This is a genomic window from Pediococcus ethanolidurans (genome assembly GCF_001437405.1).
GTDB lineage: Bacteria > Bacillota > Bacilli > Lactobacillales > Lactobacillaceae > Pediococcus > Pediococcus ethanolidurans.
In genome coordinates, this window is record NZ_JQBY01000020.1 from 1 (window position 1) to 41473 (window position 41473).

At 36.7% G+C, this 41473-nt stretch carries 40 protein-coding genes, 1 tRNA gene and 1 riboswitch; of the genes, 26 read left to right on the forward strand and 15 right to left on the reverse strand.

Features of this window, described 5'->3' with window-relative positions; genetic code table 11:
- Positions 1-470 precede the first annotated feature (470 nt).
- Positions 471-1883, forward strand: coding sequence for a Na+/H+ antiporter NhaC (nhaC, locus tag IV87_RS08390; protein ID WP_143053191.1), 1413 nt, complete (start codon positions 471-473; stop codon positions 1881-1883).
- Here the strand turns inward: nhaC and IV87_RS08395 are convergent.
- Both IV87_RS08395 and IV87_RS08400 read right to left on the reverse strand, forming a co-directional pair.
- Positions 1880-2881 carry an SGNH/GDSL hydrolase family protein gene (locus tag IV87_RS08395; RefSeq protein WP_057807319.1) on the reverse strand — a complete coding sequence of 334 codons (1002 nt, stop codon included), beginning with the start codon at positions 2879-2881 and terminating at the stop codon, positions 1880-1882. The genes nhaC and IV87_RS08395 overlap by 4 nt on opposite strands.
- A 19-nt stretch (positions 2882-2900) precedes the next feature.
- The gene (locus IV87_RS08400) at positions 2901-3476 is read right to left on the reverse strand and encodes a DNA-3-methyladenine glycosylase I (protein WP_057807321.1); all 576 of its coding nucleotides are present in this window, start codon (positions 3474-3476) and stop codon (positions 2901-2903) included.
- A 423-nt stretch (positions 3477-3899) separates the two neighbouring features.
- Here IV87_RS08400 and IV87_RS08405 point away from each other — a divergent pair, with 423 nt between their 5' ends.
- The 4 genes from IV87_RS08405 (at position 3900) to IV87_RS08420 (ending at position 7176) form a co-directional block, all read left to right on the forward strand.
- Complete coding sequence (locus tag IV87_RS08405) at positions 3900-4967, forward strand: methionine ABC transporter ATP-binding protein (protein ID WP_057807323.1); 1068 nt, start codon at positions 3900-3902, stop codon at positions 4965-4967.
- Positions 4967-5635, forward strand: coding sequence for a methionine ABC transporter permease (locus IV87_RS08410; RefSeq protein ID WP_057807325.1), 669 nt, complete (start codon positions 4967-4969; stop codon positions 5633-5635). Before IV87_RS08405 ends, IV87_RS08410 begins: the two co-directional genes overlap by 1 nt.
- Before the next feature lie 108 nt (positions 5636-5743).
- Positions 5744-6595, forward strand: coding sequence for a MetQ/NlpA family ABC transporter substrate-binding protein (locus IV87_RS08415; protein WP_057807327.1), 852 nt, complete (start codon positions 5744-5746; stop codon positions 6593-6595).
- A gap of 107 nt (positions 6596-6702) precedes the next feature.
- On the forward strand, positions 6703-7176 hold the full coding sequence (locus IV87_RS08420; RefSeq protein ID WP_057807329.1) for an S-ribosylhomocysteine lyase: 474 nt from the start codon (positions 6703-6705) through the stop codon (positions 7174-7176).
- Positions 7177-7248: 72 nt separating this feature from the next.
- Here IV87_RS08420 and IV87_RS08425 read toward each other — a convergent pair whose 3' ends face one another.
- Positions 7249-8574, reverse strand: coding sequence for a nucleobase:cation symporter-2 family protein (locus IV87_RS08425; RefSeq protein ID WP_258390199.1), 1326 nt, complete (start codon positions 8572-8574; stop codon positions 7249-7251).
- Between the two features lie 141 nt (positions 8575-8715).
- Positions 8716-8814: riboswitch (purine riboswitch) on the reverse strand.
- A 118-nt stretch (positions 8815-8932) separates the two neighbouring features.
- Entirely contained in the window at positions 8933-10225 is a 1293-nt protein-coding gene (locus IV87_RS08430; protein WP_057807332.1) for an aminotransferase class III-fold pyridoxal phosphate-dependent enzyme, read from the reverse strand.
- A gap of 103 nt (positions 10226-10328) precedes the next feature.
- Here IV87_RS08430 and IV87_RS08435 point away from each other — a divergent pair, with 103 nt between their 5' ends.
- The 3 genes from IV87_RS08435 to addA all read left to right on the forward strand — a co-directional run bounded on the left by IV87_RS08435 (position 10329) and on the right by addA (position 18359).
- Positions 10329-10937 carry an NAD(P)H-binding protein gene (locus tag IV87_RS08435; RefSeq protein WP_057807334.1) on the forward strand — a complete coding sequence of 203 codons (609 nt, stop codon included), beginning with the start codon at positions 10329-10331 and terminating at the stop codon, positions 10935-10937.
- Positions 10938-11011: 74 nt separating this feature from the next.
- Complete coding sequence (locus IV87_RS08440; protein ID WP_057807336.1) at positions 11012-14599, forward strand: PD-(D/E)XK nuclease family protein; 3588 nt, start codon at positions 11012-11014, stop codon at positions 14597-14599.
- On the forward strand, positions 14586-18359 hold the full coding sequence (gene addA / locus IV87_RS08445) for a helicase-exonuclease AddAB subunit AddA (RefSeq protein ID WP_057807337.1): 3774 nt from the start codon (positions 14586-14588) through the stop codon (positions 18357-18359). Before IV87_RS08440 ends, addA begins: the two co-directional genes overlap by 14 nt.
- Position 18360: 1 nt before the next feature.
- On the opposite strand, the gene IV87_RS08450 is transcribed toward addA, so the two are convergent.
- Complete coding sequence (locus IV87_RS08450; protein WP_057807339.1) at positions 18361-18885, reverse strand: GNAT family N-acetyltransferase; 525 nt, start codon at positions 18883-18885, stop codon at positions 18361-18363.
- 172 nt (positions 18886-19057) lie between these two features.
- Complete coding sequence (locus IV87_RS08455; RefSeq protein ID WP_057807341.1) at positions 19058-20536, reverse strand: DHA2 family efflux MFS transporter permease subunit; 1479 nt, start codon at positions 20534-20536, stop codon at positions 19058-19060.
- Between the two features lie 128 nt (positions 20537-20664).
- Between IV87_RS08455 and IV87_RS08460 the strand changes: the two genes are divergently transcribed.
- Positions 20665-21276 (forward strand): TetR/AcrR family transcriptional regulator, encoded by a 612-nt coding sequence (locus tag IV87_RS08460; RefSeq protein WP_057807342.1) that lies wholly within the window; start codon positions 20665-20667, stop codon positions 21274-21276.
- Positions 21277-21365: 89 nt separating this feature from the next.
- Here the strand turns inward: IV87_RS08460 and IV87_RS08465 are convergent, their stop codons facing one another.
- Positions 21366-21578 carry a CsbD family protein gene (locus IV87_RS08465; RefSeq protein ID WP_057807344.1) on the reverse strand — a complete coding sequence of 71 codons (213 nt, stop codon included), beginning with the start codon at positions 21576-21578 and terminating at the stop codon, positions 21366-21368.
- A gap of 159 nt (positions 21579-21737) precedes the next feature.
- Between IV87_RS08465 and IV87_RS08470 the strand changes: the two genes are divergently transcribed.
- The gene (locus tag IV87_RS08470) at positions 21738-22382 is read left to right on the forward strand and encodes an NAD(P)H-binding protein (RefSeq protein WP_057807346.1); all 645 of its coding nucleotides are present in this window, start codon (positions 21738-21740) and stop codon (positions 22380-22382) included.
- 55 nt (positions 22383-22437) lie between these two features.
- On the opposite strand, the gene IV87_RS11310 is transcribed toward IV87_RS08470, so the two are convergent.
- From IV87_RS11310 to IV87_RS08495, 6 genes are all read right to left on the reverse strand, one after another.
- Positions 22438-22572, reverse strand: coding sequence for a hypothetical protein (locus IV87_RS11310; RefSeq protein WP_258390198.1), 135 nt, complete (start codon positions 22570-22572; stop codon positions 22438-22440).
- 26 nt (positions 22573-22598) lie between these two features.
- Positions 22599-22832: a hypothetical protein gene (locus IV87_RS08475; RefSeq protein WP_057807348.1), complete on the reverse strand. Its 234-nt coding sequence runs from the start codon at positions 22830-22832 to the stop codon at positions 22599-22601.
- Between the two features lie 2 nt (positions 22833-22834).
- Positions 22835-23380 carry a CvpA family protein gene (locus tag IV87_RS08480; RefSeq protein WP_057807350.1) on the reverse strand — a complete coding sequence of 182 codons (546 nt, stop codon included), beginning with the start codon at positions 23378-23380 and terminating at the stop codon, positions 22835-22837.
- Between the two features lie 128 nt (positions 23381-23508).
- Positions 23509-23769, reverse strand: a complete 261-nt coding sequence (gene rhuM, locus IV87_RS08485; RefSeq protein WP_057807353.1) for a RhuM family protein — start codon at positions 23767-23769, stop codon at positions 23509-23511.
- A 268-nt stretch (positions 23770-24037) separates the two neighbouring features.
- A tRNA-Ala gene (locus tag IV87_RS08490) sits at positions 24038-24110 on the reverse strand.
- 160 nt (positions 24111-24270) lie between these two features.
- A complete protein-coding gene (locus IV87_RS08495) occupies positions 24271-24789 on the reverse strand; it encodes a helix-turn-helix domain-containing protein (protein WP_057807354.1) in 519 nt (172 codons plus the stop codon).
- 708 nt (positions 24790-25497) lie between these two features.
- Between IV87_RS08495 and IV87_RS08505 the strand changes: the two genes are divergently transcribed.
- The 8 genes from IV87_RS08505 (at position 25498) to IV87_RS08540 (ending at position 32622) form a co-directional block, all read left to right on the forward strand.
- Entirely contained in the window at positions 25498-26115 is a 618-nt protein-coding gene (locus IV87_RS08505; RefSeq protein ID WP_057807356.1) for an ATP-binding cassette domain-containing protein, read from the forward strand.
- The gene (locus IV87_RS08510) at positions 26112-27266 is read left to right on the forward strand and encodes a hypothetical protein (RefSeq protein ID WP_057807359.1); all 1155 of its coding nucleotides are present in this window, start codon (positions 26112-26114) and stop codon (positions 27264-27266) included. The genes IV87_RS08505 and IV87_RS08510 overlap by 4 nt, the downstream gene beginning before the upstream one ends.
- A gap of 191 nt (positions 27267-27457) precedes the next feature.
- Positions 27458-28399 carry an alpha/beta hydrolase gene (locus IV87_RS08515; RefSeq protein ID WP_057807361.1) on the forward strand — a complete coding sequence of 314 codons (942 nt, stop codon included), beginning with the start codon at positions 27458-27460 and terminating at the stop codon, positions 28397-28399.
- 143 nt (positions 28400-28542) lie between these two features.
- A complete protein-coding gene (locus IV87_RS08520; RefSeq protein ID WP_057807363.1) occupies positions 28543-29499 on the forward strand; it encodes a diacylglycerol/lipid kinase family protein in 957 nt (318 codons plus the stop codon).
- 102 nt (positions 29500-29601) lie between these two features.
- A complete protein-coding gene (locus tag IV87_RS08525) occupies positions 29602-30429 on the forward strand; it encodes an alpha/beta hydrolase (protein WP_057807365.1) in 828 nt (275 codons plus the stop codon).
- A gap of 123 nt (positions 30430-30552) precedes the next feature.
- A complete protein-coding gene (locus IV87_RS08530; RefSeq protein ID WP_057807366.1) occupies positions 30553-31491 on the forward strand; it encodes an aldo/keto reductase in 939 nt (312 codons plus the stop codon).
- A gap of 47 nt (positions 31492-31538) precedes the next feature.
- Complete coding sequence (locus IV87_RS08535) at positions 31539-31865, forward strand: thioredoxin family protein (RefSeq protein ID WP_057807368.1); 327 nt, start codon at positions 31539-31541, stop codon at positions 31863-31865.
- 88 nt (positions 31866-31953) lie between these two features.
- Positions 31954-32622 carry an MgtC/SapB family protein gene (locus tag IV87_RS08540; protein WP_057807370.1) on the forward strand — a complete coding sequence of 223 codons (669 nt, stop codon included), beginning with the start codon at positions 31954-31956 and terminating at the stop codon, positions 32620-32622.
- 7 nt (positions 32623-32629) lie between these two features.
- On the opposite strand, the gene IV87_RS08545 is transcribed toward IV87_RS08540, so the two are convergent.
- Entirely contained in the window at positions 32630-33406 is a 777-nt protein-coding gene (locus IV87_RS08545; protein ID WP_057807372.1) for an alpha/beta hydrolase, read from the reverse strand.
- Positions 33407-33523: 117 nt separating this feature from the next.
- Between IV87_RS08545 and IV87_RS08550 the strand changes: the two genes are divergently transcribed.
- The 6 genes from IV87_RS08550 (at position 33524) to IV87_RS08575 (ending at position 39975) form a co-directional block, all read left to right on the forward strand.
- A complete protein-coding gene (locus IV87_RS08550) occupies positions 33524-34159 on the forward strand; it encodes an SDR family oxidoreductase (RefSeq protein WP_057807374.1) in 636 nt (211 codons plus the stop codon).
- Between the two features lie 229 nt (positions 34160-34388).
- Entirely contained in the window at positions 34389-35771 is a 1383-nt protein-coding gene (locus IV87_RS08555) for a PTS sugar transporter subunit IIC (RefSeq protein ID WP_057807376.1), read from the forward strand.
- Positions 35772-35949: 178 nt separating this feature from the next.
- Positions 35950-37389 carry a 6-phospho-beta-glucosidase gene (locus IV87_RS08560; RefSeq protein ID WP_057807378.1) on the forward strand — a complete coding sequence of 480 codons (1440 nt, stop codon included), beginning with the start codon at positions 35950-35952 and terminating at the stop codon, positions 37387-37389.
- A 249-nt stretch (positions 37390-37638) separates the two neighbouring features.
- Positions 37639-38544 carry an ROK family protein gene (locus IV87_RS08565; RefSeq protein ID WP_057807380.1) on the forward strand — a complete coding sequence of 302 codons (906 nt, stop codon included), beginning with the start codon at positions 37639-37641 and terminating at the stop codon, positions 38542-38544.
- Between the two features lie 147 nt (positions 38545-38691).
- Entirely contained in the window at positions 38692-39156 is a 465-nt protein-coding gene (locus tag IV87_RS08570; protein ID WP_057807382.1) for an RrF2 family transcriptional regulator, read from the forward strand.
- A gap of 12 nt (positions 39157-39168) precedes the next feature.
- On the forward strand, positions 39169-39975 hold the full coding sequence (locus tag IV87_RS08575) for a PHP domain-containing protein (protein ID WP_057807384.1): 807 nt from the start codon (positions 39169-39171) through the stop codon (positions 39973-39975).
- A gap of 104 nt (positions 39976-40079) precedes the next feature.
- On the opposite strand, the gene IV87_RS08580 is transcribed toward IV87_RS08575, so the two are convergent.
- A complete protein-coding gene (locus IV87_RS08580; protein WP_057807386.1) occupies positions 40080-40598 on the reverse strand; it encodes a helix-turn-helix transcriptional regulator in 519 nt (172 codons plus the stop codon).
- Between the two features lie 248 nt (positions 40599-40846).
- Between IV87_RS08580 and IV87_RS11070 the strand changes: the two genes are divergently transcribed.
- Both IV87_RS11070 and IV87_RS08585 read left to right on the forward strand, forming a co-directional pair.
- Entirely contained in the window at positions 40847-40990 is a 144-nt protein-coding gene (locus IV87_RS11070; protein ID WP_156407379.1) for a hypothetical protein, read from the forward strand.
- A 109-nt stretch (positions 40991-41099) separates the two neighbouring features.
- On the forward strand, positions 41100-41285 hold the full coding sequence (locus tag IV87_RS08585; RefSeq protein WP_057807388.1) for a hypothetical protein: 186 nt from the start codon (positions 41100-41102) through the stop codon (positions 41283-41285).
- The last annotated feature ends 188 nt before the right edge of the window (positions 41286-41473 follow it).

The following is a 41473-nucleotide window of genomic DNA, read 5'->3' on the forward strand; positions in this document are numbered from 1 at the left end:
TACTTCGGACATTATCATTTGTGAATGACAATTCTCTAATTTATTTTTAATTTTTAGTTGACGCAGCTTTTTTTGCGTGGTAAGATTCATTCAACTTAATAATCAACGTTAACTTTCATACTAAGTAGCTAGTTATCTGGGTGTCAGAAAGTCGGTGGTTGCTGCGAACCGATCAGGATAATTTAGATGAAATACCATGAAACAGTTTCGATTGAACGGATAATAACTAGAGCCGTTACCATCTAGTGAGTGGAAAGCGTTTTTGTTTTGAACGTTTTCAATTTGGGTGGTACCACGGTTTTATCGTCCCTGTTGTATAAATTGCAGCAGGGTTTTTTTATTGTCTAAAGTTTGAAAGGAGCAATGTTATTATGGAAAACCGTACATGTGGAGGAATGCCTCGTTATTAGTCTTTACTTAGAAATTATTGTGTAATTTAAATTTTTAAGAAAACTAAAATGAGGTGCAATATGGAAAATAAAGTAAGTTTTAAAGAAGCAGTTATTGTGTTACTAGGAATGCTGGTCATTATGGGATTGGGAGTTATTAAATTTGGTTTGTCGCCCCAGGTTCCCGTTTTACTAGTTTTGGTCGTGGTCACGTTCTGGGCTCGCGCTCGTCATTTTGCTTGGTCAGATGTTGATAAAGGAATCAAGGAAGGTATTCAAACGGGAATTATTCCAATTTTTATTTTTATCTTAGTGGGTGCGCTAATTAGTACATGGATTGCGGCCGGAATTATTCCTTCAATGATGGTATTGGGATTCCATATGATTAGTGTCACTTGGTTTGTTCCTTCAGTATTTTTTGTTTGTGCATTGGTGGGAACTTCAATTGGATCGGCCTTTACCATTATTTCAACGATTGGAATTGCCTTTTTTGGAATGGGAATGACGATGGGAGTTAATCCAGCATTGGTTGCAGGTGCCATTATTTCAGGTGCTATTTTTGGTGATAAATCTTCCCCATTGTCGGATTCAACTAACCTGGCTTCCGCCGTTGTCGGAGTTGACTTGTTTGATCATATTAAGAATCTTATGTGGTCAACAATTCCAGCCTTTTTAGGTTCATTAATTCTTTACGCTATTCTTGGGTTTCATGCGACTTCTTCGGCTAACCTCGGAAAAATTAATCAAACGGTTGCCATTTTACAAAGTCATTTTAGTGTTAATTTTTGGGCCATTATTCCGATTGCGTTAATGTTTTTCTGTGCTTGGAAGAAAATTCCGGCCATTCCAACTTTATTTATTAACATCGTTGTTTCTGTTTTAATGGTCTTTATTGAACAACCTCAAACACAAGTCAGCAAAATTGCCACGATTATTGAAAGTGGTTTTGTATCTAAAACCGGCAATGCCAGTGTAGATGCTTTACTAACGCGTGGTGGAATTAGCAGTATGATGGGTACTGTTTCATTGATCGTACTTACTTTGTCGCTAGGCGGCCTCTTAATGAAGTTTGGCTTAATTCAGGCCGTTATGACTCCGTTGACAAAACGTCTAAATTCGGATGGAAAGATGGTAACGGCCACAATTCTCTCTGGGATTAGTGTTAATATTTTTATCGGTGAACAATACTTATCAGTTATCCTGCCAGGAAAAGCTTTTAAGAAAGCATACAATCAAACAGGTTTAGCCAATCTTGCCTTAAGCCGTGTATTAGAAGATGGCGGGACAGTTATTAACTACTTAATTCCTTGGGGAGTTGCGGGAGCTTTTGCTGCCAATACGTTGGGTGTTTCAACGTTGCATTTCTTACCATTCGTCTTCTTTAGCATTTTATCGCCAATATTCTCAATTCTTAGTGGATTTACTGGAATTGGGTTGAAACATACGGTAAATGAAAAAAAGACAGAAACCAAAGAAGAATTGGTCTCTGACTAAACTGTAAAATAGGGTTTTCCATAGTGTTGAATGAGAACTTGAGTGAGTCGCTGTGCAATGACCTCAGAACCATGTAAATCAGGATGAACACCATCTGTATAGGTGATTGGCCAATCCCTTGTTTCAATTAGGAAAAAGAGCTTAGAAAAACGGGTAGCCAGTTCTTGCAGTTCGGTAGCAAAGCTTTGATTAAAAGGAATCAAGGCATTCAGTGCGGCATTTGGAAACAGTTGATGGATCTCGTTGAAAAAATTCAAAAACTGTTCTTGAACAAGATTACCGTCAAAACGACGATCATTAGTGCCGATATTAATGATTACTTGGTCAGGTTTATACTGGGGTGCTTTGGTTTCAAAGTCGATATATTTTACAAAGCGAGGAGCTGCAGGAACGCCACCTGTTCCATAGCGAAGTAAGCCCGCTGCGCTATAGGCAATTCTAATATCTTGTGCGTTAAGTTTACGGGCAGTTTGCGCCGCATAATTCTGTTCAGCAGCGTATCCGGAAGAAGGAATTCGTTTTTTAACCCAACAACCGGCAGTAATTGAATCTCCTATAAAGGCAATTGTTTTTCCAGCTGGTTTAACAGCAATGATCTTTCCGGAAGTAGGCACCGAAATATCATTGATGGCTAAGCCTTGCTGATGCAACCAAACCTCATCTGCGTCTGAATTACCGGCAAAGGTAATTCGGACTAGATGCGGTTTTTTTGTTTCAAATTGAAGTTCATCAGGTACTTCATCGACCTTCAATCGAAGCTCGGATTGATCATCAATAAAAATGGCAATTTCTGGTTGAAATCTAGCATTGGGGATGGTGCTTAGAAACTTTAGGTTTAGATGATCAGTACTTTTTGTCATTAGTAACAGTGCAGCCCCTAAGTTAGTGGTGTACATCACATTTTGATTTGCAATTACCTTTGAAACCCAGCGTCCCATAAAATAAACACCAGAAAAAAGGCCATTCGCACTTGTTTCAACGTATTTTGCTTGTGCCATAGCTAAACAACTCCTTGTCTTAGCCGGGATTATCCATGCAACTAATTTCGTGATCGTTTACAAGCCCAATCGCCTGCATAAATGAATAAGTGATTGTCGGTCCCATAAATTTAAACCCATGTTTTTTTAAATCTTTGGCTATTTTTTCGGATAAAGGTGTTTTTGAATGAATTTCTGCTGGAATTCGAATATGATTATTTACCTGACGATCGTTTACAAATTGCCAAATATAATGATCAAAGCTACCGAATTCTTTTTGAATTTCAAGAAACGCCTTAGCATTAAGGACGGTATCCTGAATTTTTAGTCGATTACGAATAATACTGGAATCTTGAAGTAAACGGTCTGTGTCCGCACTAGTCATAGCCGCTACTTTATGAAGATCAAAGTTGGCAAAAGCTTTCTGAAAAGCAGGGCGTTTTTTTAAAACAAGTTCCCAATTTAAACCGGCCTGAAAAATTTCTAAACTCATCATTTCAAAAATGTATTGATCGTCATGGGCAGGTTGGCACCATTCATTTTTATGATAAGCGCGAATTTCTGGACCACCATTTTTTGCCCAGGTACAAATGAAATCATCTAATGTTTGTTGCATGCTTGTTACCTCCGCTGGTTGCCAATAAAATTTAAATAGGGCAACATAATTAACTTTATTATATCGCATTTTGTAAGTAAGCTTGACTTATTAAAATTTGATGATAAAATGAATTCAATTATTAAATAGTGATGCGGAGAAGAGAAGAGTAAATCCAGCAATTGTTTAGAGAATTCCGGTTGGTGAAAAGGAATCAGTTGTAGGGATTGAAGATGAGCTCTGAGCTAATGTTTAAGGTGCAAGCTTTAAACACGTGAGGATACGATATAATCCCAGATATGCATTTGTAAAAATACGTATCGTTGAGGTGCTGTTTGTAAAAGGAGCACGAATATGGGTGGTAACACGAAGTTTTCGTCCCTAGTCTTTTAATTAAGACATGGGGCGGAAACTTTTTTTATTTACTTCAAAGAGGGTGATTGAATGACTGAAAATATTATTGATTTAAAAAAAATAACGGTTGAGTTTAAAGATGGTGAGAACCAAGTTCAAGCCGTTAAAAATGTGGATTTACAAGTTGAAAAGGGTGATATTTACGGCATTGTTGGTTATTCAGGCGCTGGAAAAAGTACTTTGGTACGTGTGATTAATCTTTTGCAGAAACCGACTGCGGGTGAAGTTCATATTAATAAACAAGATTTATTGCAGTTGAAACCAGTTGAATTACGGCAGGCACGAACGAAAATCGGCATGATTTTTCAACACTTCAATTTAATGAAATCACGAACCATTTTAGGAAATGTCGAATATCCGTTATTAAAAACAAAGTTATCTAAAAGCGAGCGCACAAAACGTGCAACAGAATTATTGAAATTAGTTGGTTTGGAACAGCGCAAAAATGATTATCCGCGTCAACTTTCTGGCGGTCAAAAACAACGAGTGGCAATTGCGAGGGCGTTAGCGAATAATCCTGATATTTTAATCAGTGATGAAGCTACCAGCGCGTTAGATCCTAAAACAACCTTGTCAATTTTGAATTTATTGAAACAACTCAATGAGACTTTAGGATTAACAATTGTCTTAATTACACATGAGATGCAAGCAGTTAAAGAAATTTGTAACCATGTAGCTGTTATGCAAAAGGGTGAAATAGTTGAACGTGGTGACATTGAAGAGATCTTTTCAACGCCTAAAAAGAAACTAACGCAAGAATTTATCAATATTGCGACAAATGTGGGTCCTGCTGTTGAAAAAGTTACAGAAAACCCGAGCTTCCAGCAACTTACACAGAAGCAACAGTTGGTTCAATTGAACTTCATTGGTCAGTCTACAGAACAACCAATTATTTCAACCTTAGCAAAGCAATTTGACGTTGATGGCAACATTTTGTTTGCAAATGTTGAACAGCTTCATGAAGAAACATTAGGGTTTATGATTTTAGTTTTAACCGGTGAAAATCAAAATATTACAAAAGCCATTCAATTCTTAAAAGATAATCAAGTTCGGGTGAAGTTGCTAAATAAAGTAGATAAAAAAGAGGTGCAAGCTTAATGGCAAGTTGGTTTCCAAATGTAATTCACATGCAATCTGAATTTGCACAAGCAACGTGGGAAACTGTTTATATGACCTTAGTTTCCGCCATTATTGCTGGTGTACTGGGATTAGCAACAGGAATCTTTTTAATTGCAAGTCAACCAGGTGGCATTTTAGAAGATAGTTTCATATATGGGTTGTTAGACAAGATAGTGAACTTATTGCGTTCGATCCCGTTCATTATTCTATTGGCAGTTATTGCCCCGTTTACGCGTTATTTGGTAGGAACGACAATCGGGACAACGGCTGCCTTAGTACCGTTAATCATTGGAATCTTTCCGTTTTACGCTAGACAAATTCAGAATGCTTTGACTGAGATTGATCCGGGGGTGATTGAGGCGGCACAGGCTTCTGGTTCAAGTCCAACAGAAATTATTTTTCGTGTTTATTTGCGCGAAGGCTTACCTGATATTATTCGCGCATCAATTTTGACAATTATTAGTTTAATTGGCCTCACAACGATGGCTGGTGCAATTGGATCCGGTGGTTTAGGCGATATTGCCATCAGTATTGGCTATGCCCGCTTTGAAAATGATGTGACCATTGTGGCAATGTTAATTATCTTAATTATGGTATTTATTGTTCAGTTTGCCGGTGATTGGTTGGCTAAACGTTTAGAGCATTAAAAGAGGTGAACTTAAGTGAAGTTTAGAGATAGTGTTGGCGGGTTAGCACGAATGTGGCTTGAAGTTGTACTCAAAATATGACATTAAAAAGAGCAAGGGGAGTTAGACATGAAAAAAAGTGTTTGGTGGGTTTTAGGTGTTATCGTTGTTTTAGTCGTTGCAGTTTTAGGTGTTCATCAGTTAAGTCATTCGGCTAAGGCAAAAACAACAACAATTACAGTTGGTTCAATGGGGTCAGATTATGATATCTGGAAACACATTGCAAAAAGTAATGATGCTAAAGAAGCGGGTCTAAAGATAAAGGTTCAGCAAGTCACTGATGGTGTCCAGCTGAATAACGGCACAGCGCAAGGTAACATTGATGTTAATGCGTTTCAATCTTATTCATACTATGAAGCGTATAACAAACAACATCCAAAACAACAATTATCCGCTTTAGGCACAACATACTTGGAACCAATGGGAATTTATTCTAAGAAATATAAAAAAGTTTCACAAATTCCTGATGGCGCTACAATCGCGATTGCAAATAATCCTGCCAACACTGCTCGTGATTTATTGTTGTTGCAATCAGCAGGTTTAATTAAACTAAAGGCTAATTTTAGTGCATTGGGTAATGTAAGCGACATTAAAAGCAATCCAAAGAATTTAAAATTTAAAGAAATTGATGATACAACGGGTCCGCGGGTTTTGAAAGATGTTGATGCTGTTTTAATTTCCAATACGGTTGCGTTAGAAGGACATTTACACGTTTTGACAGATTCAATTTTCCACGAAAAAATTGATCAAAGTACACGTTCAAATATTAATATACTGGCAACAGCAAAAAAGAATGCCCATAATGCTAAATACAAAAAGTTAGTCAAGCTTTATCACAAAAAGGACATTCAACGTTACATCAAAGATAAATACTACGGAACAAAAATTGAAGTTCAAAAACCGATTGCGTATTTGAAATAAAGTAGTTAATTTAATAAAGCGTTTTAAAAGTTATTAGACAACGGCTTGAAAAATATAATTTTCGGATGCAGAATAGACAGTGTAAATATGAAAGGGAGTCAATAATTATGGCAAAAGTTGAAAGTTTCACATTGGATCACACAAAGGTTAAAGCACCATATGTTCGTTTAATTACAGTTGAGAGCGGTGCAAAGGGCGATAAGATTTCAAACTTTGATTTACGTTTAGTTCAACCTAATCAAAATGCAATTCCTACTGCAGGATTACATACCATCGAACATTTATTAGCAGGCTTATTGCGTGACCGTTTAGATGGTGTCATTGATTGTTCACCATTTGGATGCCGAACAGGCTTTCATTTGATTACTTGGGGCGAGCATTCCACTGAAGAGGTTGCAAAGGCCTTGAAGGGTTCATTGGAAGACATCGCTGATAAGATTGAATGGAAAGATGTTCAAGGAACTGACAAGTATAGTTGTGGAAACTATCGTGATCATTCATTGTTCTCAGCTAAAGAATGGTCAAAGGCTATTCTTGAAAAGGGAATCAGTAGTGACCCATTCAAGCGTCAGGTTGTTTAATTTAAAAGTGTAAATTAAAAACACTAGCAACAGGAAAAATTCTGTTACTAGTGTTTTTAGTTTGCTCAATTTTTAATGAGTTTTTTGAACTTCAGATTTTGTTTCACCATGCATACCATTGAAGAATAGATTTAAGACCACAGCGACAATGCTGGCAACTACAATTCCGTTGGTGAGCAGCATGCGAGCGGCTGTTGGCAGAAATTGGAAAATTTGTGGATAAACTGTGACGCCAAGCCCTATACCGATTGAAAGTGATGTGATCAAAATATTTTTGTCTTCAGAAAAGTTTACTTGTTGAAGGATTTTAACTCCTTGTGCACCAACAATACCAAACATGACGATCATCGCACCACCTAAAACAGGATCTGGAATAATGGTGGCTACTGCGCCAGCCTTAGGAAGTAAACCAAGTAAAATTAAGAAAAATGCGGAATAATAAATGGGTTTGCGTGTTTTGACACCAGAAAGCTGTAAAACACCTACATTCTCAGAAAAAGTTGAGTAAGGGAATGTGTTAAATAGGCCACCAAGCATGGCAGCAATTCCTTCAGCACGATACCCACGTTTTAAATCATCTTGTTCAATTTTTTTACCGGTTAAATCACCTAAAGCGAAGAAAACGCCAGTAGATTCAATCATAGTGGTTAAAGAAACCATAATCATGGTAATAATTGCCGAACCGTGAAAGGTTGGTGTTCCGAAGTAAAAAGGTTGTGGTAAGTGAAACCAGCTGGCTTGTGCAACGGGACTAAGTGAGACCATGCCCATGGCACCTGCTAACAGTGTTCCGGCCAGAATACCAATAAGAATAGCAATTGAGTGCATGAAGCCTTTACCCCAGATATTGACGGCAACAATAATGATGACCGTTACAAAACCAACAATTAAGTTCTGCGGATTACCAAATGACTTTGCAGAAACTGTCCCACCGCCGAGATTTTGAAAGGCAACTGGAATTAAAGTAAACCCAATAATTGTAATGAGTGAGCCAGTGACAACCGGTGGAAAGAGATTTTTAATTTTTGAAAACAAGCCACCAATGAGGAAAACGAATAAACCTGCACACATAATGGCACCGTACATGGCACCGATTCCTAAGGTACCACCAATGTTTTGCAGTGGTTGAACGGCTTGAACCGCACAGCCAAGTACAACAGGGAGACCAATTCCGGTTAAAGCGGTCTTCTTTAGTTGTAGAAGCGTAGCAATCCCACACATGAAAATATCAATAGAGACTAAATAGGTCATTTGAGCAGCGTTAAAATGCAGATAACCACCGATTAGTAACGGTACTAAAACATCTCCAGAGTACATGGCTAAGAGGTGTTGTAAACCTAATAGGGCAGCTTTTGGTTGTGAGATAGTTTGTCTTGGTTGCGCATGTGTTGCTTCAATAGACTTCAATGTAATTCTCCCTTTTCTGTCACTTAACGATGTATTAATGAAGAATATGAAAGTAAAACAGGTCACAACATTGCTGTTGTGGCCTGCATAAGTCAGTCGTCTATTGTTTAAGATAAATCAAATAACCATCTATCTAAAACACTATTCGCCCATAGTCCAACATTTAAGGTGTCGGGTAGAAACTTATCAACCATATTATGACATTATACAGGTAAGTGCTATTAAATTCTGTGAGGTTAAGCTTAGCACATCATGTTTTAATTAACAACAGAGAAAATTGCGAGTAGCACCGATGAAGGCTAAGTCGTCAGCTTAAATGAACTTCATTTAACAATATCATTAAGTTAAATTAAGCTAATTCACGTAAACCGTTGCGTAAAATAGTGACACCGTTTTTGATTTCTTCTTCTGTGATAACCAGTGGTGGTTGGAATCTTAAAATGTGATTCATGGTTGAGATAATAATTAGACCATGTTCAAAACAATATTCACTGAGCGCAGTCACAAGGCTAGCTTGATCAGTACCGAAGTCAATACCACCGTTTAGGCCAATCATGCGAACTGCTTTAATAACTGGAAATTCTTGTTGCAAAGTTGTAAATTGTGATTTGGCAAATTTTCCCAGCTTTTCAGAACGTTCAACTAAATTTAAATTCTGAACTTCATCCAAAGTTGCTAAACTGGCTGCGCAACAAATTGGATTAGCGGCAGTGGTTGTTGCATTTGCAGGTGAGGCTAAAGCATTCATAATGGAGGCCTTTCCGATTACTGCTGAAAGTGGCATACCAGAAGCCAAGGATTTGCCAACGGCCATCAGATCGGGTTCTAAATTAAAATGATCAATGGACCACATTTTCCCGCTTCTACCAAATCCCTGATTAATTTCATCGGTACAAAAAAGAATACCATTTTCATGACAAAGCTTATATAATCCCTGCATATAGGCATCAGGTGGTTTGATAATGCCAGCATCACCTTGGATGGGTTCAATTAAAATGGCTGCAATTTGATCTGCTGGAATATCATGTTGAAATAAATCTTTTAAGTCGTTCAGATACCGCTGCGAAAATGCCTTTAGTGTTTCAGTTGGAAATCTTTTTTGTGGATCTGGAAAGGGTAGATGATGAATGTCTGGCACTAAGGGACCAATGTCTTTGTGCATGTTAGCATCAATGGCCGAAAGACTTGCAGCTCCTAAAGTGGTTCCGTGCCACGAATTTTGAAAAGTTAAAATAACGGAACGTTTGGTGTAGCTTCTGGCAAACTTGATAATGCCTTCTGCCGCTTCTGAACCAGAGGTACTAAACGAAACTTTTTTGGGTGAGTTTCCAGGTGCTAACAGTGCTAATCGTTTAGCTAATTGAATAGCGGGTTCATGATAAAAATAACCAGAAATATAATGAACCAGTTGGTTGGCCTGCTTTTGAATGGCAGCCACTACACAAGGATTACCATGGCCGATATTTACAGACGAAGCACTGGCCAAAAAATCAAGATAGCGATTGCCATCAACATCCCACACCGTTGCATCCTGAGCATGATCAACAACTAAATCAAATTTTGAAACCCGTCCAGCAGGAGCGACGTATTGATGATCCATTTCAATTAGGTGATGACGCTTTGAATTATTTTCAGAATTCACTTACAACACTTCCCATTGTCATTAATTTGAATTGATTATAGCACAGCAATTTTTGTTCGTTCGTTTTATAATGAAGTATCTACATATTTGAGGAGAAATAAACATGAAACATGTACTAGTAATGGGAATCAATAGTCAAATTGGACAAGCTTTTTTCAAACTATGTCAACAAGAAAAAAATGACCAACTTCAATTTAACTTCATTGAAGAAGAAAAAGATATTCCTGCTAATGAGCTTCAAAAAGTTCAAGGAATTGCATTACAAAACGCTCAGCAGCTGGCACCTTTATTGCAGAGAACTGACATTTTGGTTATCAATGTTACAGGTTGGGATATTGATTACATTCTTGATGCTGTCATGGATGCAATTGAAACTCATAATATTCAATTAGAAAAAATAGTTTTTCGTTCAGTAGCTGGTGTTAATGATGAATATCCACTTGAAGAAATTAAGGCTGTGACACATGATCAAGATGAGTTTATCAAACAACAACAGTATGCTGGCAAGTTGGTTGATGAATCAGAAATTCCCTACACGATTTTACGACCGACTAACATGCGCAATTCAGACCAGTTAAGTTACCAGTTGATTGAAGAAGGGAAAACAATGAAAGATGCCCAAGATGTTAGTGTCGATGCCATTGCACAAGTACTTTCCAAGGCAATTTCAGGTAATCAATTTAAAAATCAATCAATTGGAATTTGTGGTTGAAAGTCGTTTTAAAAACGTGGATAATAAAAATAAAAAGCGAACGTATGTGCGTATATTTTTGATAGGAGGGCTTTATGACTTTAAAATTCATTTTAGGTAAAGCAAGTCGAGATGGACGAAAACAACTAATTGATGAAGTAGACCAAGTTTTGCAAACAGATACTGCATCGCAAGCTTATTACATTGTGCCCAATCATATTAAGTTTCAGTCCGAATTAACTGTTTTAGATACTTTACGAAAACGCCATGGTAAAAATGAAGTTACCTATGCTCAAAGTCAGTTACAGGTATTTTCATTTTCACGTTTGGCTTGGTATTTTATGAAAAATGAACCAATCTATCAAGTGCCAAGATTGTCTCGTGCGGGCGTGGGGATGCTAGTTGATCGAATTATCTTGGAGCATCAAGACGAATTAACGGTTTTTAATGGTGAACAAACTCAAACGGGTTTTATTCAACAATTGGCAAGTCAATTTGATGAACTTCAAAAGGGACGAATTTCTGCCGAGGATTTTGAAACTATGACACAAGAGGTCAATGGCGATGAAACGTCAACAATTGACTTAACTGCTAAAATGCATGATTTATCGATTATTTACACTGCCTTTGAAGAAGAGATGTTGGGGAACTATGTGGATAATAATGCTTTAATGCGTGCCTTGTGTGAATTTTTAGATAAACAGGATTTAAGCCAAATGAGTTTTTTCTTTGATAGTTTTTCGTCTCTAAGTGCACAAGAGATGAAGCTAGTTCAAGTTTTAATTCAAAAGGCAAACAACGTTGTTTTTAGTCTGACTTTGGATCGTTCTTATGCAACTAAATTGCCAGAAAAAGAAAATTTGTTTTACGAGTCTGGTAAAACGTATTTTCAGTTATATCAGTTTGCCAAACAAAAAAAACAGCAGATTAAAACAGATACCTTTGCTACTGATTCACGAGTAACGACCGATTTAGAAAAGCTTGAGAATTTTTGGATAAAGGCTTCTAATATGGAACCAACAGAACCTGAGAATTTACAGAATTCGCGCAGCATTCAAATTATGCGTACGGATAGTCGCCAAACTGAGATTGAACAAATCGCGCGAAAAATTAGGCAAGCAGTATCCAATGATTCTAAAATTCACTACCATGATTTTCTTATTTTGACGCGCCATTTGGACACTTACGAAACAGTTTTGACACCGATTTTAAAAGAATACGAAATTCCTCATTTTACCGACTTACAAATTTCAATGAAGGATCATCCATTTGTTGAGCTGATTGAAGCACTATTTGCCGTTAAATCACACTACTATCGCTATCAAGATGTTATGCGACTTTTAAAAACGGAGTTACTGATTCCTAAAATTGATGAAAAACCAATGGCTATTCAGGCGTTTCGACAGGCAAAGGATTTAACTGAGAACCTGGTCTTAAAAAATGGCTATGAAGGTGGTAAGTGGCTACAAAAAGATGATTGGCAATATCTGCGTTTTAATTCCAGTGACTTTGGTGTACAAACTGATCGCGATATTGCAATCACGAAACAAGTAAATGTGATTCGCAATTACATTCGACAAACATTACCACCCTTTTTCAAAGCTTTGGATAACGCTAAAACAGGTAAAGAGGCCGTTACGCTTTTGTATCAGTTTCTTGTTAAACAAGGCGTGACAGATCAACTTAAAAATTGGCGGGATACGGCTGTCAATGCGGGTGATTTGGCAAAGGGAGCGCAGCCTGAACAAACTTGGCAAACATTTTGTGACATGTTAGATGAGTATGTTGCCATTCTGGGCGATCGTGAATTTACCCTTGATAACTTTATTTCACTGCTGAGTGCGGGATTTGAAGGAGCTTCATACTCATTGATCCCTTCTACTTTGGATCAAGTTATGGTGTCTGAAACAGGAATGACCCAGATGAATGACCGTAAATATACGTTTATTATTGGTGCCACTGACACAGCGATGCCAGAACGATTTAATGATCAGGGAATCTTGACGGATGATGATTGCGAAAACTTACAACCAGTGTTGACGGATGAGCAGTTTTTCTCTAGTAGCAATAATGATAAGGCTCATTTTGAGCGTTATCTAAATTACGTTGCCTTTTTATCAGGTTGCCAATCTGTAACCTTTTCTTATGCTAGCAATGATAGTAATGGGGGTGAGCAACAGTTGTCACCCTATATTCAAGAAATTCAAACTCATTTTCAAATTAAAGATCAATCATATTCAGATCGTCCTCAAGTAGATGAACCTTCTGCGGAAAAGTTTTTAGGTTCAAAACGCAGTACATTAACGCATTTGCTGCAAGTTAGCCGTGATAGTAAAAATATTCAAAAAATGGTTAAACCTGAGTGGCGTTATATTTATCAAACGCTAAAGCATGATTTACGGTTAGGCGATTTAACCAATCGTGTGTTTGCAAGTCTTACCTATCAAAATAAACCAGTGAAGTTGCAGCCAGAAATTGTGAGTGGCTTATACGGGGACACCATTAATACCTCAATTTCTAAACTAGAAGAATTTTATCAAAATGAATATGCTTATTTCTTGAAATATGGTTTGAAATTGCAGGAAAGAGATGTGTTTGAGCTTTCTCCGGCTAGCACGGGAGAGTATTTCCATATGGCACTGGATCACTTTGTAAAACTCGTTAGTGAAGATCATCTTGATATTGGGAAATTGTCAGATTCTGAATTAGAAAATCTCTTGAATGAAGTAGTTAAGCAGATTAAAACGGAACCTCAATTCGAGATTTTGAATAGTTCAAATCGAATGCATTATATCAATGAACAGTTGAATCAGACCATTAAGCAAATGTTAAAAATATTTATTTTACAGAGTGCTAGTTCAAAAATGCGTCCTATCAAAACAGAAGTTCTCTTTGGACAAGTAGGCTCAGAAATTGGGTTAAAGTCACTTGATTTTGAAGTGACACCTAGTCAAAAAGTTCGTGTTCGTGGAAAAATCGATCGAATTGATGAACTTAAATTAAGTTCAGAAAACGGTAAAACACAGCAATACTTTGGTATCGTGGATTACAAATCGAGTGTCCATGATTTTAATTTTCGTGATGTGTATTATGGTCTAGCAATGCAGATGCTGACCTATATTGATGCCTTAAAACAAAATATTTCATTGATCGATGAGCACGCAGTTTCACCATTGCTATCGGGTGCACTATATATGCATTTACAAAACCCTACGATTAATGTAAATAAGTTAAGTGAAGTAAACCCACAAGCTATTCAAAAAGAATTATTAAAGAAAACAAAATACAAAGGAATAGTGTTGAGCGACCCAGAGTTGCTTGATAGCTTGGATGTGCAATTAGATTCGGGTAGTTCGCTAATTTATCCCTTCAAAAAGACCAAGAATGGTAAATACTCTTCTTATGATAATCGAATCGTGACACAAGAAGATTTAGCACGATTAATTAAGCATGCTGAGAAAAAAATTGTGGAAGCAGCACAAAAAATATTTGCAGGTGAATTGAAGTTAAACCCTGCTCGTTGGCCAGATACACATACCGCTTTGCAGTATTCACCGTACAAAGAAATTATGCAGTTTGATGAGATGTTGCCTGAAAATAACTATCATAAATTAGCTAATTATACTGCTAAAGAAGTTCTAGAAATGTTAAAGGAAGAAGGTGACCAGCATGAGCAACACTAGTTTTACAGCAGACCAACAACAAGCAATTAGGCATGGTGGTCATAATGTTCTTGTCTCTGCTTCTGCAGGATCGGGAAAAACATCGGTATTAGTTCAACGTGTAATTGAAAAAATATTAAAAGGCACTGACGTTGATAAATTGTTAGTTGTGACGTTTACGGATGCAGCAGCCAAAGAAATGCGAGAACGTATTCAAAAAGCAATTAATGAACAAATTCGAGTGGAAACAAATGCTGATCAACGACTTCATTTGGTATCACAATTAACAAAGTTAAATACGGCTAATATTAGTACCATTCATGCTTTTTGTTTATCAATTATTAAACGGTATTATTATGTCATAAATTTGGATCCGGTTTTCCGAATTTTAACGGATGACACAGAAGGTATTTTACTTCGTGAAGAGGTCTGGAATGATTTACGTGAGACTCTTTATGAGAGTGATGGTGAGCTTTTTGCCCGGTTAACAACCAATTTTTCCAATGATCGTAGCGATGATGGCTTTACTGATTTGATGTTACGATTATATGATTTTTCCAACGCAACTTCTGATCCAGATGCTTGGTTGGCTAATTTACCGCTTAAATATCATGTTGAAAATGATTTAGATGATACTGAGTTTTATCAAAAACAAGTTTTACCTGTGGTTCGATCGGAATTAACTAACAGTTTAGAGGAAGCTAGAAGCTTACAAACACTCATTCAAGACGGTGCCGATAGTCTTGAAAAATTCCGACCAATTTTTGAAGCAGATATTAATCAAATTCAAGAAATTTTAAATAATGGACTTTCTGATTGGAATATTTTACGAGGTAAATTGCGTGGCCTAGAGTTCGGAAAGGTACTGGGTGGTAAACGAAATGACGAAGATGTAAAAAATTTCAAGAAACAGGTAAAAACGGTTCGCGGTGATTCTAAAAATAAAAATGGTTATAAAATTCGACTTCAAGAACTAACACAAAAATATTTTAGTTTAGATAAAGCACAAATGACGTCCGTTTTAAAACATTCTGAAACTTTAATTACGGAACTATGTAAAGTAACTGGTGCCTTTAAAGATGCTTATGCAAAAGAAAAGCGGCGGCGCCAAATTCTTGATTTTAGTGATTTAGAACATTTTGCTATGCAGATTTTGAATGGATCATCGTCTGAGTCAAAAAGTGCTAGAACAGCCTATCAACATCAATTCGAAGAAGTTATTGTCGATGAATACCAGGATATCAATCCACTTCAGGAGGCTATTTTAACTAGTGTAACCACTGAAGATCCTGGAAACATGTTTATGGTTGGAGACGTTAAACAATCAATTTATGCTTTTCGATTGGCCGATCCTCACTTGTTTATTAGTAAAGATCGTGCCTATCAAACAACAGATACAACGGGGGAACGCATTGTTTTGTCCAAAAACTTCCGTTCTGTTAAAAATGTGGATGATTTTACCAATTTGGTTTTCGAGCAATTAATGGATCAACAATTAGGCGAAATTCCATACGATGAAACTGCAAAATTAGCTTACGGGGCAACCTATTATCCAGAAACGGCTTCTAAGTCTACAGAAGTGTTAATTTATGATGATGAAAGTACTGAAGCATCTAATAATGCAGATGAGGAGATACCTAGCAGTTTTGAAATCGACGATAAGTCACGTGGGCAAGTAGCAGTTGCCGGTCGACGAATTAAACAATTGATAGAAGCAAAAACGTTAATTTATGATCGTGACACCAAAAAAGAGCGTTCCCTAACTTATGGGGATATTGTTTTACTAACCCCCACGAGAAAAAATAATCTTACTATTGTGGCGTTATTTAAACGAATGGGAATCCCAGTTGTGGTAAATGATGCTCAAAATTATTTTCAAACGACAGAAATTGCTATTATGATGTCACTACTCAAAATTATCGATAACCCTTATCAAGATATTCCGTTGGTAGCAGTTCTACGCTCACCGATTGTTGGATTAGATGAAAATGAATTGGCCTTTTTGCGAATTAATAATCGAACGGGTGATTATTATCAAGCTGTAGTTGACTTCCATAAACGTTTTGATGTGGCTAACAGTAGTGAGTTTCAAGTTCAGGTTTTCAAAAAAATTGATCACTTCCTAGAACAACTGATGCATTTTCAGAATATCGCTAATCAAAATCAACTGGCTACTTTAATTTGGACGATTTATGAAGAAACGGGCTTTCTAGATTATGTTGGTGGAATGCCTGCTGGGCAGCAACGTCAGGCTAATTTAAATGCTTTGTATGATCGTGCTAGAAGCTATGAACAAAGCAGTTTTAAAGGCTTGTTTCAGTTTGTGCGCTTTATTGAACGTATGCAAAAACGAAGTAAAGATTTGGCCGAGGTTCCAGTTAACAGCGATGAGGCTGCTGTACAAGTCATGACAATTCATGGTAGCAAAGGACTTGAGTTTCCTGTCGTTGTGTTGATGGATGCCTCTCACAAATTTAATACTGATTCAATTAAGGGTAAGTACATTCTGGATTCCAAAGAGGGGATTGGAATCACCTATTTGGATCCACAAACACGCTTGCAAATTGACACGCCACAAAAGTTAGCAATTATTGATCACGTTAAACGCAATAGTTTGGCCGAAGAAATGCGTCAGCTTTATGTGGCGTTAACGCGTGCACAGCAAAGACTGATTATTGTTGGATCCTGTGATTCGCAAGAACGGTTATTAAAAAAATGGCAAACTGCTTGGCGTAGCGATCAGTTGTTACTGACGGAAGCCACCCGATTAGATACTAATAATTTTCTGGATTGGATTGGAGAGGCGTTGATTCGCCATCCACGTTTTAAACAAACGGATGACTCTCAATCCAGTTTAGCGATTTTGAATGGAGATCCAACTCAATTTGAAGTTCATTTTCAAACTAAAGAAGAGCTTCAAAATATGGCCGTTATACAGCCGGATGGTGAGAAAAAAGATTGGTGGCAAGAATTTCAAAAGGCAACGCGTGACTTGGATGTTACCAGTTTGAATACTCACCAAATTGATCAAGTATTGAACTTCAAATATCCTCATCAGGTTGCGACAGAAACAACGGCGTATCAGTCTGTTTCGGAAGTTAAACGTTTGTTTGATGATCCAGATAGTCTTGAAATGACGCAATCCACTGTTGAGCAAGATCAAAAATTGAAGGTACAAAATCGTTATGTTTCAAATGAGCTGGCAACGCCTAAGTTTTTACAGACAACTGTAAAACCAAAACCAACAGAAATTGGAACGGCGACGCATTTGATTTTGCAAGAAATCCCACTGAATGAGAAACCAACCGAGGAAAGTGTTCAAAGTCTAATCAATGAATTAGTCAGCAATAAAGTACTTGCTCCAGAGGTCGCTAATTTAATTAATGTTCAGAATATTCTTCGGTTTTTTGATTCGGATTTAGGTAAATTAATGTTAACATCTCCAGATTCTGTTCATCGTGAAGTGCCATTTTCACTATTAATGCCGGCAAAGCAGCTATTTACTGGATTTAAGGATTTTTCGAATTCAGAAGAGACTCAGATTTTGATTCATGGAATTATTGATGGGTACGTGATTGTTGATGATCGGGCAATCTTGTTTGACTATAAAACGGATTATGTAAAACCTGGAAGTACAAAAAATGGGGTTCAAAATATCATTAATCGGTATGCAGGGCAACTTAACCTGTATGCGGCGGCATTAACTGATATTTTGAAACACCCAGTAAAAGAACGTTATTTATATTTACTTTCAATTGGTGAACTCGTTGAAGTTCAATAAATTAACTTAAGAAGAATTGATAGGCTAACCGAACTTCATTTGGATCTTTATCCATAAGAACTTTACCACAATAGACAAAGCCACTTTTGGTAATTAGGTGTTGCATTAATTTATTGTCGGGGTGCGTGTCAATGCGAACCTGTTGATAGCCAAGTTGATTAGACAGTGTGAACAGACCAGAAATCATCTTTTCAGAAAGGTGTTGTCCACGGAAATCGGGTGACATTGCGATACGATGAATCGCGGTATATTTTGCATTAGCTGGTCCTTGCCAGTTGCCACCGGTAATTACATCATAATTTGCATCATGATTAGCGAGAGCTGCCGTTCCTGCAATTTGTCCGTTTACGATTAAAACATAATTAATTTGGTTTTTAACATCGGTTTCAAGATCACTTTGAGCAGGATAACCATCTTGCCATTGATCTATACCTTGAGCTTTTAAGAAGTCTTTTGCCGAATCAATGATTTTTGAAACGGCAGGAATATTTTGAACAGTTGCTTTGCGTAAATAAGAGACAGTCAATAAAGCCACTTCCTTAGTATTTTTAAAAATCAATTTTAGCGCAATTTGTTTAGTCTGTCATTAGAAAGTAATTTAAAATGACCTACTCTCTAAAACTGAAGTTCAGTTTTTAGATGGTAGGTCATTTTAGTTTTGTTAAATTAAATGTACTCAGAAATTACAAACTAAAAATCTATTTAGAAGATTTTATTTTATTTGAAAGAAAAATAGTTGGTAACACAATTATCACAGCAGCAATAGAAATGATCAAAAACCCATATTGAAAAGCTTCAAGTCTGATATTAACCAAGTGTTGACGTGTAAATGCTTGCAGATGATCTGAAGCAACGGTGTAATGACCACTCGCAAGTCGATCTTGAAAGATTTTAACATGTGATGTTGAGTAGGCCGTGACCATAGTGGTAATTAAGGCAGAACCAAATGCACTACCAATATTTTGAATAATGCGGGCACCAATTGTGGCTGCAGGTACTTGATCGGATTGCATATCTGTGTAAGAATCAGCCATTAATGGCATCAAGATTCCCCCGGCACCAATTCCACGTATAAGTAAAACAAGGGCAATTAACCAATAAGAAGTATTTTGATTAATCCAGAAGAACGGTAAGGTGCCAATAAAGGTGATCAGCACACTTGCCAACACGACATATTTAGCACCAATACTATCTGTTAACCTCCCAGTTAAAGGTCGTGAAATTAGCATACCGACTCCTTGCGGTACCAATGCTAAAGCTGCCATGATAACACTCATACCACGAACATTTTGAAAGAATAAAGGTAATAGCAACATGGCACCATTGAGAACAGTTCCGGCAATGAAAAGACCAACAACAGATCCATCAAAAGAATGAAATGCAAACAGTTTGATGGGCAAGACAGCCTTATCACGTCGAAAGAATGCCCAAATGATGTAGAGGCCCATTGCAATCAAGCCGATGACAAGAAAAGTAACGGTTGTTTGATTAGTAAAATTGGCGGCGTGGGCAGCTTTGACAACCCCATAAATAATGCTACTAGTTGAAGCAATTAAAAGAAAAATACCAATGAAATCCATTTTTGCAGCTTTATTCTGAGCGGGATAATTAGGCATTTTCCAAATAATTAAGGCGATCGAAATTAAAGTCACTGGCACATTGATCCAAAAAATCCAGTGCCAGGATAAAAACTTAAGAATAATACCGCCAATGACAGGGCCAAATAATGGTCCCAAAATCATCGGAAGATCAACTGTAGCCATCATTTGTCCCATTACAGCAGCACCAGTGGTTTGAACGAGGAGAGTTGTGAGCAATGGCATGATCAGGCCACCCGCAAATCCTTGAATTAAACGGGCTCCAATCAAAAATTGAATGTTGGGCGAAAGTGCAGATAGAACTGAACCAATTCCAAACAAAATCTCGCCAGTCATAAAAATGTATTTGCCATCAAACTTATTTAATAACCAACTCGAAAATGGTACGGCGACACCGGTTGCTAATAAGTAACAGGTTATTGTCCATTGAACAGTTGTTACCGAACTATTAAAACTTTTGACTAAGTTGTTGATGGCAATGTTCATCATCGTTGAATCTAAAAGTGGCGCCATGGCACCAAAAACAACCACCCAGGCGATTACTAAAACAGAATTGGGAATTTTGTTTTGTGTTTGCATTTTGTTTATCTCCTTCTTAATAAGAAACCAATAGTATCTTATACGCATAACTGGTATAATACACCTAGAAATAAAAATGTCAATAAGAAACTTTTGGTATCTTATTATCTTTGAAGGAGATCGTGTTGATGACACAAAAACGACGTCGTGGAACGGAGCTAGAAGAGGCTATTTATCAAGCAACTAGAGAAATATTAGACAAGGAAGGGTTACCGGCCTTAACTTTTCCCAAGGTAGCGGAAATGGCTGAAACTAGCAAACCAGTTATCTATCGGCGATGGCATTCCCCTTTTGCACTCGCAATTGCAGCAATTCAGGATAAGATTAAATTAGAAAATAATGGACGTACAGACGAAATCAAGTTTACCGGTAATTCACTCCGGGATGACTTATTACAGGTCATGCAGCGATTTATAGTTAGTATGAATACCTTTGGAAAATCATATATGAGTGTCTTTTTTAGTGGCATGAGCGAACAGGAAAATGAAGCCATGCAAAAAATGATTATGGAAAGTGCCAGAATTGATGTTAGTGCGATTGATCGTGTACTTGAACGTGCGCAAAAACGGAATGAACTCTCTGTGATCAATGTGACTAACGATTTAAAGTTACTGCCATTTGAGTGGCTTCGTTATCATTTGTTCTTAAATAAAAAAGTGGATAATAAAAAACTGACTATGTTGGTTGATGATGTTTTGATTCCCAGTTATCAACATGTGTTTCAAAATAGATTGAAGTAAATATCAAAAAACGTGACACCAGAAAATCAATAAATTGATTATTCTAGCATCACGTTTATTTAAGTCAGTCAACGATGTTTGTTACTGGGCTATTTTTTGTGTTTGCGGTCGAGAACCTTGTTAATCTCATCAGCCGCTTTGTCTTTTAAGTCGGCTGCTTTATCTTTAAGCTTGCCCTTTTCCTTTTGTGCTTTACCTTTTAATTCTTTGGAGTCGTCATTAGTAGCTTTTCCAGTTGTTTCTTTAGCTTTACCAGCAACCTTGTCTTTTAATGCATCAAACTTATCATTAGTTTTTGACATTTTGGCACCTCCTTATCGTTTATATAAACATTATCTTAAATTGTGAGGGACGGGTCAACAAGTTTGCTTATAAATGATTTAGCAAGTGAAGTGCAAATAGTTGAATGTTAAACTGTAAGTATTATAATTACAGTTGAAATCAAGAAAGGGGTTTTATAAATGAGTAAGGTTATTATTTTGGGGGCAGCGGGCCATATTGCTCGTCTAGCAGCAAAGCAGTTAATTAAAGAAACAGACGATCAACTGACATTATTTGTGCGTCATCCAAAGAAATTAACAGATGTGGATAAGAGTCGTGAAACGGTTGTGACTGGTGATGTCAATAATGAAACAGAGTTAGCAGATGCGCTTAAAGGGCAGGATTTGGTTTACGCAAATCTGGGTCCAGATGATACTGATAAGATGATTCCGCATATTGTAAATGCGATGCATAAAACTGGATTGAAAAGACTAATATGGATTTCAACTTTGGGTGTGTTTGATGAAGTTCCTGGTAAGTTCGGTGATTGGAATAAACAAATGTTAAATCCAAGCGGTTATTTACCAACGCAATCAAAGGCGGCTAGAGAGATTGAAGCCTCTGATTTGGATTACACAATTATTCGACCTAACTGGTTAACTAATCACGATGAAGTAGATTATGAAGTTACTGGGCGTCATGATGCTATGAAAGGTACCGAAGTTTCTCGTAAATCAGTAGCAGATTATGTTGTGAAACTGATTCAAAATCCTCAAAAAGATGTCCGAACTTCAACTGGTTTAAATAAACCTAACACAGATGGAGACAAACCAAGTTTCTATTAAAAAAAGCTGTCACAAAACTCATCATTTTGTGGCAGTTTTTATGTTTAAAAGTAGTTTATAAGTTTTTGGGTGTTTTCATTAGAAACAAACGATAGCCGATAAATAAGATACCGCCGACTGATCCAATGGCAAATAGAGAAAAAATAAAGCGACAAATTGCTAACGTTAGTATCATAAGTGGTTCTTTCATTTTGTATCCCCCCAGATAGTTTAAGCTTATAGTGTTACAGTTGTGAAATCGTGATTACTGGAATCGTAAGTGTGCTGATAAAGTAATTCATCATGTTTTTCAAAAAAGACATTTTGATCATTGGCATCAAGATAAAAAAACGAACTGTTATCACCATTTTTGAAGAGAATACCTGGCTTGGGGGTAGTGACTTCAGTTAATGAGGCAGTAGGTGTTGCCAAATGAGAAGCAATATATTTTTTGATTATTCGATAGTTCATGGTTAGTTTTCCTCGTTTGAAATAGTATTGGTGTTGGTTGTTTCGTTAGTGTTTAAAATATATTTACTTAAAATATCTGATGAAATACCAGGTGTTTTTTTGATTATAAATTGAGCAACTTGTGAATCTGAAAGTTGTGCTTGATAAGCATCATTAGGTAAAAATTGACTAACAATCAAGAGAATGAAGATTACAAAGTAAGCAATGACGATACTTACAATACCACCTGCTAGGCCGTTTACCTGCTTAATAACTGGAATCCAGGTAATTAAACGTGACCAATGTGCAATAAGCCGAACTATAAGCCAGCCAATAACCATCAAAATCATGAAGGATATAGAACTCATGATGGCTAGGCTGCTCGTGGTACTTTGTCCACTGTTAAAGGTTGCTGAGAGAAATTCAGCAACTGGTTTACAAAAGATTTTAGCAAAAAGAAATACAGCAAAGTAACCGATTGTGTAAAGTAGCTCGATTACAAATCCTTTGTGAAGTCCACTTGTGAATTTCCATAATAATATGGCAATAATGACAATCGAGAGAAACATCACGCAACCTCCTTATAAATTGAATACTCTGAATTTACCATATTTTTGAGAAGATTGCTTGATCACTGGTAAAACTTAATGTAATTTAAATGAGTTTGAAGAATCAGTAAAATTGGATAATTTGTTGTTTATTTATGTTCTTCATCATCAATGGCAAAACCATTTATCATGTATTCATCAAGAGTTGGGGTAGTCATTGGCGAAAGTGCGTGGCTAATACGGTAACTAACTAAAATAATGGTATCCAAATTATAGAAAGAAGTATTACGAGTGACATCTCTATCGCCCTCATTTTGAACTGTTTCTATTTTGGAAATAGTTTCGTTTTCTTTCAGTTCTCTTGAATCATAAACATTCTTTAAATGCTTATTGACGGGCTGAAATTTCAACCCTAAAACAATTCAGCTATCGATTTTTACGTAGCCCAGATAGTTTTGTCGCTTATAATAACATCGATACTGGTATCCTTACTATCAGTCTTATAAAGTAAGAACCAAGCTTTCTTGTTATTCTTTTTTCTCCCTATACTGATAAGTTCGTTAAAATTTCACAAATTTATGTGCGTATTACAGCAGTAGTATTTTTTAAAACTATAAAATTAAAAAAGGCTGATATAGCAGGCTTTTAATTTCCTGTGTATCAGTCTTTCTCTATCAGTGGACCCTAACGGATTTGAACCGTCGACCTCTTGCATGCGAAGCAAGCGCTCTCCCAGCTGAGCTAAGGGCCCAAAAAGCTTACTTGAATAGTATACCGCAAAATACCAGAAGAAGAAATTTAAAAATTAAAGTAGCTGTACAGTTTGTTGCTTTAAGATAAATCAAGTTACATAATTAACTTAAATGAAGTTCAAGATTGCCTTTTTGGCGAAATGATTCCAAATTTGTATACTAATTAACTAAAGTGGTTTCGGTATGATAGTGGGTAAAAAACATGTCATATGTCCAGGCACCTGTGCTGATTAGGCTGACCATTAAAACAATAATAGCAACTATATAAATCCATCTAAAAAGGCTGTTAAACTTATTATTTCGAAACATCACATAAATGGGAATAAAGATTCCTAACATGGGAATAATTGCACTTACAATAGCTAGAATTAATAGCTCCATACTTTCATCTTGAGCATTGTACATTTTACGGTTAAGGAAGGTCTGCCTTTTAGTGGCTTCTATTATATTTTTAGTGTTGATATTAAGTTTTTTCTTGAGAGTTTCATTTTCAGCTAGTAAATCATCTAATGTTACTGAATACAACTTGCTTAAGCGAATTAAATTATCAATATCTGGATAAGCGCGATTGTTTTCCCATCTCGATATGGCTTGTCTGGTCAGAGCTAAATTGTCTGCAACTTCAGTTTGCGAAAGATGTGATTTTTCACGATACTTTTTTAATTGTTCACCAAGCATTATGTTTCCCCCCATTAGCCAAGTTTTTATGATTAATTTATTAATTATACCGCGTTTGAATTATTTTTGTTGTGTGAATTGAACTTCAAATGTAGTAGGAGGTAATCAATAATTTCCTGGGGGAAACTAATGGTTTCTTTTTAATTTGAAATAAATGTTCGATAATAAACGTGGCTAAAACGGAATAAGTAGGTTTTTACTAAAATAATGATGGTTATTTGGTGTAACCAGGAAGGAGCGTAGTCATGAACTTAAATTTTCAAAAATACTCAAAATGGTTTCGATTTTTAGAATATTTATTTTTTCCGATTTCGAGTTTTAGCTTAATCACATGGGGCGTGAATATGGGACACTACTTGATTGAATTAATAGATTTTGGTTATATGTCGATATATTTACTGACTTTTTGCATTGAAACCATTATCCATAGTTTGAGAAAAAATCGCAAAATTGAAGATATACATGAAAAAAGGATTCACATGAATCGTTCTAAAGAGAAATACACAAAATGGTTTTATTTTATTAATTATTTATTCTTTCCTGTGGCTATGTTAAGTCTAATTGCCACTGAAACTAGTCAATACAACTACATCATCAGGTGGTCAATACTGATGTACGTGGGTTTGGACTTGTTTACTTTTGTGTGGTTGTTTGTTCAAAAACGGAGACGAAGAAAATAAAATTGTAAGAAGAAGGAAAAAACTAAAAATGTTATCTATCCAAAATGTAACAATCAAAACGCGACAACCAATTCTCGCTAATTTTAATTTTGAATTTCAACCGCACAAAGTTTATGGTCTAATAGCTTCTAATGGTTCCGGTAAAACAACTTTCTTCAGGTCTGTTATGCAATTAATTCCATCGGTTAAAGGAAAGTATCAGATTGACGGTCTACCAATTGGCAAACAACTGCAAAAAATAGTTTACTTTGAATCGTCTAACTGGTTTGACGATAATTTAAGTGGTTTAGATTATTTATTGTTTATTAAACAGATCTGGGGTTCTTCGATTGATATAAAAAACTTGATTCAAGACTGGCAAATGATTGATTATATCAAGTTACCAATTAAAAAATATTCTTTGGGCATGAAACAGCGACTGCTCATTGGACTATATGAAGTTAGTGATGCTAAATATATGTTGATGGATGAGATTACCAATGGTCTTGACGAGGGGAATCGTGACAAATTATTTTCAAAAATTAAACAACTGAGAGATAACGACAAAATGATTGTAATTTCATCCCATTATAAAGAGGATCTTGAATCAATTTGTGATTATGAGCTTTTTTTGGAAAATAATACAATGGTGGTGAAAAATGCATGAGCTATAGAAGCTATTTGAATCGAAAAATTTTGAAAAATAAATTCAATTTTATTCCATTGATTATTTTAATTGTCACGGTGTTAGTTTGTTTAGTGTTTAATGTGAAGAATAAGGCTGCAAATAGCTACATAGTGGATGCCAAAGACAATATCCGTCAGGGAAAACAGGCATTACAAGATTCACAAAATGATTTGAAGAGAAAGAAGCTAACAGTCAGTGATAGAAAACTAGATTTAGCAAATATTGCCAACGAGAAAAAAGATATTAAGACCAATCAAACGATCATCAGATTATCTCATCAGCATCAGTGGCGAGCAGCCTACCAACAAAAAGTTCGTCAAATTCAAGAGGATTTAACTGTGGCACAGGCTAGTAAAGGCAGCGGTTCTGGGCTTATTAATGCAATGAAACGAGATCGCCTCATTTATCAAGATCTGGCCTCAAAAAATCTTGAGAAGCAAGATGATGATTTCCCGACACAAGGAATTAGCTACAGTGTCTGGGCATCAAAAACAATTCTACCGTATTTATTGGTATTAGCAATCACTTTTGTTTTGGTACAGGTTTACGGAGATGCGTTTGAAGGTAAATTAAATAAGAATAAGTTACTACCCATTTCTAAAGTGACGATAACTACTCAAAATATTTTGAATGGTAGTTTTTTTGCCATTGTCTTGTGGTTACTTACCGAATTGACGGCATTTATCGCTGGAACTGTCGTGTCTGGAATTGGAGCCTTGAATTATCCATATTTGTCCTATGCAATTGGATCGGGAAAGATGCTACTTCAAAACATTTCGAAACTTATCTTACCTTCGTTGATTCTGCAGGGCTTAGCAATTGTTTTCATAGTGGAAATCACTTATTTTATTGTAACTTTAGTTAGAAACCGGCTGGCTGCATTATTCGTCATTTTACTGTTAACCTTGGGTCTTATTTTAGTAACGACGGTAGTTGAACCTTTACAACGAATTGCAGCATTTTTACCAACCACGTATATTAACGGAATTTCCATTGTGTCCGGGCAATATGGGCACGCAATTGCAAATAATCGAATTTCATTTGTAACGGGTGTGATTACCTTGTTGATTGGTATTGTGGGACTGTATGGATTCACGCTTGTGATGAATACTAAACTTAAAAAATTTTAGTTTTTTTATAAACAAGACTCCTTTTGCAAAGGAGCCTTTTGTTTTGTTACAATGGATTGGTAGCGGATTCAACAAAACGAGTCTTCTTCATGTTTTCGTCAATATTCTAAGATATAATGAAACTGATAGACCCATGAAATTGGAATAAATATTTTACAAACAAACTTTAAAATTTTTAAGGAGATGATGATGTGCGTGCAAAAAAGATACTGAAAGTGGCTGGCATATCGTTGATTGGAGTAGCTGCAAGTTTGGGTATAAGTAGTTTAGTAAGCTACCAGATGGGAATCAGAAGTTCTAAGTCTCAAAAACGACGGGCAATTCGTAATGCGCGTGACAAAGATAATACTCCTGATAGCTATAATTGGTATAAACAATTAATTAAACAAACTTGGTTTATTCGTGCTGAGGACGGCATTCATTTAGCCGCAACTTATCTTGAAAATAATAGTGATAAGACGGTGATTTTAGCACACGGTTATCATCATGCGCATGAACAAATGGTTCCCTATGCCAAACTATTTATGGATTTAGGTTATAACGTTTTAATGCCGGATGCCCGTGGTCATGGGATTAGTGATGGAAATATTATCGGATTTGGCTGGTTAGATCGTCGTGATTACATTAAATGGATTGAAGAAATCAATTTGCGTAATAAAACACCTCAAAAAATCGTCTTATTTGGCATTAGTATGGGTGCAGCAACTGTTTTAGCTACGGCAGGTGAAACAGATCTACCTAAAAACGTGGTGGCCGTTGTGGAGGACAGTGGATTTAGTTCGGCACAAAAAGAGTTTAGCTATCGGTTAGGCCATCATTACTATTTGCCTCCATTTTTAAGCACGTTTGTGAGTCTAATGACACGTGCGACAGGTGGCTATTCACTAAAAGAAGCTGATATTGCCCATCAAGCGGCTAACATTCGCATTCCAGTGCTGATGATTCATGGGGATGCAGATCGTTATGTACCTGTTGAAATGATGGCTGAAATTAAAGCATCGTTGGCTAAACAATTACCAACAGAGAGTCATCGTGTTTCAGGGGTTGATCATGTAAGTTCTCGAAAACATGATCCACAAAAATATCACCAGACGATTGAAACTTTTTTAAATCATTGGGTAGATAAAAAATAGAAAGACGCGCCGAGTGACTTGAAATTTCAAGTTGCTCTTTTTTTTCAAAAAAGTTGTTAAAGTCTCTGTCTATCTAGTTTTCCGTCGTTTTCATATGGTAAACTATAGCATAATGAATATTTTGATTAAGAGTGGTGAGTAAAATGGCAGCAAGTCGACCAACGTTTATGATGATTGTGAATCCTTTTGCGGGTGCAGAACATGCTGGAAAAATTTGGCCTAAAATTGAAGTTCAATTGAAGGAACAAAAGGTGAATTATAAGGCGGTAATGACAAAACATCCAGGGCACGGCGTTCAACTTGCCCGTAATTTTGCATTACAACATAAATTAGATCAAAGTTGGGTGGTTGTTGCTGTCGGTGGGGATGGTACACTACACGAAGTTTTGAATGGCCTTCACCAAGGCGGTGGCGATCAGATTCCGTTGGGTTATATTCCCGCTGGATCGGGAAATGATTTTGCACGTGGCATCAAGCTGCCTACACAATCAATGGCCGCGCTGCAGCAGTTACTTGAAGTTCAATCACCGACTAACCTAGATGTTGGGGTTTATAAAAATCGATTGGATTCACATGAAACATTGTTTACAAATAATGTGGGAATCGGGTTTGATGCTTCGGTTGTTCATGCTGCCAATGATGGACAAAAGGATCATTTAAAGAAATATCATCTTCAGTCTAGTGCGTATGTTTTTTCGTTAATTAAAGCATTTCTTAATCAAAAAGGCTTTCAATTGTCTGTGGAAACGGCGCAAACTAAGCAACGATTTTCGCATGCTTTTTTAGTGACGACAACAAATATAAAGTATTTTGGTGGTGGCGTTCCCATTATGCCGATCGCCGATTTACGGGATGGCAAACTCGATCTAGTGGTTGTAGAACAAATTGGTATTTTACGGTTTGTAAAACTCTTTGTAGAGATGCTGACAACCGGTAACCATCTTAATTCGACCGTGGTGCATCACTTTCGAACTTCACAACTGCATTTAGAAACAGACTTACCGGAGAATGGACAAGTTAATGGAGAAAACATTCAAAAACAAAAATTTAATTTAAGTTTTTGGGTCACACAACGACCGTTTTGGATAGCAGGACCATAGATCTTCCCTTTGTTTGTGGAAAATAGTAAAATAAGCGGTGTTGCCTGTTAAAGTGTGAACGATGACAGCAAATTAAATTGTTAAAACAAATGGGGGATATAAATGAACGCAGCGACCATTTTTGTGCATGGATTTAATGGTGGCGTGGACTCAACCGGCCATATGATTTCTGCGGCTCAACACGCGGGTTGGGCAAAACAAGTTATGACGGCTACTATCACACGTTATGGAAGGATTTCAATTACTGGATCCGAAAAAATGGATGTAAAGAATCCAATTATTCAGGTGCTGTTCGAAAATAATCGGGCACCAGAGTTTGTTCAAATTAACTGGTTACATAGTTTACTGATCTTGTTAAAACGTGAGTTTAATGTCATGGAGTATAACGGTGTGGGGCACTCGCTTGGCAGCAATGACTTAGTTAACGAAGCACTAATGTACGGGGATGACTTACGCGTTCCTAAACTAAAAAAATTAGTGACCATTGCCGGTCCTTTTAATGGCTTGCGTGGCTTTTTGCATGCTAAACCGGTTCCGGCTTTGCTCAGAATGGATCATCGGCCAACTCATGAAACCAAACACTTTAAGCGCATGCTAAAGTATCGTGAGCATTTTCCCAAGGGAGTACAATTATTTAATGTCGTGGGAAAAGTGGAAGGGTACTTTGATAACGATTGTTTTGTTTCGGTTAATTCGGCGCGTTCGGTTAAATACTTGTTGCACGGGGTTTTAAAAGATTATCGTGAACTCCTGATTACGGGTGAAGAGGGTTATCACTGCAGCTTGAATCATAATCCCATGGTTTTTAATGCGATGAATGATTTTCTGTGGAATGACTATGCAACTTTGCCTAACATGCAAACTAGGAATGTACCAATTTCAACAGAACAGTTAAATAACAATGAAACACTAGCTACGAATGCAGGTTAATCTGCAGGAAATAGCTATTTTTTTAAATTAAGTGACAGTTTTTAAATTTGAGCCAAAATAAATGCTATTTTAATGTTTAGCGTGCATCATAGAAGTTGTGATTAAAGATTAAAGGAGGATATTATGGTAGAAAAAGTAAAAATTGATAAAACTGACGTTCTGGCAACACCACTTGGTCTTGGTACTAATGCAGTGGGTGGACACAACTTGTTTCCAAATTTAAATGACGAGGTTGGTGTTCAAATTGTTAAGACTGCATTGAATAATGGCGTTAACTTTTTAGATACGGCTTATGCCTATGGATTTGGCCGCTCAGAAGAATTAATTGGTAAAGCCATTCAGGGCTATGATCGAAAGAAAATTGTGATTGCGACAAAAGCTGCGCAAACACCAGGTCATCCAGATCAACTAAACAATTCACCAGAATTCTTAAAACAAGCTGTTGAGGACGCTCTGAAACGACTTCAAACCAGCTACATTGATATCTTTTATATTCATTTTCCAGATGGCAAGACACCTTTAAATGAAGCCGTTAAAGCTTTGGATGAAAAACGGCAAGAAGGTAAGATTAAAGCAATCGGAATCTCTAATGTAAGTCTTGATCAAGTTAAGGAAGCTAATCAAGATGGGTTAGTAGATATTGTAGAAAATCAGTATAGTTTACTTCACCGAGATGCGGAAAAAGAATTAATGCCTTATTTAAAGGCAAATAAAATTTCATTCGTACCGTTTTTCCCATTAGCTTCTGGTTTATTGACTGGAAAATATTCAAGCGCGGTTTCGTTTGCATCTGACGATATTCGTCACAGTAATCCAGATTTTCGCGGAGATCGTTTTGCCAAAATTATCAAACAAGTACAGAAAATTCAACCAATTGCGGATAAATATCATGCAACGGTTGCTCAAATTGTGTTGGCATGGTACATTAAAAACTCTGATGTGACGGTTGTCATTCCAGGAGCCAAACAAGTGAAACAGGTTGAAGCAAATGCGGGAGCGCAAAAAGTTACCCTTTCTAAAGAAGAATATGATACAATTAATTCATTGTTTAAAGACTTATAAAAAGTAAGCATTAAACGATGAACTTTGAATCAACGGGAGGAATTATAATGGATGCACAAGAACAACAATTAACGGATCAAGAAATCCTTGATGCGATCAAAACTGGTAAAAAGATGTTATTTTTCACGGCTGGATGGTGCCCTGACTGTGCATTCATTAAGCCTGTAATGCCTGAAATTGAAGCTGAATACGATCAATATGATTGGATTACAGTGGATCGTGATGCTAACATTAAGATTGCTCAAAAATTTGGTGTTATGGGAATCCCTAGTTTCATCGCATTAGAAGATGGCGATGAAATTGGCCGTTTTGTCAATGGTGATCGTAAGACCCGTCAAGAGGTTGAAGCGTTTGTTGATGGCATCGGCAAATAACAATCAGAATATTAAAAAATAAACAGGATTGTCTGTATACTTAATACAGATAGTCCTGTTTTTATATGGTAAGGAGGTGTGATCGGACATGACAGTGGCAACACAATTTGATTTAATTCTTCGAGTTCTCATTGCAGGTTGCTGCGGTTTTGCAATTGGCTATGAGCGTGATGCCCGAGCCAAAACCGCGGGATTACGAACGCATATTATTATTGCTGTCGGTGCGGCCTTGATGATGATTGTGTCTAAATACGGATTTATGGATTTACTTGGCAACAAAGGAATCAGTTTAGATCCATCACGAATTGCTGCTCAAATTGTGAGTGGCATTGGGTTTATTGGTGCCGGGACAATCATTGTGAAACACGAAGATGTCAATGGCTTAACGACCGCAACTGGTTTGTGGACGACAGCTGGAGTAGGGATGGCTATTGGTGCGCGAATGTACATTGTGGGCATTATTTCTGCGTTGTTAGTTTTAGGAACGCAAGTTATGCTGCATCGGAATCTAAGTTGGTTGCGATTACCCACTACGAATGAAGTTAGATTGCAGGTAAAACCAGGTAAGCATAATATTTCAATCATTCAAAATAAGCTTCAAGATCAAAATATTGAAGTCACAAGTATGCATGTGAGAAAAACAGATACAGCCGATGTGGTTCATATGGCGATTCAATCTTCAGAAACTGTTGATATGGCTAAATTAACCGCGGTGTTTGAAGCAATTCCGGAAATTATTGATATGGAAATCTATTGATGGAAAATTAATTCCATAAAAAGTTAACAATTAATTTATCAACCTTGGGATTTTCGTGCAATGCGCTATGTTGCGCTTCCAAACGATTACCTTCAATTGTAATATGACGATAGCTTGCAACGTGACCGGCAACAACAGGTTGTAAAGCCCCGGTACTTTTTAGCGGAACTGCAGTGTCAGTTCCGGTGTGATTTAAGTTACCGGCGATATTCAAAATTTTCAAATCACTGGGAAGATTGCTGGCAGCAGTTGCAAGGCTATTTTGCGGTGTAATGTAGCCGAAGGGAGTTCCAATAGCCACAAATTTTGTGATTTTAGGATACTGACTGGTTTGAACTTGCTTATTTTCTAAATATTCAAGAACCACGCTACCACCCATGGAATGTGCGACAAAGTTCACGTTTTTCATATGGTAGACAGATTTTAGTTCTTTCATAAATGCGGGTAAATATTGCATTTGTTTTTGCGGATCTTGATTGTTAACAAAGGTCAGCTGAATCAAAGGATTTTGAGTTAAAGCACCTACCTTACGAATATGGGCGACGCCATTTGCATCAATAGTTACTTTTAAGGCAAGGTGCGCCAGCTTTTTATGGGTAAGACGGCGGATCATGCCATTAAAAGTGTAGGTGCTACCATTAGAACCTGGAATAAGAACGGTGGCTGTGTTGCTGGTGGTAATGTGAAGATGAGTTAATGGTGTGTTTTGATGGTGAACGTAAAGCACACCACCAACTAGAAAAACGACAAGTAAACTGAAAATAAAAATTAAAAATTTTTTCATAGTGAACTCCCCCGAGTGCTTTTAGTTCAACATAACACGAGATCATGATAGGGTTAAAGTTAAGCAGAAAAAGTTTATAATTATTTAACTAAAACGAGTATAAATGGAGGTAATTTCATGAAGGTATTTGTGATTGGTGCACATGGACAAATCGGTAAACTCTTAGTGGCTCAACTCCTTGATCGTGGCGATGAAGTGGTTGCAGGAATTCGTGACGCTAAACAACGAAGTTTCTTTGAAGATCAAGGTGCGGCCACTCAGTTATTTGATTTAAATGAACAGCCGGAAGAAATGGCTAAAGTACTAAAGGGTGTCGATGCCGTGGTATTTAGTGCGGGATCAGGAGGCAAAACTGGTGATGATCAAACCCTTTTAATTGATTTAGACGGTGCAGTTAAGAGCATGGAAGCCACACAAAAGGCTGAAATTAAGCGTTTTGTCATTGTAAGTGCCATGAATGCTGAGGATCGTACTCGATGGACTGCAATTCGACCTTATTATGTGGCTAAACACTATGCAGATCTGTATCTTAAGGACGAAACAACACTTGATTATACAATTGTAAAACCCGGAGCTTTGACAAATGATGCTGGTAAGGGTGGTGTGAAACTTAATCAACATACTGGTAAAATCTCACGTGAAGATGTTGCCGAAGTAATTGTGGCTGTTTTGCATAATGATCAAACGATTAAAAAAGAGTTTGCGGTTAGTGAAGGCGAAACCCCAATTAACGAAGCAGTTAGCCACATCTAATTAGCTTAAATTAAATAGAAAAAACATGTTATGGAACATGTTCCAACGAACGGTACTTGAACCCCTGTTGGAACATGTTTTTTATTTATGAAACAGCTATACATAGGCAAGTAAAAGGGATACAATGGTTTTGTTGAAAGCGCTTCATGTTATGCAATCTTTGGCCAAAGATTTTTGATATATTTATTTATTATTTTGTCGTAAGCAATTATTATTTGAGGTGATTTTAATGAATGATTGGATTAACAACAAGCTTCTACCTCCAGTTATGAAGTTTGTTAATACCAAAGCGATCACAGCCTTAAAGAATGGTATGTTAGTCAGTTTGCCATTTATTATGGTTGGATCGGTGTTCTTACTATTGAGTGCCTTTCCATTACCTGCTGTCGCAACTTTTATGGATAACACTGGTTTAACTCCTTATTGGACACAAGCCTATAATGCTTCATTCGGTATCTTGGCGGTCTTTGCCGTTGTTGGTATCGCGTATAACTGGGTAAAAGATGATGGATTTGAACCATTACCAGCCGGAATGACTGCATTGGTAAGTTTCTTCCTTATCATGCGTCCTACAACAGCTGTTATGAACGGTACTAAGACAGTTATTTCAGCAACACAAGCTCCTACAATGTTAACTGGATTTATCGACCGTACTTGGCTTGGTGGTCAAGGAATGATCGCAGCTATCATTATTGGATTGTTAACTGGTTGGATTTATTCTTGGTTTATCAAGAATCACATTACAATCAAGTTACCAGATCAGGTTCCACCAGCAGTTGCAGAATCATTTGTTGCTTTGATTCCTGCTTTCGTCATTATTACTGGTTGGTTAATCGTTTATATCTTATTTGATGCTACAGCACATACAACCATGACACAATGGATTTACCAAACTATCCAGACGCCATTACAAGGAATGACAGATTCATTTGGTGGAGTTCTTATTATTTCACTATTGATTCCATTCTTCTGGTTCTTTGGTGTTCATGGTGCGGTTATTGTCAGTGGTATTATGACTCCAATCTTAACTGCAAACAGTTTATCAAACGCCGCAATTTTCAAAGCACATGGTGTTGTTACAGCCGCAAATGGTGGCCATGTCTTCGTTCAATCATTACTTGATCAATTTGGTACTGTTACTGGTTCCGGTATGACAATTGGATTAGTTTTCTTCATGGCATTCTTTGCTAAATCAGTTCAGATGAAGAGTATTGGTCGTTTGTCATTCTTACCAGGAATCTTCAATATTAACGAACCCGTTTTGTTCGGTGTTCCAGTTGTTATGAACCCAATTTTACTTCTACCATTTATGTTCATGCCCGCAATTTCAATGGGTTCCACATACTGGTTGATTAAATTAGGTGTTATTCCATACTTCACAGGTGTTCAGGTTCCATGGACAACACCGCCAATTATTTCTGGTTTACTAGTTGGTGGTTGGAAGATGATGATCTGGCAAGCAATCGTGTTAGTACTTTCGTTCTTCGTTTACTGGCCTTTCGCACACAAACAAGATCAAATCTTGTATGGACAAGAACAAGCTGCTGCTGATAAAGAAGCACACACTAAAGAAGCTGAAGCTGCTGCAACAACAGAACATGCAACAGATTAGTTAATCAAATTAAAAGTCTATTTATGGCGATGAAAATCAAAGTGAATAGACTTTTTTATAAAAAAGATTGAAAAATATGTAAATTTTGTGAAAATTGACGTTTATAATTAAAACGCTTTCAGAAATGGGTTATACTTTAAATGTAACAATTTTATTAAATGAGAGGAGTTCATTAGATATGAGTAAACTTAAGGATGGTTTTCTATGGGGTGGTGCTGTTGCTGCTCATCAACTCGAAGGTGGTTGGCAAGAAGGCGGCAAGGGTGTCAGTGTCGCGGATGTGATGACGGCGGGCGCCAATGGTGTTCCACGTGAAATCACGGATGGTGTTTTGCCAGGTAAAAACTATCCTAATCATGAGGGAATTGATTTCTACCATCGCTACAAGGAAGATGTTAAACTTTTTGCAGAAATGGGTTTTAAATGTTTTAGAACCTCTATTGCATGGACACGAATTTTCCCTAACGGTGATGAAAAGGAACCAAATGAAGCAGGCTTACGCTTCTACGATGATTTATTTGATGAATGTCACAAATATGGAATTGAACCGGTAATTACATTGGCTCATTTTGAAATGCCTTACCATCTTATTAAAGAATATGGTGGTTTTACAAATCGAAAAGTTATTGATTTTTACATGAACTTTGCGGAAGTTTGTTTTAAACGTTACAAAGACAAAGTTAAGTACTGGATGACATTTAACGAAATTGATAATCAAAGTAATTTCGATAGTGAATTCTCTGTAGCAACGAACTCTGGAATTTTATTCAGTAACGTGAAAAAAGAAGATCGCGAAGCGGCAATGTATCAAGCGGCTCATTATGAATTGGTAGCGAGTGCTAAGGCAGTTAAAGTAGGTCATGAAATTAACCCTGACTTTGAAATTGGCTGCATGATTAATATGACACCAATTTATCCATACAATGCCGATCCAAAGAACATCATGTTGGCAGAACGATTGATGCAACGTCGTTATTGGTTCTCCGATGTGCATGCTAATGGTGTTTATCCAAATAATATTGAAGCATATGTCACACGTAAGGGCTATCGAAAAGATATTACGGATGAAGATCGTGAAATCCTGAAACAAGGTACGGTGGACTATATTGGTTTAAGTTATTACAATTCAATGACTGTAAAGGCTGATGGAATTGATATTGATGGTGACTTTAGTCCGGAGGCGCCAGTTACCAAGAACGAAACTTTGAAGACAAGCGAATGGGATTGGCCAATTGATCCAGTTGGTTTGCGTTATTCTCTAAACTGGTTAACCGATCGTTATCATTTACCATTGTTCATTGTTGAAAATGGTTTGGGTGCGCGTGATAAGGTTGAAGCGGATGGCAGTATTCACGATCCATATCGGGTTGACTATCTGCGTGCACATATTGAACAGATGGAAAAAGCGGTAGACTTGGACGGTGTGGACTTGATGGGTTACACACCATGGGGATGTATTGATCTTGTTTCCGCTGGAACGGGTCAGATGTCAAAACGATACGGTTTTATCTATGTTGATAAAGATGATGACGGTAAAGGGACATTCAATCGTTCAAAGAAAGATTCATTTGATTGGTATAAAAAGGTAATTGCCAGCAATGGTGAAGATCTAAAGTAGCGTGTTTCAAAAGGCGAATGGCTTTTGAGCGGTAGCCTAGATAACATTTGAGTTAGGAATCGTTTGGTTATCGTAATTAGGCGGAGAAAGCTACCTTTTTAAACACATTTTGGATAAATAAGACAGTATATTTAAAAGATTTAAGAAAAAGAGGATCTGAAATAAAGTATTCCGGTCATCTCATTGAAACGGATGGCTTGGTTTCAATCCTTTTTTCATACATAACATAATATGAAAGAAGCTAATCACATGAAATATTATATTGGACTTGATATTGGTGGAACAACCATTAAATATGGTTTGGTTGATGAAACAGGGAAGATTTTAGAAAAAGATGCCATCAAGACTAGTATCAAAGGTGAAGAAATTCTTCAAAATATTGAAAAAATCGTCAAACAATTTAAAACCGAACAGACTATTACAGCGATTGGGGTAAGTGCTCCTGGTATTGTGCAACAAGATGGTTTTATGACTACTGGTGGGGCAATTAAAGACTTTTTCGGAATCAATTTAAAACAAGAAATTGAAAAACGCACAGGTATTATAACAACGGTCGAAAATGATGCCAATGCGGCGGCTTTTGCTGAACAATGGCAAGGCAATGCGGTCGGTTTTCACAATTATTATTGCATGGTCATTGGCACCGGTATTGGTGGTGGTTTAGTCATCAATGATCAGATTTATCGTGGCGGTCACGGGATGGCCGGTGAATTTGGAATGATGTCTGTGATGAATGTAAATAATGATCAAAATCTGGAACTAAACAGTTTGAGTTTTACCGGTGCTACCGTTTTTGGTCTTTTAAACTATTACAATCACCACAGTGGCAAGCCAAAATTGACAGATGCCCGTGTTGTGTATGATTTAGCTGATAAAAAAGATGAGGTGGCTTTAGCAAGCCTTGATTTCTTCTATACGGCTATTGCTAAGGGAATTATTAACTTAATGGTGGCGGTTGATCCAGAAATTGTGTTAATTGGTGGTGGAATTTCAGTTAATCCTAAATTCATTACCGGCCTGCGTGCAAAAATCGCAGATCTCAAATCTCGAAATAGCGATGTTCGTGATCTAACCTTTGCAGAAGTAAAACCGGCCAAATTGCATAATGATGCGGGAATTATTGGTGCAGTTTATCGCGCGATTCAAGCAAATTAGTTTCTTTGTATCACACGTATTGTATAAACTGATTAAATAGCTTGTCACGACAATTATCAACGTCATTTTTGACTGAAGACAAATCCCAAGAATATTTAAAATTGTGTTAAAATGTATGTGCAAGCATTAACAAGGGGGTCCGATCAAATGAAGCTGGATTTTTCAGTGGCAGTGCATAGTTTGTTTTACTTGGAAGAAAACAGTCCACGTAAAATTGCGAGCCGCGAATTAGCTGGTTGTTTAGATCTAAATGCGGTGGTTATTCGCAATATTTTGTCAGTCCTCCATAAAAAAGGCTATATTGAAGGAACAGTAGGAAAAAATGGTGGTTATCAACTGAAAAGAAAACTGGCCGATATTAATGTCGGTGAGTTATACGATGTGACCATTCCGCCAACAATAAGTTATGCGCGGTTTATCACGGGAAAATCAGAAGGTATAAAAAAGGACGACCATATTTCTAATAATATGTCAGAGACGCTAACGGATTTATTCACGTTAGCAGACGATCAGTATCGGGCATTTTATCATCGCTTCACATTAGCAGATTTGAAACAGGATTTGTATCATCATGGATATGTAAAACAATTAATCAAAAATAACGATAAGTGAGATGATTTTTCTATGGATTATTATGATCAACATGTACATACAGACTTTTCATTTGATTCAGATGAAAAAATGGCAGCGTATTTAAAGCTTGCTGGAGAAAACTTTGTCAGCACAGAGCACTTGGATTTTAAGGATCCAGAAGATAAAAATGGTGATGAATTACTGGATTATGATGCCTATTCGCGTGAGATTCACCGTTTGGAAGAAGAGACGGGTAAGCACATCTTTAAAGGTGTTGAAATCGGCTATTTTGCTGGTCGCGAAAATGATATTAAAACCTATTTGAAGAAACATGACTTTGATATTAAACTTTTGAGTTTTCATCGTAGTCCAGATTTTGATTTCAGTGACAGCATTGTGTCACAAATGGATCCTTTGAAGGTGGCTGACCAGTATTATCGATTAATGTGGAAGGGAATCAATGCCTTTCATGATGCAGATGTGCTAGCTCATTTTGATTATGGGGTTCGTAAGCTTAGTTTAACCTCAGGCATGTTTGAGACAACGGCTGGTGTGTTATTGGCAAATATTTTAAAACTCGCTGTGCGTTACAATATGGCGTTTGAATTGAATACAACCAGTATGTATAAATACCACAATATCGGGCTGTATGATTATGCGGTTGAAATTTATAAACAACTGGGTGGTAAACGTTATACGATTGGTTCAGATGCACATGATACTTCGCAGTACATGCGTAATTATGAAAATGCGGTTGATATGTTGAAGGCACATGACATTCATCATGTGAATATTTATCGTAAGAATGCCATGATTATCGTACCTTTGGATGATGTGGATGAAGGCATTAAGTACTAAAATAATCAAGAATTCATAAAAATAAGAGTTAAAATCAAAAATTTGATTTTTAACTCTTATTTTATTTTTATAAAATTGAAAATGTTTTATAACGGAACACAACGTTACTTAATTTTTTGAACAGTTGTGGTTCCGGGCATGAAGAAAGTGTCATTGATAATAATGTAAGAACTGTATAAACTAAATAGAAAAATAACAATACTAGTTAGTAAAACTATTTTATGTAACAGATGATTTGTCTTGTTTCGCCAAATAACAAAAAAAGGTAAGATAACTCCCAAAAACGGAATAAAGGCACTGATCATTAAAATGATAAAAAGAAGAATTAGTTCCTCTTTAGAATTGAAAGTTTTAGTGATTTTATAATTTAATGGTTTGTGTTGATTTTTCATTTCAGAAACAGGTGATTCAATTTTTTCTCGCGTTACTTGATCGTCTTGTAAAAGATCATCAATTGAACACTTGTATAACTGACTTATCAGAATAAGATTGTCCATATCAGGATAACCCCGACCGTTTTCCCAACGAGAAATGGATTGTCTAGTGATATGAAGTTCTTTTGAAACTTGATTTTGTGATAGATGAACTTTTTCTCTATATGCTTTTAATTGCGTTTTTAACATTAACTTTTCCCCCCTTAGATTTAATACGCACTATGTTTAATTAGTTGCCTGATTTGAATTTATACTAAATTAGTGAGAATGTAAATTACTAAATCGTTGTATGTTTTCTTAATTACCTTAATTGAAGTTCAAAATCAACGAATGTAACGTAAGAGTTACCCAATGTAAACCAATGGCTGCTACCTATTCAATTAAATTTAGAATATGATTAAGCTATAAATTTAAACAACCCAAACTGGGGAGAAGAAATGAAAAAGATTATTGAAAGTTGTGCAATTTGTTCACTTGGTTTAATGATCTTATCAGTTCCTAAACTGCTGGTTATTTTTAACTTGTTAGATCATGGCAGACACTATGCAGATTATCAAATTAATTTATGGGGAGCTGCTTGAACATTGGTGCTCGCTATGATCTTTAATATTATGGTGGTTATTCTGTTGTGGATTATCAGAAAACAATGAAGTAAATTTGGACTGATCAAATGGGTGGGGGTAATGATGTATGAAATTTATTAATCTTAGAACCTTAAGGCTGAGTTTACTAACGGCTTCTTTAATTGTAATGGCAATTTCTGGTGGTAATCCAGGGAGAACAAATGCTGTACTGCGAATGGTGTCTTTTGGATTAATCGCGTTGGCCATGGTTGTGGCTCTTATTAGTTACTACCAAGATAAACATCACAAATAAAGCGAAAAAAGTTTTCTTATTTGAGGCGTAAAAAATTATGAAAAAAATTATCTATTCTGAAAAATTCATTCGTTTTTTAACGTTGTTGGGTCCTTTTGTAATTGCGATGGATCCATTAGACAGTTATAGTCCCCGTAATATTGTCGATAATATTATCGGGTCTCTGTCAAATCGTATTGGTGGAGATT

What these genes read in the sequence shown, in the direction of transcription:
- nhaC (WP_143053191.1), top strand. Translation starts at nt 471, where the DNA reads ATGGAAAATAAAGTAAGTTTTAAAGAAGCAGTTATTGTGTTACTAGGA.
- IV87_RS08395 (WP_057807319.1), bottom strand. Translation starts at nt 2,881, where the DNA reads ATGGCACAAGCAAAATACGTTGAAACAAGTGCGAATGGCCTTTTTTCT.
- IV87_RS08400 (WP_057807321.1), bottom strand. Translation starts at nt 3,476, where the DNA reads ATGCAACAAACATTAGATGATTTCATTTGTACCTGGGCAAAAAATGGT.
- IV87_RS08405 (WP_057807323.1), top strand. Translation starts at nt 3,900, where the DNA reads ATGACTGAAAATATTATTGATTTAAAAAAAATAACGGTTGAGTTTAAA.
- IV87_RS08410 (WP_057807325.1), top strand. Translation starts at nt 4,967, where the DNA reads ATGGCAAGTTGGTTTCCAAATGTAATTCACATGCAATCTGAATTTGCA.
- IV87_RS08415 (WP_057807327.1), top strand. Translation starts at nt 5,744, where the DNA reads ATGAAAAAAAGTGTTTGGTGGGTTTTAGGTGTTATCGTTGTTTTAGTC.
- IV87_RS08420 (WP_057807329.1), top strand. Translation starts at nt 6,703, where the DNA reads ATGGCAAAAGTTGAAAGTTTCACATTGGATCACACAAAGGTTAAAGCA.
- IV87_RS08435 (WP_057807334.1), top strand. Translation starts at nt 10,329, where the DNA reads ATGAAACATGTACTAGTAATGGGAATCAATAGTCAAATTGGACAAGCT.
- IV87_RS08440 (WP_057807336.1), top strand. Translation starts at nt 11,012, where the DNA reads ATGACTTTAAAATTCATTTTAGGTAAAGCAAGTCGAGATGGACGAAAA.
- addA (WP_057807337.1), top strand. Translation starts at nt 14,586, where the DNA reads ATGAGCAACACTAGTTTTACAGCAGACCAACAACAAGCAATTAGGCAT.
- IV87_RS08455 (WP_057807341.1), bottom strand. Translation starts at nt 20,536, where the DNA reads ATGCAAACACAAAACAAAATTCCCAATTCTGTTTTAGTAATCGCCTGG.
- IV87_RS08460 (WP_057807342.1), top strand. Translation starts at nt 20,665, where the DNA reads ATGACACAAAAACGACGTCGTGGAACGGAGCTAGAAGAGGCTATTTAT.
- IV87_RS08465 (WP_057807344.1), bottom strand. Translation starts at nt 21,578, where the DNA reads ATGTCAAAAACTAATGATAAGTTTGATGCATTAAAAGACAAGGTTGCT.
- IV87_RS08470 (WP_057807346.1), top strand. Translation starts at nt 21,738, where the DNA reads ATGAGTAAGGTTATTATTTTGGGGGCAGCGGGCCATATTGCTCGTCTA.
- IV87_RS11310 (WP_258390198.1), bottom strand. Translation starts at nt 22,572, where the DNA reads ATGAAAGAACCACTTATGATACTAACGTTAGCAATTTGTCGCTTTATT.
- IV87_RS08475 (WP_057807348.1), bottom strand. Translation starts at nt 22,832, where the DNA reads ATGAACTATCGAATAATCAAAAAATATATTGCTTCTCATTTGGCAACA.
- IV87_RS08480 (WP_057807350.1), bottom strand. Translation starts at nt 23,380, where the DNA reads ATGTTTCTCTCGATTGTCATTATTGCCATATTATTATGGAAATTCACA.
- IV87_RS08495 (WP_057807354.1), bottom strand. Translation starts at nt 24,789, where the DNA reads ATGCTTGGTGAACAATTAAAAAAGTATCGTGAAAAATCACATCTTTCG.
- IV87_RS08505 (WP_057807356.1), top strand. Translation starts at nt 25,498, where the DNA reads ATGTTATCTATCCAAAATGTAACAATCAAAACGCGACAACCAATTCTC.
- IV87_RS08510 (WP_057807359.1), top strand. Translation starts at nt 26,112, where the DNA reads ATGAGCTATAGAAGCTATTTGAATCGAAAAATTTTGAAAAATAAATTC.
- IV87_RS08520 (WP_057807363.1), top strand. Translation starts at nt 28,543, where the DNA reads ATGGCAGCAAGTCGACCAACGTTTATGATGATTGTGAATCCTTTTGCG.
- IV87_RS08525 (WP_057807365.1), top strand. Translation starts at nt 29,602, where the DNA reads ATGAACGCAGCGACCATTTTTGTGCATGGATTTAATGGTGGCGTGGAC.
- IV87_RS08530 (WP_057807366.1), top strand. Translation starts at nt 30,553, where the DNA reads ATGGTAGAAAAAGTAAAAATTGATAAAACTGACGTTCTGGCAACACCA.
- IV87_RS08535 (WP_057807368.1), top strand. Translation starts at nt 31,539, where the DNA reads ATGGATGCACAAGAACAACAATTAACGGATCAAGAAATCCTTGATGCG.
- IV87_RS08540 (WP_057807370.1), top strand. Translation starts at nt 31,954, where the DNA reads ATGACAGTGGCAACACAATTTGATTTAATTCTTCGAGTTCTCATTGCA.
- IV87_RS08545 (WP_057807372.1), bottom strand. Translation starts at nt 33,406, where the DNA reads ATGAAAAAATTTTTAATTTTTATTTTCAGTTTACTTGTCGTTTTTCTA.
- IV87_RS08550 (WP_057807374.1), top strand. Translation starts at nt 33,524, where the DNA reads ATGAAGGTATTTGTGATTGGTGCACATGGACAAATCGGTAAACTCTTA.
- IV87_RS08555 (WP_057807376.1), top strand. Translation starts at nt 34,389, where the DNA reads ATGAATGATTGGATTAACAACAAGCTTCTACCTCCAGTTATGAAGTTT.
- IV87_RS08560 (WP_057807378.1), top strand. Translation starts at nt 35,950, where the DNA reads ATGAGTAAACTTAAGGATGGTTTTCTATGGGGTGGTGCTGTTGCTGCT.
- IV87_RS08565 (WP_057807380.1), top strand. Translation starts at nt 37,639, where the DNA reads ATGAAATATTATATTGGACTTGATATTGGTGGAACAACCATTAAATAT.
- IV87_RS08570 (WP_057807382.1), top strand. Translation starts at nt 38,692, where the DNA reads ATGAAGCTGGATTTTTCAGTGGCAGTGCATAGTTTGTTTTACTTGGAA.
- IV87_RS08575 (WP_057807384.1), top strand. Translation starts at nt 39,169, where the DNA reads ATGGATTATTATGATCAACATGTACATACAGACTTTTCATTTGATTCA.
- IV87_RS08580 (WP_057807386.1), bottom strand. Translation starts at nt 40,598, where the DNA reads ATGTTAAAAACGCAATTAAAAGCATATAGAGAAAAAGTTCATCTATCA.
- IV87_RS11070 (WP_156407379.1), top strand. Translation starts at nt 40,847, where the DNA reads ATGAAAAAGATTATTGAAAGTTGTGCAATTTGTTCACTTGGTTTAATG.
- IV87_RS08585 (WP_057807388.1), top strand. Translation starts at nt 41,100, where the DNA reads ATGAAATTTATTAATCTTAGAACCTTAAGGCTGAGTTTACTAACGGCT.